Here is a 57,671-nt window from a genome sequence, read left to right as displayed (position 1 = left end):
AGACGAAACCTTAGTAGAGTGGAGCCTTTATGGTTGGTCGGCTATGCATAAAAGGGTTAAAACTGTTTGATTAAGGCTCCACTCTACTTACGGTAACTTCAAACCCTGATCTGGAGCTAGTACTTTGTACACCTAATGGTCTAAAAACTGATAAGATATTAAACCATTTGTAAGGTAGCCTTTTAGTCAGTCAGGCGGGTCAGCAACCAACTTTATTCTAACATAAATCGTGATGATTTGTCATCACAAGTTGAGGCGCGACCCCGTAATTTAATTCTTCAAAGGTCAAGCGCGCCTCCATCGTCTCGCTATCCATCCCAGAGACGAAACCTTAGTAGAGGGTCGCCTTAATCATAAAGATTTAACCCTGGGACGAGTAGCCGACCAACCATAAAGGCGACCCTCTACTTATGGTAACTTCAACACCCGTCGCAGAGGTGGGGAATTCCGCGAGTTTTGTTAACGATCAAAGCTCCAGTGGTGGTAGTGGTAGAGGCAAAAAACGAAAATATTAATGAAGGACTCCCTCAATGCCTCGCCACAATGTATGCAGCTCTATTGGTTAACCAAAAAGAGCCAGAGATGGCTGAGCGAACAGTATATGGAACTGTTACGACGGGACAAGTGTGGCGATTCCTGGCTCTGACACCAGAAGGCAAGGCGATGGTGGATCTTAATGACCGCTATCTAACACCTGTGGATGAATTACTGGGAGTGCTGGTTGCTATGACGACTAAAAGTTGACTAGCTCATAGTTGATCTTGATTTAATTTAGACCATTGACGCAACGGTTTTTTTTATTGACCCTCAACCCTCCACAAACAAGTGCGATCGCATTTCCCTATTCCCTCTTCTGACTTCCCTACTCCCTACTCCCTACTCCCTACTCCCTACTCCCTACTCCCTACTCCCTAATAATGCTGAAGCAACGGTTTTCCCTTGTGCTGCTGCTATCGAATTCCCCTCCATCATCGCCACCACAATTGAGCCTTGCACAAGCAGTAAAAACTGTCGAGCCAATAATTCAGGATCAGTAATGCCTGCAGCCTGAGCCAGATCGAGAATATAGGCATAAACCGCTTGTTGGTGCTCCAAAGCCGCCTGATAACCTTGGTGATTGGGCTTGGCCAACTCTACAGTAGCGTTATTGACATCCTCCCACCGCTAAATAAGCGCGATTATAGCGGGGGTACCTCGCGACTCACGACTTAGGTTTCTGCTTCTTTCTCCGGGACGGGGAGTTTTTCGCACCAGCCTTCCGAGATTTACTCTCTTGAGGTCTTACGGTCGCTCCACAGACTGACACGGCAAGCCCTGCCGCCAAAATATTAATTGATGCATTAATATCGCGATGCTCCGTAGGAGCCGCTACGCGAACATGATGAGTGTTACAAGATGGGCAATCCCATTCTCGAATACTCAAAGGCAAAGATTCGACACGATTAAGGCATACAGAACACAGCTTACTACTGGGGAACCATCTGTCAATAGAAATAGCTTTACGGTTGTACCACTCTGATTTATATTTGACTTGACGGATTATTTCGGCCCAGTTAGCATCACTGATTACCTGAGCTAGTTTGTGATTTTTGACCATGTTTTTCACTGCTAAATCCTCAAACGCAATCAATTGGTTTTCTTTGACCAGTCGAGTAGTTAGCTTGTGAGTAAAGTCCTTTCTAGTGTCCTTAATTTTTGCGTGTATCTTAGCTACCTTTAATATTGCTTTGTAACGATTGTTAGAACCTTTTTGTTTTCGTGACAAAGCCTTTTGGTATTTAGCCAGTTTTTTCTTTAGTTTTTTGAAATGCTTGGGATTAGCCATCTTTTCCCCGTCACTGGTCGTGATTAAACTGGTAATCCCCAAGTCAAAACCAACTTGCTTATCCGTTAGAGGCAAACTCAAGTCTCTATGGTCATTAAATCTAATTGAGATATACCACCGATCCCATGGATCTAAGTTGACGGTAACGGTACTTGGATTGCAGTTTGCAGGTAACTGACGACTCCAACGAATAGGCAAAGGTTCTTTGCATTTAGCCAGATAGATCTGGCCATCTTTCCATTTAAATGCCGATTTTGTAAATTCTGCACTACCACCGTTGCGTTTTTTCTTAAAATTCGGATATTTAGCACGACCTGCAAAGAAATTAGTAAAAGCAGTTTGGATATGCCTTAATCCCTTAGGTGCGCTTTCCGTTGGCGAATTAAATTCGCCACGGGTCGCACCTGTTGAAGTGGAACACAGCTGACTTCATTCAAGAAAAACAAGTCATCCTCTTTTTTCCATCCTGTCAACATTGAGGAAGTTTCTTTGTAACTAATCCTTTTTTGGTGTTCGTACCATCCTTTTGTCCTGGCGTCTAAAGCTTTGTTGTAAACAAGTCTTACACAGCCTAGAGTTCTCCTCAACAGATTCTCTTGTTCAGGAGTTGGGTAAAAACGGTAACGGTAAGCTTTTTCAACCATTCTTACATTTTAAAAGATTCCGTGTGGAGTGTCAACTGGACGCAATTCCTGAGGGGCTGTGTGGGTCACCTGCGTCCGCTCCCCCCCTTACTAAGGTAGGGCTGTTTCATTCTGGCCAAAAATAGATGGGGACCCACCCCTAACCCCTCCTGGGAGGGGTTAGGGGTGGGTTCCCCCTATCTCCTTTTCTCGTTAACTTATTTTTCTTTGAAACAGCCCTGCCCTTACTAAGGGGGGTTAGGGGGGATCCCTAGTTTTCACGGGACTTTATACGCCCTGTCTCCCGCTAACCCAAAGGGCTGAGGGGGTGACAAACAGCGTTAAAAACCTTACTGGGTGTGGGGTGACCGGGTGCAAGGGTGTAGGTAAACATCAGGAGCTGGCCAGTTTGGTAGCGATGCAGCGCGGTCTTGGGGAGGCAGCGCGGTCTTGGGGGTTCCCCCCATGAGCGACTGCCGTGGTTTCCCCCATGAGCGACTGCATCAAGAAGAGACGGTTGAATCAGGTTTCGGACCGTTCGCGCAGCGTGGCCTAAAGGCCAAGGAAATTGCACCGGGTTACTCCAAATTCCCTTCTATTTTCCCCACACCCGGTCACCCGGTCACCCTAGACCCTGTCTAGTTTTTAGCCTTGTTGTCACCCCCTCAGGGTTTTAAGGCAAGAGGCAATAGGCAATAGGGATGCATCGCTTTCAAAATTTCCTTTCACATGTACCCAATAGCGATTGTCTAAAAATGGCTGAAAAGCTTTCCAGTTAATGGTTTTGTCAATAACTTTTCGGGGAACTTCAGTTGTTAGGGGAAATTGGGGTAGATTTCCTGGAGGATATTCCGTTGGAGTTGCAGCCGGAGTAGTTGCAGGTGTTGTCGGTGAGTGGGTCTAATGTTAGGTTGGACTATTGTCTGATTGAGAGGACGATGGCTGCTTTAAGGGGGCAGTATGGGATTGGGAGTATTACGGTGAAGGTGGTTAGTTAGGGGGGATTTTGATTTCAATTATTAGTTAGCATTTTATACCTATCTATCGAGTACGCTGATACGCAAGATAACTACCTAAGCCCAAACTAGTACCTGTAGATAATAAAGATAGCAAGGTGCGTGGGTCATTAAGAAAAGACCCCACAAAAACTAGCAAGAAACCAATAAGTGAGGATAAAATGAAAATGAAGGGGTTACCAACAGCTAATAATTGTGGCATAACAAAATTCCAGAAGAAAAATATTACCAAGCCAGCAAAATAAGAAAAGATAGCCAAACGACCTACTGCGTTTCCCCTTCTACCTCCTGTAGGTATTAGTACTGCCTGACCTGTGATATCCCCTAAAGCAATCAGTCCTAGCCCATGCACAAGTCCTATGATTTGTAAAATAACATCATTGCTAGTAGAGCTACTGAGCAGTTGAGTGAGCTGAAATAACGCAAAGTAACCGAGAGTTGATACTCCTACTCCCATAACTCCAGCCAGTACCATCCTTGCGCGTGTCTGAAAAGTAGAATTAGCTCTTCGTCTAGCTCTCCCAGATGGTCTTCTAGGAACTTTATAATAAGGACGAAATTTTTCATAGGCTTGGGGTTTGCGTTTTCTAGCAAGGCTTAAAAAGTCCTGAATTTGGGATTTTTGGCGCAAGTATTCAATGAGGCTATTAATAATCTCTACTTTGCTGCTTCCCGGATTTATTAACTCCGCCACAGGGCTAAAATTATCATTACAAATAGCAAGTATTTCTTCAGTTTCAAAGCCTTGCTTTAACAGTGCTTGAATGTTTTTTATCTTGAAGCGTTCCTTAAGAATTTCAGTCAGGTAACTAATGCCTAATTCACGCTCCAATACAGACCTATCTTGCTCGTATAATTCTATAAGTTTATCGAGGGCTTCTGAAGGTAATTCAATCTCGATTTTTACACTGCCCTTCTTCACAACTATGAGTTTGACTTGTCCACGGTCTATTTTTTCACCATTGGCTCTCAAATGTCCTAATAAAGCTCGAATTCTTGCTTCAGTTACTTCCGGTGATTCAGGGTAGTCACCTAAGCATTCAATTTCAAGTCTGCTGTTTTCCGTTTGGCTACTTTTTATAAATAAACCTCGAATAAGCACACAAATTTTAGATTCATAGTAATGCTTGATAATAGTTTTTTTTGATAATAGTTTTTTTTTATAGCTAGGATCTATTTTACAAATCCATTTTTTATATTTTTTCTGAGATGTATTCTTGATAATATCAATCAGTTTATCTAGCTCATTATGGCGATGGCAGTATATAACTAAGTACTCGATTCTAACTAGAATCTTTATATCAAGTTTCGGTTCGAAAACCTCTGGAAAAACCGGATAAAAGCTATTACAAAGTTTATCTTCAGTGGTAAAAATAGTTTTTAGCAATTCACTGAGCGGCTCTAGGTAGTATACTTTTCTCAATAATCCAGGTGGTATTTCCTCCCAAACTTCTTCCAAAGTTGCTATGGAAACTGCTATGCCAACTTTACCCTTATTTTGACCCTTACCTTCTAAGTGGGTAACAATGCCCAAAACATTGTAGCTTCTAGTATCTATTACAGGTGAACCGCTATTGCCAGGTTTTAAAAAGTGGTCTTGATCAATCTTTAGTATCCAACTATCTACTTTTGATGGCTGATTTTGTCCTTTTAGTCTTTTTTTATCCCCTAGATAACCTTGAAGATTATCTAGGGAATAAATCCTATTTCTTGAATCAAACTCTGAGTAAGCGTGTATTCTAAATTTGGTCAAAAATTTTCTATTAGAAAGCTCTCGACGGAAATTTCCCAAAGGTAAATTAGGCAAATTTTTCAACCCTTCAACTTTTAAAATAGCCAGATCATCAGCATAACCATTTTCACTATGATAAATAACAGTTGCATGACGGTTCTCGACTTTAACTTGGTCTATTCCTCCAACGTCTCTGACTACATGGGCACAAGTTAATACATAGGCTCCCTCTTCGTCTTCAAAAAAAATAAATCCAGAACCGAAATCAGTTTTTTTGGGATCTGTGCTTTGAATGTGGACAACAGACAGTTCCTCAAACTCTTTTTCTGGTTCTTCCCAGTCCAGGTTTTTTAAGTTCCAGTTCATTGCAGTCAGGTGCTACTTATGATGTAAGGATTCAGGTATGGGATTGACAAAGGTCAGGGTGAAGCCGGAGAATCATCATAAGAATGTTTAGCTTCTCTCGGATCCCTCAAACCACTGAATATGACCAGTTGTCCAAAAAAGAACTGGTCAAGCTGGTAGTGGAGCAAAAGAAGCAACTAGAGCAGAGACCTAAATAGTCAGACTTCATCAAAACCCCCATGAAGGAACCTACTCAAAAAGTCCCAAAAGAAGCTTGAGGCGGAGGGTGCATCTCACTTTTGCCAAAATACTCCGATTGAAGGCTAAAACACTTCTCCAGTTCCCTGAGCTATAGATTTACAACTTTGAGATGCACCCAAGGCGGATTCGGAATCAGACCAACCCACCAAAAACAAGCCCGGAGGACAGCCCGGTCACAAAAGCAAGACCCGCAAAGGGTTTGGACGAGTAGACCCCTGTGAAATACTCCGCCCCCAACAATGCCCCGCCTGGGTTGGGAGTCTGGAGGAGACGCTCAAAGTCGAAACCCATCAAGTACCCCAGCTAGGGTCGCGCCCCATAGAAATTGTATAATACCAACGCCATCATTGTCAGTGCGACCACTGTGGGGGAAGTGCCAGTGTACTGTGGCCTGATTCCATTATCCCCCGTCACTTTCCCAGATTAATCAAGCAGTCCGGAAAACACAACCGAGCTATTGTAGAAGTGCTCGTGAGTCTGATCGATCGATGAAGCATTTGGCCATGATCACCTCTGGCAAGAGAATGGAGATGAGAGGGACTACCAACAGTGGGTCAGGGGATTGAAAACTCAGATACAGGTGAGTCTTCAAACCTGGAGTTCGGCAGCCGGAGCCGAAGCCGGAAAACTTTTGCGCTCCCTCAAATAGAAGGCATCCCAATGGTGGTATTTTTTAGATCATCCCCAAGTCCTACCGGATAACAACCTTGCTCAGAGGTATTTAGCTTTGGTGGTAACTAAGGGTAAGGTCAGTGATGGCTCTCGTTCTCTCGAAGATTTCGAGCAGACCGCTAATCTACTTACCGTCGTCCAAACTTGCGGCTTCCAAAGACCTTCGGTGATGGATTTCTTTGACCGAAGGTCACGCTACGCGAACGAGCAAGCTCTGATGGCGGCATCGGGTCACTTACCCGAACCCCCTTCCCTCATCCCCTCTCTGCACACCTGAATCCTTACCTTATGATTCGCTTTTGTCACTTGGCTTAATAACCAGTTTCACTGTCAAGTTAGCACCCGCTTTTGATTTAGTTATGTATAGGTTTCCTTCTCCTTCAAAGCTCAAACCTATGCTAACTTCAGCTTTTTCGATACTTAGATCCTTGTGAATCTCTCCCCATGCGTCAGCAATAGGTTTGCAAGCACTGATCAGGATTGGTTGAATTTTTTCAAATGTTGCATCCACTCTATCTGCAAATCTACTAGAAATTTGCTGAACTTGCTCCTCTGGCACATCTACCTCTACTAAGGTGCCATCTTCTAGTTGAATGAGTTTATTAGCCATAAAGTTGATTTACTAAATTAAAACAGAAAACCAAAGGACTTAATGCTTGCTTCAGTCTATTTCAACAAGAATCCGGAAAAGGCACTTAAAAAGTACCCCCAAGGGTAATCTTTGTCAGGGAAAAACAAACAACACACCTACCCAATACCTGCACTCCAAAGCCAATATGGATACAGTGACCAGTCATCAGTTATCGAAATCAATGGTTTAATCGGGGTGGGCATCGTTGGAATAATACCAAATCCGCTCCAAAAAGCCCCTTTACGATTCCAGCTGCTCTGGTGCTCTGCTTTTTGCTTAAAAAGGGGCTAATTAACCCGGATTTGGGATAACTACCTTTGCCTTTGTAGCCAGTCCAAGGAGTCAGTCATCAGTAGTCAGTGATAAAATCAGTGACCAGTTACCAAATAAGCAAATTCAATGGTCACTGAAAAACTGGTCACTGCTCCCGCAGCACCAAAACGCCACAGTGCGTTCGCGTAGGGTGACCTTTGGTCAATCGCATATCTCATAGGGTGCGAAGCACGAAAGTGCAACCCACCGAAATCAAACCCAATCGCCCGATTTAAACCCCAAACAAAAGTAAAAAAATGTCAGACTAAGGCGGTAAGTTGCATTTAGGTCTAAGTCAGGAATCTCAGAGATAGTTAGTGCCGTGGTTAGTAGCAACTATCTCAGTGACAACCAAGTATTTTCCACCTCATAAAGTCACTCAAAACCATTACGCTTCCTATTTCCTATTACCTTTTTTTTTTAACAACCTTCCATTCCATTACTGTACGATTTATTTCAATTACCCCTCACAAAAAAAATTCTAAAAACCCTTGACAATTTTTAATATAATCGTTATGATTATATTCTACACTTCAAAACCAATTTTGAACTATGCCTGACAACTTTCGCCCCAATCCAGAAAACAATCCTGAGGAGATCATTCCTAGTAATACTCCTCAGGAACCTTCCCCAAAAAAATACCCCGTTCAGCATATTCTCAAGGGGTCCCGCCGGGCAATAAGCAACACCATGTATACCCTTTCTGCACTGCGTTATGCCCAAGTTTCGGACTGGAGCCCCCTTCAGCCTACTGAAATTCCTGGCGAATTCATGACGACTATGACGAAGTACATAATTCTAGATTAAAGTAAATTAGTAGGGGGGGGTTCCCCCCCTAGCCCAAGAATCAAATCTGTTCCCGTAGGGTGGCCTTTGGCCAATCGGATCGGATTATTTCTGGGTTGGTGTACGAAATTCAGGCATAAGTAAAATTTCCTAGCCGTGGAAGGTATTTCTGCGGCTATTTTTTTTTGGTAGTTTAAGGTTAGGATGTTGTTCGCCTTTGGCGTTCCCGTAGGGTAGGTTGAAGGTTAGGATGTTGAATGTTGAAGGTTGAATGTTGAAGGTTGTTCGCGTAGCGTGGCCTTTTGGCCAAGGTTAGAAGGTTGTTCGCGTAGCGTGGCCTTTTGGCCAAGGTTGTTCGCGTAGCGTGGCCTTTTGGCCAAGGTTAGGATGTTGAATGTTGAAGGTTGAATGTTGAAGGTTGTTCGCGTAGCGTGGCCTTTTGGCCAAGGTTAGAAGGTTGAAGGTTAGAAGGTTGAAGGTTAGGATGTTGTTCGCCTTTGGCGTTCCCGTAGGGTAGGTTCTCTGTCAGAATGTAGAATGTAGAATGCATAATGTAGAATGTAGAATTCTAAATTCTAAGCTGTTCAGCATTTAGATTGGGATACCTAAATTGCTCAAAGGGAACAGCGTATCACCGGAACAGGTAACAGGGAATAACCAATTTAAATGCACATCAGCTTAGGGTTTGCTGTTTCATTTATCGTATTTTTAACTCGTCTTGTCTTAGTGTAGCAACATAGATGGTGCCTTACACGCAGGTTTTTGCACTCTACAAGAGCAGCGATTAGTCCAAAGGGCTATATATTCCTGTCGAGGTAGGACGACTTATCCGTTTACTTAACCCATGTAAGGCTCAATACTGCTGACCCAATCTTAATCTGATGGGTGGCTTTTTGGTTAGTATTTTCCAATACCTGCTTAGCCTGATCAGCTTGTTTTAGTTTTGTAATTAACTCATCTAACTTCAGTTCTGGTTGTCGTAGATAAGAAACAAGATAATCATGCACCAATTGATAGCGGTGAGCAACAATATCCGGTACCTTAACCACCAACCCCGACTCTACTAAAATCCTTAACACCAACTCTAATTTATCAGCTTCTGTTCCTAAATGATTAGCTAACTCAGCCTTGGTCTTCAGTGGACGATTCCCTTTTTCATCTGTCAGTAAATATAGCACCAGTTCCGCCACCTGCTGATTCTCTGGTCCACAATCCTCCACTACTCCAGTCAAATACCGCGCCATCAATCCTTGCTTTGAACCCCCTTCCCAATATTGTTCCAAGGTAGTAATACTTTCCGCCTGCAATTGCGCTCCTACTACCTGCAATTCAATCGGACGTACTTCCGAGAACTCCCCAGCTAAATCCTGTACCAATTCTTCAATCAAAGCTGGTTCCAGGTAAAAATGCGATTGTTTAGTTAATTGCTCAATCACCGACTTGGCATCATCTCGGGAAAAATTCCCTAAAGGATAGCGCACATGCTTACTCAATATGTCATTGCCAATAATTTCCATACTCAGCATGGGATTAGCGCTACCCGACCATGCTGCGCGTTCGCTGAAAGCGGGACTCTCGGCAGAGCCGACGCTACGCGAACGTCCATCGCATTCGAGTAAATAATGGAGATAATCCTCCCGCATCGACAGAATCACCTTCACTGACGGAGTATTAAGACACTCTCCTAGGAATTCAAAAAATTGCCGTCGCTCAGCTTTATCCAGGTAAACAAAGAAAAATTCTTCAAACTGGTCAAAAATCAGTACTGTCCGCAAATTGTGCTGTTCATTTTGCCGCAATTGCTGTATAATAATATCTGGACTTTGTAGAGATGTTCCATGCAATGTCTCTAAATTTATTCTATTTAATGCCTCTGCCAATAACCGTCCCAATTCTTCTACCCAATTGCTATAGACTGCCATCACTACAGGCAACACATCTTCTGTACCAATCACAGTCTGTTTCAACCCTGGTACTAATCCCCCATTCACCAGAGAACTCTTGCCCACCCCCGATTCCCCATGAATCACAATTAGCTTGTAATCATTGCTTCCAATCCGTTCAATCAAGCGATTCACATCCTGCTGTCGCCCAGATGCCGCAATTTCTAGCGCTATAGTTTTTCGATTCTCCTCCTCTAGGGGGGCAAGGCGTTGCGCTCCGATCAAATTTGTTGGCAACCCCACCAACCTTATCCGTTGTCGTGGCTGTAATCGACTAGCACCAATAAACCCTCCCCAACCATACTGTTGCGCTAACGATTGTTGATATTGCTTAAGTTGGAAAGCTTGGAGATACTGCCCCTGCTGGAAATAAAGCGATCGCAATCCCTGCAAAATCCGACTGTAAAACCGAGGATTATCCTGAGGTGCAATAACCCTTGCCTGTTCTAGGTGTTGGAGTGCAGCTTCAGCTTCACCTAGCCGTTGCTCAGATTGAGCTAACAGTAGTAGATACAGACTAGTTTGAAGTGAGTGCATTGTCTGGAGTGCATTCTCCTGAATGCCGACTCCTGAGTTAAGACATGGTTTTGTGCCCTCTGTACCCTCTGTTTCCTCTGTTTCCTCTGTGCCCTCTTGTGCCACACCAGAGGAAACTGTCGCTATAGTGTCTAATGCTTTCTGAGCATTTTGCTTAGCCTCTTGCCAACGAGATTGGTTAAGAGCGACTTCTGCTAAAAATCCGTAAGCTTGGGCTTTTAGTGGTGCCAGACCTTGCGCCCCTAATAGGATTTGGCGTTGCTGTAACCCTAGGGCATTGTGAGCTAAGTGATACAAATCATCCCAATCCTCTAGACGTTGCATCACCTCACCTAGTTGATTGATCAACTTAGTGACTAAATCATGACGATTCAACTGCTCAAACCTATCAAGACACTGCTGGAATAATCCTCTAGCATCGTTCCAATAGAGACAGTTTTCTGGTTCCCGAGACTTTTCCCCCTGCTGGAAATAACACAACCCAATGTAAAACAGGACGATTCCCTGACGCTCCAGGAATTGCTGATCACAAACGGTAATCTCATTGACCGTAGTATCACTCCCGTTTTCTAAGTTATTTAGATCTTCTAAGTTATTTAGATCTTCTAAGTTATTTAGATCTTCTAAGTTATCTAGATCTTCTAAGTTATCTAGATCTTCTAAATTATCTAAATTAGATGAAGAAACATTTTTCCCACTTTCCCCATCTCCTGATCTCCTGATCTGGTAATCTCCCCATCTCTCAGTCTCTCTTTGAGCTGGTTGCCAAAATGCCAAACTTTGCTCATAGTGAGTTACTGCACTACCCAACTGAGAGTTAGCATAGGCCTGTTGACCGCGAAGGAATTCTATACTAGCTTTGAGCGCAGGTTCTAGGGTTTCACCGCGATGCTGTAAATCCTTCAGAGCAGCATCAATTTCCCGGTAACGTAGAATACCTATATCATTAGGGACAAAATATGCTATAATATTATATTTTAAAATATAGTCAAAGATAGCATCGGTAGTCTCTTTGAGTTCAGTAATTAAGGTTTCTGTTGCGATCGCGTAGCGGTTCCAAAGGAACATCGCAAATTCTATCGGTGTCCCCAAACTCTCGAAATCTGGAGCAAACTGGGTTAGTTGCTGCTGAACCTCATCTGTAATCCATAACACTAAGGGGAAAGGAAGATTTTTCTGAAACTCTTCGAGCACTTGATTAGTAACACTCAGCATCTGTGCTAGATTCTGCACCGATTCTAAGCCCAACACCATCACAGCACTAGGGCGTTCTTCTCCCACTATTGACCGAATGGTGTCATAGAGCACGTTGTCTGATGGCTTAAGGGTTACGGTATGAATGTCAAGGTCCCAGAGTGTTGATAATTGCGCTACCAAACGGAAACGCACCCTAATATAATTACAGCGGGCTAAAATCAGCTTGAACTGTCCCTGAGAGGCTTCTACTGCCGACGCCAGTTTTTTCAGGGCATGCTGATTATCAGTTGCGATCGCATTAGAGTTATCCATCGACCAATGTAGGGTCTTCCCGCCATTTAAGTAGCCATCTCAACTCTCAACTCTAACATCCAAACTCCAAAAAGGGACGCCAAGAGCCAACAACCCTCAACCACCGATTGCTAGGATAACTGTTGCAAAGCCAGTCACATTCAGACGGTCTTCGTTATATAAGGTAGTACGCACTACTAAATCGAGATAAACTCTAGGGCGTAATTCTCCTCGCCAACTAATCGAGTCACCCCCTTGGCGGTAGGGAGACTCTCCGGTCGGTAATCCACCCAACTGCGCACCTTTGTCGGTTTTGCCGGTATAACTCAAAGTGGTACCAGGAATTGTTTCTCCCTGCTTGACTCGGTATAAAACTGGAACCTTGTAAACCACTAGACTGGGGTTTGTTTGAGCCGGTACCTGCGGTACCCAACCAGGTTTAGAAGATACCCCATCTACCGTTAGACGAACAGTACCACCAGCCTGTAGGCGTTCATCACTATAAACTAATACCCGCTGGTTGAGGCGCATTTCGACTCCCCTCAGAGGACTTCCAGTCCAGTCTAGAGAGTCACCACTGCGCTTAAATGCCCGCTGTCCATTGATCAACACTTCAGCAGTTTTATCCTCCGTCCTACTGATGTACCGAATATCAGTCCCTGGTATCAATGAACCAGCTTTCACCTCCTGCCTAACTGGTCCTTTGTAGACCAAGGTAGAGTTTGACCGAGGCTGCCGTTCCAATAGACTGCAACTAGTTGTGGTAGGGACAACAGCCAACAGCACCGCTGTGGCAATTAGTAAACGTTTAAGCAAACTGAGTGCTGAGTTTTGAGTGCTCAGTCCATTGTCTTGAGTGCATTTTCCGGCGTTGCTGAATAATGGAATGATTTTAAGAGTGAGGTAGAATGGGCATCTTGGTGGAACTGGCATCTTGCGTAGAACTGGCATCTTGCGTAGAACTGGCATCTTGCCAGTTTCCTCCTTATTTCGCGCGGGCAGGATGCCCACTCTACTCCTATTCATTACTTGATTGAGCAACGCCCATTTTCCTAGGTCGTAAGACGTGCTCAAGACTGAATCACCTAGTTTATGCTCAGCTCTTGCAGTGTAGGATCTGTTTTCCAAGTCAGGTTTCATGTTTGGCCTCTTTTACATGCAAGCTTGCCCCCCGATCTTCGGTGAATATTGGGGGATAACCTTTTGCCTTTCTTAATTCCTACTATAGCGATTACCAAAACCTATCTGGCTTGGTTAACATCAAATTGGTCACAGTTTCTGCAGTGAGGGCTTCATCAAATAATAATCCTTGTCCATATTCACATCCTAAATTTTGCAAAATGTCTTTTTGTTCTTGGGTTTCTATTCCCTCAGCAATTACCTCAATTTTGAGCTTTTTAGATAGATTAACTATCGCTTCTAGCGTATCCAAATTTTTGCCATTTTTTGGAAATCCTTTGCTAATAAAAGAACGGTCAATTTTCAGGATATCAATTGGCCAATCATTTAGATAGGAAAACGATGAGTATCCGGTGCCAAAATCATCGATACACAATTTTATATTTCTGTCTTTAAGTTTCTGCAAGATAGTGCTAGCAACTGAGGCATTATCTACCAACACACTCTCAGTAATTTCCAGCTTCAAGTTCGCCCCACTCAATTCTAAGGTGGTGCAGATTTGGTCAATCTGGTCAATCAGCTGGGGTTGGTTGAGTTGAATACCAGACAGATTCACACTGATACTCAAAGAAGAATAATCAGGAAACTGGTCTTGCCAAAAGCTTAACTGTTTGCAGGCTTCCCGCAAAATCCATTCCCCAAGGGGGATAATTAGTCCTGTTTCTTCTGCTACCGGAATAAACTCACTAGGACTAACCTTGATGCGAGTGCGGTGCTGCCACCTCGCCAAGGCTTCAAAACCAATAGTTTTGCCCGTTGTCAGGGACACTATTGGTTGATAATTCAGATGCAATGTTTCGTATTTAATTGCCTGTTGTAAGTCGGTTTCTAACTGTAGTCGCTCAATAGCTCTCTGTTGCATACTAGGATGAAAAACTTCTGAGGAGCCAATACCTTCTAATTTGGCATAATACATCGCCGTATCTGCCGCTCGCAGCAAATCTTTCGGTTGCTCATACCCCATGGTACTCAGGACAATACCAATGTAGCAATTAGAAGACACGACTCGCCCATTGAGTTCAAATGGGATGGAAATCTCCTGATGGATACGCTCAGCTGTCTCTTTCACCTGATCTAAGTCTTGGATATTCGAGAGCAAAATCCCAAATTTATTCTCTCTCATCTGTGCCACTATATCCTGATCACCGATGCATTTCTGTAAGCGTTGAGCAGTAGCAACTAGGAGTTGTTCACTGAGTAGATCACCTAGACTGTATTGGATAAGTAGGTAGCGACTGAGAGTCAGACATAGCACAGCAAATACATTATCCTTCTGAGTGTTTCCAACAATTGGTTCATCCCAGCAAAGAGTTGGTAGAATCGGGTATGCCATCGGTAGACATTTGCGATTGTGAATTGGCTGTACTGGCTTAAACCACTGGCGAAGGTAGTATAAAAACAATGTCCGATTAGGCAAACCGGTCAATTCGTCATAAAACGTCAGGTCTTGTAACCTCTTGATTGCCTTCCGGTAATTTTTGCGCACCTTTGCTTCTCTTAACTCCCGCTCCACCGCCGGAACTAATCGTGCTAACTGGTGTTTAAGTAAATAGTCATGGGCTCCCGCTTTCATAGCAGCGATTGCCATATTTTCCTTAATCGAGCCGGAGACGATAATAAACGGTAAGTCTAAGCCTTTTTTTTGTAAGAGGAGTAAGGCACTAATGGCGCTAAACTTAGCCATGAAGTAATCAGCAATCACCAGATCCCACCCTTTATTATCTAGGGCTTCGTTCATTGCTCCTGGTGCTTCCACTCGTTCATAAATTGCTTCGTAGCCACCATTTTTTAGTTCAACCACTAGCAACTCAGCATCATCTTCTGAGTCTTCGACAATCAAAACTCGCAGTGGTTTATTCATAGATTTACCCTATCTATTCATCAATAATTTTCTACTTGATTAGAAAGATTGTGTCTTAGGAGATAAGTAATCTCCTTATAGAAATACAACTAGCTTAAGTTTACCTCATTTTGATGTAAGTAATGGGCAAATTTTGATGAGTATACATGATCCAAAATTCAGAAATCAGGACAATAATTTAGCAAGGTTAGTGGGAGGAGCAATAACGATTAGTGGATTCCCAAGCCAATTTCTCCTAAAAATTCCTGGAAAATCAATTATTCTGACTCGAAGCTCCTAACTCGAAGCTTTTGACTGGGAGGATAGTTGGTTATGTATAATTCAGGTAATTTTAGGTTTAATCCCAACAGATCTAGAACTAGTTAAAACAATTGAACTATCCTCCGCGTCAAGCACAGGAGATTATAATTGGTTATAAGAAAAGCAGGCTTCAACTACCGACTTTAGTATAGGTGCGCTTGACCCATTAAGAATTAAATTCGCCACGGGTCGCACCTCCTGTTGACCTTGGTGAACAGGAGGTGCTTTGTAGTGCGGATTATCCTGGAAATCTTTGCAAAGTTGACCATAGGAATACTCTTGTGTTTTCGACCAACTCGGTACATATCATAAGCATCAAAGTAAGTGTAATACTGACAGTTTTCGTTTAGAAGTCTGTCTTACTGCCTACCAAGCCTGCTTGTACATGTTGTTGGCTGGTTCACACCATAAAACAAGTAGGTCATTAGTTTCATCTGGTATGTTCCCAGACAATAATCCAGATAATAATATTTTCTTTGTCCCGTATTGCACTAGTTAGATCACCTCCTAATCACAAACAAAGTAGACCAGGGGTGTGCATCCCCTAACTTATTTTCATCCCCCGGGTCAAGCATGGGGGCAAACAAGCTGCGATTTATGTAAATTCAATTCCTAACAGCTTAAATTTACTAAGCGCCATAATTAACCTTAGCCATCTTCAATCCTGAATTTTCATAAAAAAGAAACCCATGGCTGCCATTTTGCCATTTTTATGTTTGGATTTGCATTAAAAATGAAACACATGGCTGCCATTTTGCCATTTTTATGTTTGCAAACAGATCATCAATTGTAATTTAACTAGTGCTAATCATTAGATCAGTAGTGATGGCCATAGTTTTCAGGTGTGGAGGAGACGAAGCAATGGTGTTATTATAACCAATAATTTGTGAAGGGTGGAAAGGTAAAATAAAAGGTTGCTCCATCGGGTCACCGCTAACTCTCGAAAGCTCTAGCAAATCGTCAATGAGTTTCCACATATGCTGACTGTTAGCAGATATACGTTGGAGATAGACTAATCCTATAGCCAACGACTAGCAATTGGCATCCGCCAGCCAGTACCAAAGGCGCGGTCAGTAACCTTTAAGCCTGGCGGGGCTTGTCGGCGCTTAAATTCAACACGAGCGACTAGTCGGATGATTTTGTTAACCACTTCGGGCTGATGACCTGCATCAATAATTTGCTCCGGGGCTTGGTGCTGGTGGATCAGTCGCTCCAGAATATCATCTAGGATATCGTAGGATGGCAAGGAATCTTGGTCTACTTGACCAGGTTTTAATTCAGCGCTAGGGGGCTTAATTATAATGTTAGAAGGAATAATTTCTGTTTGGCTTAAAGGTTGTTCGCCTTTGGCGTTCGAGTCAGTTAGGTTAGCCGGTTGAGGCTGATCAGGTTGAAGGTTAGAAGAGGAGTCTGAAGGTTCAACCTTGACCCTACTAACCTGCAAATCCTGATTAACCTGGGACTCCTCTGCCTTAGAATTTAGCCACCGACATAGGGAGTAGACCCGGGTTTTGGGAACATCGGCAATTACAGCTAATCCACCATTCATATCACCATAGAGGGTACAGTAACCCACTGCCATCTCTGACTTGTTGCCAGTAGAGAGCAGGAGATAGCCAAATTTATTAGCGATCGCCATCAGTAAGCTGCCCCGAATTCGGGATTGAATATTCTCTTCAGCCACACCAAACTCTGTCCCGGCAAATAGGGAGGCTAAGGTTTGGTCAAACCCCTGCATCAAGGAACCAATAGCTAGGGTGTGAGTCTTAATACCTAGGTTTTGTGCTAATGAGAGAGCATCTTTGACGGAGTGGTCAGAACTGTACGGAGAAGGCATGAGAATCCCCAAGACATTGTCTGCTCCTAAGGCGGCGGTGGCAATAGCAGCTACAAGAGCAGAATCAATCCCACCACTCAAACCAATTACGACTTTTTTAAAACCACACTTACGGGTGTAATCCCGGACTCCTAGGACTAAGGCTGACCAAATTTCTTCGTCTAGGCTGGCTGGGGCTGGTGCTATGGCTGCCGATGGTGGAGACTGTATAGTTGTTTCTGGTGGGGTGACCAGATCCTGTGTTTCTCGGTCATATTCCAAAATGACTAAGTCTGTTTCAAAGGCACGGGCGCGACATACCATCTCACCAGCCTGATTAAATGCTACACTACACCCATCAAATATCAGGTCATCATTGCCTCCTAGCTGATTGGCGTAGAGGATAGGTGTATGGTAACGGCTAGCGCTATGGCGCAACATTGCTTCCCGAGTTTTCTGTTTACCCGCGCTATAGGGTGAGGCGGACAGGTTTACCACTAGGTCTACACCCTGTTGAACTAAGTCTGTGATGGGATTGACTTGATAGCTGCGTTTGCCCCAAAACTCTTCATCGTTCCACAAGTCTTCGCAAATGGTAACACCGATTTTAATTGGGGAGTGGGCATTCTCAGTTGTGATTCGTGATGGTTGGTGATCAATGGTGAAGGAATTACTCTCCCGTCCTGGTTCAAAGTAGCGGTTTTCATCGAAAACATCATAGGTGGGCAAGAGTCGCTTGTGAAAAATCTGCCGTACTTTTCCCCCCTCTAGTAGAGCAATGCTGTTATATAAAGGTTTGCCACCAGCAAGCTCTGCTTTGGTATTCGGTGTTACTGTCCCCACCAAAACCGCTAGAGACATTGGTAGCTGCTGAGCTAGTTGTTGCACTTGTGTAGTCATCGACTCTCGAAACTTGGGATTGAGCAGCAAATCTCGTGGTGGATAGCCACACAAGGATAATTCTGGTGTCAGCAACAGACGCACATCCTGACTCGCAGCAGTCTTGGCTACTTCAAGAATCTGTTGAGCGTTGCCTGTAATATCACCAATGGTGGGGTTGAGTTGAGCGATCGCAATCTTCATCATTTTTGCTTGTTTTTTATAGTTTAGGCCATCTACTTCACACAATCTTTAGTAATCTGGGTTTGGTTAGTAATTAAAGGCGAAAATATACAGTTTATATCGTATATAAAAAAATTTTTTATATAAAAAGTAACTGGCTCATGATTAGCATTTTTATTGGAAATTGCTTGGCTGGTTTTATTCTTTGATTACCTTGGAAAATAAACTCCAAAGCTTGCTGCTGATATCTTTGAACAATTTATGGACAAACATAAATTTTAACAATTCCTAATCCCTGTAATTATATAGGCATCTCATTTCTTAAAATTTAATCGTTATATTTATTGATATTAAATTCAAAAAAAATCCTAGAATTTTAACGAAATTAAACATAAACGTAAACTCGAACGTAAACCCTAACGCAAACCTAATACTTGATAGTGTAGATTAAGTAATCAAAAATAAATCATGAACGTAGAAGAACTAGAAAACCGTTATCGAGAAGAGATTCAAAGTCTAGCAAACCAACTTCAAAATGCAGTTCTCGGACTGTCTCAGACAGAAGCAAAAATTGCTAAAATGGGACGGTCTATAGAGAACCTGAGCGAAATCCTTCAGGAATTTCTCCTACAGCAGAATCAAAAAAACTAATTCCATGACTGATGAGACAATCAATGTCAATGATTTCCTTAACAGGACTTACGCAACAACCTTATCTGTAGGGTGCGTTATTAACCAACCCTACTTACTACTTAAGGGAACTTCTGGCCTAGTTTTGCGTAAGTCCTGCCTAAGACTTCAAACTCATATCATCTCCGGTACCATCGGTATTGTATACCACAAGAGTGTTTGGCAGGGGGCTCAACTTTGTGGCTCTCAAGACAAATGACAAAAAAAGCGGACTGGATATCAATTGGTTATTTCTTCCTCTATGGCTTGTTCTATTTCTCTGAGAAGCGCTGGTTTGACTAGATAACGACGAGCTCCTAGTCTGAGAGCTCGCTTTTTGTCTGCTGGGAAGGAGTAGGCAGAAAGGATAACTATAGGGATTGTTGCCCATTGGGATTTCTTGAGTTTTTCGATCAAGGTAAAGCCATCAACTTCTGGTAATTTGAGATCCAGCAGAATCAAGTCAGGTTGAAAGTCGGCGAGGTCTCGTTTAATGGTTAACCCATGGGGTAAAGCGCAAACGTCATACCCTTGCAACTGAAGGTATTCAGTGATAACTTCTCGATTAAAATCGTCATCCTCAATGAATAGGATTTTATGAACCACAATTACAGATGTTTTTTCATTGCTAAATAAATACCAACGGTTTATCCTTTAAACGAGCATATGCCTCCGCATCAAAGCGGTACAAACTTCATGGATGACCTGCTCCCTGAGACACTTTTCAACTAGTATCAGCCAGGAAGCATAGCTTTAAAAGACGAGGGCTAAAATTGTAATAATCAGAGACGTTTTCAAAAAAAAATGTGGTGTACAGTCGATAAATAGTATAGATATTTTTGAGGGTAAATACATCTCGGAACAGGTCAAAGGCGACAGAATTGTCTGCCAATTTGTTGCGCAAATGCCGATAACCATAGTCCAAAATTTGATTATGGTCAAAGGCGAGCTGCGGCACATGCTCGATGGAATACCAGGCAATACCACTGACATCATCTGTGTTGAATTTAGCTTCTTCTAGTCGCTCTAGGGCAAAGTAACTGACGGATAGGTAACCCATGGCGTAGTGGTGGTTATAGGTAACCTCGACTCTAACCAATTTTGGTTGATAACGACCTAGTTCTCCGAAAGTGTACAGTTGCTCTAGGTTCACGTTGTTAACTCGAATTTTCTCTGCCCAAATCCGTTCGCGTAGCGTGGCCAAACGCGCCCCGCGTGGCCCAAAGGCCAAGGCCAATCGGCAGCATGGTCTAATGATTCTCCGTCCCACACCAAGGTTCCTGGTAAACTCGATTTACCGAGGAAGGCTTCCTCTTGGAGTACCAAAAGGCGGCTTTGTTGGGTATTGACGGAAAAAATCACATGACGGGCCCTGACCTGGAGGTTGGCTAGAGCTGGTAGTTTGACCTTTATATTGCTGCTTTGGGTCATTGGTACAACTGCTCTTGATGGATATAGTCCTTAACCAGAGGAGTCAGTGCTGTTGTATCACCATTCTCACGATACGCTGTAGAGGAAACTGATGGTACCGTAATATTAGCGATCGCTAATTGTGCTCCTAGATGCTTCAACTTTTCTAAACTAGCCTGATCTACTCCATATCCTGAACGAGGTATCACCAGCAACTGTACTTGTTTTAACAATTGTTCAATTTGATACCAACGGGGCATCTGACGGACTAAATCAGTACCAATCACCAGAGTCAAGTTTGCCTGTAATCCCCAGCGCTGTTTAACTAGTGCTATGGTTTCCAAGGTTCTCGGGCTACTCAAGTCGGGGCTGACACGGATCGGATTTTGATACGGGTCAATCTCCTCAATCAGTAACGTGAGCATTTGGGAACGTTGTTCTAGGGTGGTCTGATGAGACTTGAATGGATTATCTGAGGCCCAAACCACCACTTGGTCATAGTGATGGGATAGCCACTGGAGAATGGCTTGATGAGCACAAGTTGGGGGATCTGCACTGGTACCAAACAGGGCAATATTGACCATAGTTAGTTAAAAGTTAGTTAAAAGCTCAAAGGGGTTTGAGATTAGGTTTGCTCTTCAGCATCTAGTGCGTGAAAAGTGATCTAAGCCTAGCGTTGGGTTTTAGCTTCAGAATTATAAAATTTAAACGCGCCACGGATTAGGGTACACTCAAAGGAAACAGAATGCGATGGACTTCGTCCCGCTTTCAGCGAACGCTTGAACTGCTACAAGCTATATATAGCTTATTTGCTTAAGTCCTGATACAAATGGTGATAGCCCCCTAGTTGAAAGACTTTTGTCAATCAACTAGGGGGCATGACAGTAGGTACAATGGACAGAACCTGAGAAATGGGGCAACTCAAATAGGATTTACCCAGAACTCCAACTGATCAGGACTTACCTAGTAACTCCCTTGAGTAAGGTGAGTTGATAACTCACCCTACTAAGCTGTCGCCTATTTAACTTGTCTATTTTTGAATAAGCGGGAAAAACTCTACAATCCTCTCCCCTTAGAGATTCAATTTATAAATCAATTAGATGTAGAGGCTACCGATATCTGCCTGATATAGATGCCTTAAAGCTGACTTAACCCTCTTACCGCTGTTCCATCTGTTCCATCCCACCACCAATCATCTCTCTAAAAGTGCAACAGCCCTCAAACTGTGGGAGTTTCAACCGCCCGTTCGCTTAGCGTGGCCAAACGCGCCCCGCGTGGCCCAAACGCGCCCCGCGTGGCCAATAGGCCAAGGCCAAGGCCAATCAACTGCTGCGATCTCACCTCCATTGCCTAGGCCCTATTGTTTCAAAATAAACACCGGATCCTGAAAGTTTAATTCAATGCCCTCCTGGTCAAAGAAATCCTTGATCATTTTACGAAGCACTAGCTTAATCAGGCGGTGCTTTCCAGGTTTAACTTTGGTAACGGTTCTTATGGACAGATCAAAATCCCCAAAGTCCTCGATTCCATCCACCTTGGTCGGTTCAATTACCTCGGAATACTTCTCTTTTAACTGGTGTCCCACCTTTTCGATCACCCTGTACACATGATCCAGGTCAGCATCATATTCTATGCCAACTTCCACTACAGCATAGATATAGTCCTTGGAGTAATTGGTAATTGAGCCAATATCCCCGTTCCGAATAATATGCATTTGACCATTGAAGTGTCGAATACGGGTAGTTCTCAGTTCAATCGCCTCCACAATCCCCTCGGCTTCCCCTGTTTGGATATAGTCACCTACCAGGTAGTAGTTTTCAAAGAGAATAAAGAATCCACTAACCATATCGTTAATGAGATTCTGCGCCCCAAGACCGACCGCTAGCCCCACAATGCCAGCACCCGCTAGGATTGGGGTGGCGTCAATTTCTATGGTATCGAGGATCAATATACCCGAACCGAAGTAAATCAAGTACTTCAGTAAACTCTCTAGTATGGGAATAATCGTTAACCGCTTCTTTCGCTGCACATCAGTCAGCTTCGGGGACCTAAGCAGTGCTTCTTCGAGGAACAAATTGGCGATCACGATCAAGCCACGACTCAGGAAGATGATACCGATAATTTTGACAGCTTTCGATCCATAGGTGGCTAAGTTAGCAATTATCTCTACTTGCTCAACCACCAGGGTGGCCATGGTAACATAGATTATATATTCTAGGCACCCCTTAAAGAAAGGAATCCGATGCCTGAGATTGCTATAGAATCGCAGGATATTATCAGGGCTAGAGTATTGAACAGTCAGGTTGTCTATGCTATCGATAATGACCACGATGGATCTCAGAATGAGCAACCCGATTCCAATAATCAGATAGATGTTAAGAAGAACGTACAGATACTTAGTTGTGGATTCTGGCACTTTCAGAAACTGGGTACACCAGATTAGGGAAAGCAGCCAGAGTCCACTGGTAAGGATTTTGGTTAAGTAACTGAACAAATCCTCAATGCTTTCATCACTAGCAGTGATTTGTTCTAGTTTCTTTGCCCGAACGCAGCCATAGTTGAGCAAACGCTGCAAGGGTTTCATGGCGAACGCAACTAGCATCAGAAGGCAGATGCATTTGCCTAACCCAGTGCCAAGGGTTATCCAGAATCCTTTGGGAATATTGCTCACTAACCCAAGTGTGTATTCCTTGAGGTCTTTCCCGCGATAGATCAGCCAACCGTTGCCACCAACAATTAGAAGGCATAGCGCTATACAACAGATAACGATCAGCGCCTGGAGGTTCTGGCGGAGGTTTCTAGCATTGCTGTTCACCTTTTGGAACCAAGCAACTCTGATCAGTTGCTTGAATAGTATACCCACCAGCCAGTTGACTAGACAGAAAACTACGATGACCAGGCTGACTTCAGCCAAGATAATAATTATGTTGTTCACTTAACAAATTAGCTCAACCTTTCAGTAGAATACAATACTTTACTTATTAAATATAAATTATATTCTTAACTACAATTAAATTGATACCACTACAGGAAGGTTCATCCACCGCCTCATAGCCAGAAGTTCATGAAGGTTTCAAAAGGTTTTTCTTGACAGTGTTCCATGGACAGGAGACCTCTAGGTCGATCTGCGCCATTTGATCACAACTTGAGCTCAGATCATCAGTTGAGCTTAATTTCACATTATTTCACATTTATTTCACATTTATTTCATAATTAATCCCTGTTGTTACTTATGCTTCATAAGCTTTGCTTAAAAGGTTTAATGGTGTATTGTTTTATTTAATTAAAGAATTAAACAAGTATCTAAACCTGGAAAAGCGAACATTCAGATGAGAGCAACAGAAGTTAACCCTTCCAAAGCTGACGGCTGAGGAGCTGATAGATGAATAGTTACCACCTATTAGTTTATCGAATTTATAGCACGGAAGTGCCGGTGATATCCCTGAGGATCTTAGCTAAAGCAATTGCTATGGCTCTATTACAGAAAATAGGGAATAGGGAATAGGGAATAGGGAATAGGGAATAGGGAATAGGGAAAAAATTATGTCTACCTCATTAATATCATAACCGCTATATTAAAAATAAGTAATAGATATAATAAAGTCAATAGAGAGAATAAAATTAAAAAAATATTGATTAAATTGCCACCTAGTTTATTCTAAAAGTCCTAAGGGATGTTTTTTTTAGACAAGGTTGATTGTAAAAAGGTTGACTTGGCTATAATTCAGTCTATTAATCATTGATCATTGATCATTTTTCACAAGCCTTTATCCTGTTTTAAATAATTTTATTGACAGTTCTAATTCGTGGTTTTTAGAAAGGTTTAATCGCCGCCATTGCAGCAAGGGCGTGATTGCCCACTCACGAAGCCAGGTAAGGTTGAACGCGATGGACGAAGTCCCGCTTTGCTGCGAAGCGCGTGGCCTTTTGGCCAAGGTTTGATGGTTGATGGTTTGAAGGTTGAAGGTTGAAGGTTGAAGGTTGAAGGTTGAAGGTTGAAGGTTGAAGGTTTGATGGTTGATGGTTTGAAGGTTTGATGGTTGATGGTTTAAGATAGAAGGTTTGATGGTTGATGGTTTGAAGGTTTGATGGTTGATGGTTTGAAGGTTTGATGGTTGATGGTTGAAGATTAGAGGCTTAAGAACTGAAAGCCGGATGTATAACTGGCAACCTGTAACGTTAAACATGTAACATGTAACCTGTAACGTAAAATATAAACTTTATAACGTTAAACCTGTAACCTGTAACCTTGGCCAAAAGGCCACGCTACGCGAACAACCTGTAACCTTGGCCAAAAGGCCACGCTACGCGAACAACCTTCAACCTGTAACTTTCAACCTGTAACTTTCAACCTGTAACCTTGGCCAAAAGGCCACGCTACGCGAACAACCTGTAACCTGTAACGTTAAACCTGTAACGTTAAACCTGTAACCTGTAATCTGTGACCATTCAACTGATCAGGTGATATATGCTAAAAAAAGCCATCGTATTAGTATCTATAGTACTGCTTGCCTGGGCTACAGTTGTAGCAATTGATACCTTCGAGGGATATCAAGAGAGGATAACCATTGCGATCGCAGCTCCGTTAAGCAATGCTAGTGAATCAGCCCAACGCTCAGGCAGAGCAATGGTAGACGGTGCTCAACTTTACATTAAGCAAGTTAACAAGGCTGGCGGTGTTAAGGGGAAAAAATTTAAGCTTGAAGTTTATGATGACCAAGGCAATCCGGATGTGGCACAGCAGGTTGCGAAGAAGATTGCTCAATCAAATGCGATCGCAGTGATTGGTCATTACAGTAGTGGGGTATCTACGGCTGCTGGCAAAGTTTATCAAGACTATAAGATTCCTGCGGTGACCGGCTCAGCTACTGCTGATGGGGTCACCCAATCGAACAGTTGGTATTTTCGCACCATTTTTTCTAACAGTGCTCAGGGTACTTTTATTGCCAATTACATCAAAAAGATTCTGGGATCTTCAAAGATTAGCCTAGTTTCCAGCAGCAGCAGCAGCTATGGCTTGACCTTAGGGAAGACTGTTGAAGAGACGTTTCAGGAGTTAGGGGGAGAAGTAGTCAGTAAGTGGGTATTAGGGGATGATATAGACCAAGGCATAGAAACGATTTATCAAGATTTATTGGCTTTAAAAAATAGTGGGAAAGACCCAGGAGTGATTGTGATGACAGCGAATCGCAATCAAGTGGCTGGATTAATTGCCAAAATGAAGAGTTCTGGGATGGATTTCCCCATTTTTGGCGGTGACTCTTTAGCAGAAATATCCCTGGCGCAACGGTTTGAATACTCCCCAGAGGAGAAGGATGAACCAGGCTTCTTTACCAATGGAATTTATGCCATTGCTCCGATTATTTTTGACATTTCTGATGATGGGGGTCAACAGTTCAGAAACGAATTTGAAAAGCAGTACAAACAAGCGCCGGGATGGGTGGCGACTTGCTATTATGATGCGGCAAAAGCCATTGTTGAGGCAATTAAACGCTCTGATATTACCTGGGACGATTTACCGAAAGACCGTTTGATGCTTAAAGAAAGCTTAGCAACTATTAATAGCCAGGAAACGGCGTTCAAGGGGGCAACCAGAAATATTTATTTTGACTATTATGGTAATGCAGTAGCACCCGTTTTTGTGGGTATTTTTGATAGAAGAAATTTTATTTCAGCATTTAGCCAGCTGCAAATAATCCCGGACTTACGGGCTGTTGCTAATCTGGAGGAACAGCTCGACAGTGGTGAAATTGTAAAGGTTGGTAATAACTATATGGTAAAAACCCATATCGTTTACACCGGGATGGATATCAATGAGATTAGTCACATAGATGAAAAAACCTCCTCATATTTGGTTGATTTTTTCATTTGGTTTAGGTACCAAGGGGATATTACAGCCGACCAAATCGAGTTCACAAATTATGGCATTGAGCGGCTAGATTCAGGAGAAAAATTGACCTTAAAAGAACCGATAGATACAGATTTAAACAATGATATAAAATATAAAGTATACCGGGTTAAAGCCGATTTTCATGAAAAGTTTGATTTTCACGATTACCCGTTTGACCTTCAGACCCTATCAGCGAGATTTCGACATCTCAACCTAACTCGGGACAAGCTAATTTATGTAGTGGACTTCGTGGGAATGAGAGATACCACTACAGAAGAAGTTCTCAAAAATTGGAAGACAGCTAAAGTGTTTGATCAGATTACCGATTGGAGTGTTGAGAGTGCTGCCTTTTTCCAGGATACGGTGATTAACAATTCCACGTTGGGCAATCGACGATTTATAGACACAGATTCGGATATCGAATATTCTCGATTCAATGTGGTTATTAAAATCAAGCGGGATTTAGTCAGTTTTAGTATCAAGAATCTTTTGCCTCTACTATTTTTTGTGGTGGTGGGATACCTGTTTATGTTTCTCCCCTTCGATCACATGTCCGTAGAAGCAGTAAGTGGCTTGCTACTAGCGATTGTATTTTACCATCTAAGCTTGATAGAAGGACTACCGGAGGGGGTTGGCTATGTAGTGGCTCTCGACTATGCCTTTTATATCGTTTACATACTCAATGGCTTACAGTTGTTGATGGTGGTGATTGGGAATAGTGAGGGGTTTCAGTCTGGTAAAATCAAGATTAGCAAATTAATGGAGTTTGGAAGAGTGGCGTTTCCAGTGATTTTGGTAGTTTACACCTCTCTTCTGTGCTGGCGGTATTTGTAGTTATTTGTTATAGCGGTTTGCGACTTTATTAAGTACATAGTTCTGGGTTTTAGGGAACAGGGAACGGGGAACAGGGAATAGGGAATAGAGCAGTTGGCATTCAATCTAAGTTATTGATTAATGTGACAGGTTACCTTTTGGAGGTAGCTATGGTGAGCTGTTGTAGGGCATCAGAAATTTCTACAGGTAGTGGGCTTGGCTGATGAAGTTGTCGGGTTGACGTGGCAAGACTAGCAACAGAGGCAGCTGTGCGTTTTTGTATGGTGTATAAGGATTCTGGCAGCTTGAGTCGTTGACCTTGTTTGATGACTTGTTCGAGCAGAGGTTGTTCATGATCTTGGCAGGATTCAGCCATTAATCCTAGCCGGTCTTTGATAACTGTATCTTGGTGAAATTGGCGATAGATTTGCTTGCGTCCTGGATAGGTGATTTTGCTACTGGACTGTTTCATGGTGGGAATGCCATCAATTTCTACTAATTTGTAGACTCCATTGACTGGGCTTCCAGTGACTAGGCGAGTTCCGAGTCCATAACCGTCGATACAAGCACCAGCCTGTTTGAGTCTGGCTATTTCATACTCGTCTAAATCCCCACTGGCAAAAATTGAGACATTGGGTAAATGCGATCGCACCTTTTGGGACAAGGTGACTAAATCCCCAGAATCCAAACGTACTCCAGTCACTTGGATTTCCCCAGCTGCGATTCGTTGAGCCAGACTTTTAGCGGCTGCTACAGTATCATAGGTATCTATTAATAAGGGAGCATTGGGAAAATAGCGATAAAAGGCTGTAAAGGCATCCTGCTCACTGCCAGATACTGCTGTGATCGCCATGACCAAAGCATGAGCCATGGTTCCTTTAGGCTGACATCCTAATTTAAGGGCTGCTAATACATTAGATGTGCCATCCAACCCAGCTGCTATAGCTGCTCGTGCTGCCCACAGGGATGCCTGAGGACTAAAAGCCCGTCGTGTGCCAAACTCTAGTAAGGTAGCCTCGGTTCCCGCCACATCTCTTAGCCGTGCTGCCTTAGTGGCTATCAAGGTCTGATAGTTAATTGTATTGAGTAGGTAAGTTTCTACTATCTGTGCTTGCCACAGAGGAGCATCCACCCGCAACAACGGTTCATTAGCAAACATTGCGGTTCCCTCAGGCACTGCCCAGACATCACCGGTGAAGCTTCCTTCTGCTAAGAGTGACCAAAACTGTTCCGGTGCTCCCTGAAAAATTTCTGTCTGTTGTAATGCTTCTAGTGCCTGGGGACTAAAGCGAAACTGTTCCAGGTAGTCGAGTACCTGGGCGAGTCCCATAGCAATCAAGTAACCAAAGCCATTAGGTAAACGTCGCGCAAATAGTTCAAAGGAAGCTGGTTTTTGGGCTAAGCCTTCACCACTATAACAGGCTGTCATGGTCAGCTGATACAGGTCAGTTAATAAGCTATAGTCCTCAGGTGTAGGTATTAATTCCTGGTGTTTATCATTCATGGTAGTAGTGTTTAAGTAGTAATGTTTAACATAAGGTAAAGTAACTTTAAATAGGTACAGATTTGTTAACAAGCATCTCAAAATTACCAAACAAATCTTAGTGATTAGTCAAGCTTGAGAAAAGTATTGCAAATATTACCAAACAAATATTACTAACCCTGGCACTGAATCGATAATCCTCGATAAGATAAAGTACACCAGACAGAAATCTTTTTCAGTCTGTACTCACAGTTAAGACTCAATAATTTGAGAACAGCAATTTGAGGACAGCATGGCAGTAATCGTGAACCACCATAAAAGCTAAAGGTTCGCGGTAATTATAGCCACTGCTGTTTTCAACTCTAACTCAACTAATTCAGGAGAGCAATTTTATGGGTTTTTACAAACTATTGGAAAGCAGTATTCAATATCTTTCTGAAGCAGTAGCTAGGATTTTTGGTCCTAATGATGACATTTATCCTGCTATTGGTGTTCAACCCTTTAGCGGTGACCCCTTTGAGCAGAAAGAGGCATCTTGGTAAATTCTTCGGTAAATTCTTCGATTTTAGCTAGAATTTGAACGCTAGTTATAGTGGTTCTTGCTGGAATACACAACACCCTTAGGGGCGCACAGCGTGCGCCCCTAAAGCTAATGTGGGGTTGCCTATTGGTGGGATGATTTAAGCTGGGAGCGAACACTGTGATGTAGGTCATGTGGTAATTTAGCGGTTCTCATAACTCCCTACTCCCTACTCCCTACTCCCTACTCCCGTTAACTCAGGGGTTGCCAATTTTCTAGTGGTTTACCGTGACAAAATTGCTTTCACCTTTGCTTTAAACATATGAAGCTTCCACCATCTGAACGAGGTGGTGGTGTCCTATGCTAACCTGGAACTACGAAGCGTCCACAGGTCACATAGACAAGCCCAGCTTCTAGGCGGTCGTCGAGATCTTTTGCTGGAACGACCCTCCTCGCCATTTCTGCGAGTGAGTTTAAACACGCCTCTGGCACCGATGTTGTAAGCACCGTTTAAATCTGCATTAAACCGCTTACCTGAAGGGAAGGTTGCCAAGGAGTATTTTTGGGAATTTCGTTTGACCGTACCAGAGCCATCAAAAGCCAACTTTGAAGTATAGGCAGCAACAACCTCTATTACTCTGCCACCTAATTCAGCCCATTTCATTTCCGTAAAATCACGAATCTTTGCTTTAAGCCAACCGTGGAATCTTTGCCTTAGATTAGACCGCTTTCGTCCACCCTTCGGCTTCCATCCTTTAAGATTCTCAAATACGATCGCTTCAGAGTTAAATTTCTCAGCCATCTCAACAATTCGCTTAGAAACTATGTGGCTGATTTGGTTGTTGATTCTTTGGCATTTTTTATAGGTTTTAGAGCAGAAACCCTTGTGAAGTTTGCCGCCTTTACCCATAGTTTTAGATGCTCGTACAGATACGGATTTTAGTCGTTTATCCCTGCGGTCTATGTCTCTTCCAAGGTGAATAAAATCACGATGGATTACAGTGCCGTCATGGGTTACGACTGCTACGGTAGCCGTAGTGTTTATACCTAAATCTACCGCAGTAACATTAGCCTCTGGTTTGCGTTTTTCTGGCTTACAAGTGAATGGAACAGACAGATGGCAGCACCTATCATTGAAAATCAACGACGGAGACATCATTTTGTTTGTAGTCACCTGGTGGCGCTCTCTTAAAACGGTGATTTGAACCATAGTCCAGACCCAGTTTTTGCCATCAAAAACTTTGATTTCTACTTGGTCGAAACCATGCAGCTTGTAACACTGTCCTTTGTACAAAGCAGGATAGCAGCCAGCATCACCATTTAGTCTTGGCGGCTTACTATCTCTCTTTTTTCTGTTACCAGATTGCCATTCCCGATATCGAGTAACAAAGCTACTAACCTGTCCAGCCGCAAATGCAATTGCAGCTCGACGGTAATAGCTAGGAAATTTGTAAAAAGCTTTATTGAATTGTGGATATTTGATATTTGGACGCTTGGCTGTTTCATGCATTAACTTTTCGACAGCAGGAGTTAACTGATCTGCTGTCAATCCACCAAGCTCAGACCAATCAGTATAAATAATGCCAACCAAGTACCTACAAGCCTGACGATAAACTTTGACCGTCTCCGCAAACAAGGCTTTTTGTTCGGAAGACGGATTAAGTTTCCATTTGTCAGTTCTGATGACTTTGGTCGGCGTTTTCAATGGTCTATAATAAGATTGATATTTAACATTTTAGCATCCAAAAATGGAGACGACAATAGATTGATTGATGTTCCAGGTTTTTGGCTATTGTTATTAGCGTGGACTAACCCTGGAGACGAAACCTTAGAAGAGTAGAGCCTTACTACAAAAGTTTCAACCTTTTATACATAGCCGACCAACCATAAAGGCTCTACTCTTCTTACGGTAACTTTAAAACCTGAACGTTCGCGTAGCGTGGCCTACGGCCAGGTGGGCGAATGCGTCTCACGTTCTGTTCAAACTGCTCTGGTGTTGGTTGAACTTGCTGCCAACTTTCCCGTTGCTGTAAAGCTGTTTGCCAATTTTGGACTGAGGGATAGTCAGCTAAAGAAACGCCGATCTTGCTGAGAAAATATACCGACAAACCGGCGACAATATCGGCTACCGTAAATTGCCCTTCTACAAAATAGTTTTTATCGCCCAATTTTTCGCTATAAAATTTCATCACTGTGGCAACTTGTTTTTGAGCTTGTTCTAATTTTTTTGCTTCTACTTCAATCTCCAAGTTATGGCGCATAAATGTTACGATAGCAGGAGCAAGCTCATTGACATTGACCAGTTCTATCATCCTCACTGTAGCAATAGCTTGAGGATCAGTGGGCATCAGAGCAGGAGTTGGATATTTAGCTTCTAAATAATCTAAGATGGCTAAGGATTCTATCACTTTAAATCCATCATCGATTAGGACTGGAACGTGATGAAAAGGATTGATTTCAATAAATTCTGGCGTAAATTGATCACCATCTAATTTTATTTCAACAGGCTCAAACTCAATCTGTTTTTCTAATAAAGCAATCCATACCCGTCGGGCATTGTTGGACATGGGATTATTGTAAAACTTTAACATTGAATCAACTCTCCATTCCTATCAACGTTTGATTTATTCTTAGTTTAATATCTACTTTCAAGCACAAGCTCATAAACTGATCTATTTCAAGAACCCTTTAACCCAAGGTGAGGATTTGACTTAAAAAGAACCCTACTGCTGCACTACCGATAGGAACTGTGAGATTATCAATACCGAACTTGGAGAAGGCTTCTAAGACTGTGGCAAAGAATGCGATCGCAATTGACATCAACCAGGTTTGCCAGACATTACCTTGAACAGCGAAAAGGATCAGGCTACTGACTACATAGCTAGTTACCGCCATGGTTCCAGACCCTTCCCAGCTTTTTTGCATCCCCCAAGCCTGATAGGGATGTTGACCAAATTTCTGACCAATCAGTCCTGCCAGTCCATCTCCCCATGCCATCACTAAAATACCAATAGCGGCATACTGGAATTGTTGTAATGGCCAAAACCAGGCAATCACGACACCAATACTGACAGCATAGAAGAAAGTGCCTAGGCTTTTGCGCCCAACGCTGTTAATACCAGGCAAAATAGGAATGTAATAGGACAAAAGAGCGATCGCACCAGCGATAACTGAGGCCAAAATACCTACCCAGGCAGGTATTTGTAGCCACCAAGCCACTAAAATAACGTTACCCGTGCCAATGTGAACAATTTTACGGGTAATTTCTGAATCCCGGGCGGTGCGCTGATGTAGTGTTTCCGCCAGCAGCACAATCGCACCGAGACCGACAGCAATCAGTGCAATTTGCAGCCATAGGGTTGGTATTGATTCTATCGAGGGTACAGAATTAAACAAGGATCTGATGGCAGCATACTGTAAAACTTATTTATTACTGTATTAGATGGGGTGACCATTACATGAAATTTTTACTTATTTGGCTAATTCGAGGCTATCGAGCGTTTATTTCCCCCCTATTTCCCCCAGTCTGTCGCTTTCAACCAACCTGTTCCCAGTATGCTATCCAAGCCATTGAGCGGTTTGGTGTCTTTCGGGGCGGTTTGCTAGGCATTCGGCGTATTCTACGGTGTCATCCTCTCTATCCAGGAGGTTATGATCCCGTGCCTGACGTTTATCCTAATGGTAATAGCGATAAATCTAGAAGTGTTGAACAGGGAACAGGGAACAGGGAACAGGAAACAGGGAACAGGGAACAGGGAACAGAGAAGAAGTAGTGACTCTTGTGGTTTGAGTATGCTGAAAAAACTGATAACTGCTATAACTTATGAAACCTTATCAGCAAATCCCAATTGTAGAGTGTGGAGAACCCCTCATCCCCATTCCCTTAGAACAATTTGCCGCTCGTACCCCTCATCCCTACCAAAAACTGGGGGCACCTTATGGTAAAGCTTCCCCTTATTATCTGCGCCAGAGTGTGATAGAAGCACTCTTTGTGGCTCAAAGCCAACTCCAACAGCAGCATCCAGGTTGGCGCATCCAGATTTTTGATGGCTATCGACCGGTAGAAGTCCAACAATTCATGGTTGACCATACCTTTGCTGAAGTAGCTCAGGCCCAACAACTCAACCCAACCACCCTATCGGAAAAACAACAGCAAGCCATTTGGGAACAAGTCTATCAATTTTGGGCAGTACCCAGCTCTAACCCTATGACTCCACCCCCTCACAGTACAGGTGGTGCGTTAGATATTACCCTGGTGGATGCTACTGGTGAAACCATTGATATGGGCTCTGAGATTGATGAAGTCTCACCACGCTCCCATCCCGATTATTACGCCAATCAGCAAGACTTGCCTTATCATCACAATCGACAGCTGTTAAAAAATTTAATGTACTCGGCTGGGTTCCGGTGTCATCCTAGAGAGTGGTGGCATTTTTGCCTCGGAGACCAAATGTGGGCTTGGCTGCGCAATCAAGAAGATTCAACCAATACCTTGATCGCACGATATGGTGGTGTTGACTGCGGAGCATGTTGAGTCCTGAGTACTGAGTCGGAGAGTCGGTCAGTCCTAAGTGGGGAGCGTGCTAAGTGGGGAGCGTGGTGATAGCTCAGTTGCTGCTAAGATGGTTTAGCAGTGGCATTGTAGTGGAATTGTTAATCAAGTAGCTCAAAGAATGCTACAAATAGACCATTTTTTATTGCCCCTCTTGCCTCTCTTGGCCCTCCTGCTATCTCTCCCTGGCATTAAAGCAAAATGGTATCAGATATCCTATAAAAACAATTAAAACATAACGATTACTTAAGGTTATATAAGATTTATGATGGCACCTAAGCAAGTATACGTCCTTTTATTTAATGCCCGGACAGAAAACGAGGGAATTCACACCATCCAAATTGGCGATAAGCAAACGGTATTGATGTTTGAAGAGGAAGACGATGCTACCCGCTTTGCTTTATTGCTCGAAGCCCAGGATTTCCCAACAGCAACCGTGGAAGCTATCGATCTAGAAGAGATTGAAGAGTTTTGCCAATCGGCTGGTTATGACTCGGAGTTGGTTACTGAAGGAATGTTGGCCATGCCACCGGAAACAAATCTAGAAAAGACTGATTGGCAACCTGACGTCAAGAAAACCGAAGAACCAGAAATATCAGAGCTAGACCGCATTCGCCGTCAGTTGGAAAATTTATTGTAAACTGATAAAAATTTGAGGAATACTTTTTAACTGTCCCCCTTGACCGGTAAACCAAACAACCAAACAACCTACCAGACACCGAATCGGCAAAGGCGAACAACCGTCAACGGTTCAAGCTTCAACCAAATAACCTTCAACCTTCAACTAATGACTAAATAAATAATGCAAAATTTAGAACAACGGGGACATCTACTGACCGAACAGATTAATCCCAATAGTCAGAACCTTGACCAGCTGACATCCCTAGAGTTAGTCGATCTATTTAATCAAGAAGATACCAAAACCCTAGATGCGATCGCAGCAGCTCGTAGCCAGCTAGCTCAAGCCATTGACTGCACAGCAAAGGCATTGCGTCAAGGAGGATGCCTCTTCTACGTGGGGGCTGGTACCAGTGGACGCTTGGGAGTCCTCGATGCTGCCGAATGTCCCCCCACCTTTTGTACACCCCCAGACCTAGTCCAAGGGATCATTGCTGGAGGAGCAGGGGCATTGGTGCGGAGTTCTGAAGATTTGGAAGACCGACGGGAAGATGGTGCAAAAGCGATCGCCCATCGCCGGGTACATGACCTAGATGTGGTGGTAGGCATTACCGCAGGTGGTACCACACCCTTTGTCCACGGCGCACTCCAAGAGGCACGACGGCGGGGCGCAACCACTATTGCGATCGCTTGTGTCCCTCCTGAACAGGTCAGTATTGATGCTGATATCGATATTCGGCTGCTAGTTGGTCCGGAAATCCTAGCTGGCTCTACTCGCCTCAAAGCCGGTACTGTCACTAAAATGGCCTTGAATATCCTTTCCACTGGAGCCATGGTAAAGCTTGGCAAAGTCTACGGCAATCGCATGGTAGATGTGGCAGTGACCAACAAGAAACTTCATGACCGAGCCCTGCGCATCCTCAAAGACCTGACCAACCTCAGCCGAGAAGACTGCGCTCACTTACTAGAGCGCAGTGGACGCCAGGTAAAACTAGCGCTACTAATGTACTGGACAGGATTAGACCAAGTAGAGGGAGCCAGCTTCCTACAGCAAAACCAAAGTGATCTCAGAGCCGCTCTCCAAAGTTGGAAACAAACTAGTACTCCATCAAAATTGAATTGATAATGTTTAACGGATCACAGACTACTGTCACTTTGGTAATCATACTTGTAGCCCTTGGTGTTCTAGGTTGGGGCTATAACCGCGCTCGTTCTTACGGCAAGCTGGGAATTTTAGCCTGGTTGCAGTCAGTAGTATTGACACTGCCCTGGCTATTATTCTTTGGCTTAGTCAGCATGGGAATTTACCTGAATATCGTTGGGATCCTATTTCTGCTACTCGCTTCCACCGGCCTATACATCTACTTGGGCAGGCTCTTACGTGCAGCAGGTCAAGATGAGGTTTGGCGGGAGCGTGCCACCAAACTGTTCGAGGATCAACAACAAAGCAAAGATGCCCAAAAGTCTGAGGAGCAAGATAGTGCAGCTTACAACAATTTAACTGCCGTATCCGAGGGTCCGAATACTACCAGGATCGGAGTAGCTACAATTCCTGATGAAGACCTACAACTGATTAAAGAGATTTTTGGGATTGATACCTTCTTTGCGACGGAAACTATAAAATATCAGGAAGGGGCAATTTTTACAGGCAATCTGCGGGGAAACGATGCAGAAGTTGTACATTCTCGTTTGTCAGCTAATCTAAAGGAAAAATTAAGCGATCGCTATCGGCTATTTTTAGTCGATAATCCAGAAGGGAAACCAGTTGTCATTGTCTTGCCCAGTACCAATGACCCACGAACCACTACAGTTGCGCAAAAAATATTAGCCCTGGTTCTGGTAATTGCCACATTTTTCACCACTTTAGAAGTATCTGGGTTACTGCTTGAGTTTGATTTATTCAGTGAACCAGAACGGTTTCGGGAAGCCTTACCGATTACCATCGGAATTTGGATAGTTCTGATTACCCATGAACTCGGTCACTGGTGGCAAGCCAAAGCTCACGACGTTCGCCTCAGCATACCCTTTTTCCTTCCCAGCTTGCAAATCGGCTCATTTGGTGCTATGGTTCGCTTCGAATCATTATTACCCAATCGAAAAGTATTATTTGATATTTCTATAGCCGGACCAGCCGTAGGTGGTGTAGTGTCTCTACTGATGCTGATGGCGGGATTAGTCCTTTCTCATCAAGGCAGTGCTTTTCAGGTGCCAGCGGAATTCTTCCAAGCGTCCATTTTAGTCGGAGGGCTGGCAAAGTTAGTGCTTGGTAGTGCTCTCCAAGAGCCTTTAGTAGATGTTCACCCTCTGACCATTGTCGGTTGGCTAGGTTTAACCATAACAGCCTTGAACCTAATGCCAGCAGGACAACTAGATGGTGGGCGAATTGTCCAAGCTATCTACGGACGCAAAACTGCTCGACTTACTACCATTGCCACCTTAGTAATTTTGGGGATTCTGGCCTTAATCAATCCAGCCAATCCCATCATTTTGTACTGGGGAATCTTGATTTTGTTCTTGCAGCGGGGTTTAGAGCGTCCTAGCCTCAATGAAATTACCGAACTTGATGATACTCGAGCATTGTGGGGGTTATTGGCATTATTTTTAATGGTCGCAACTCTGATTCCCATTAATTCCGCTTTGGCAGGAAGGCTAGGAATTGGGGGCTAATTTCAAGGGTTGAACGCGCACCCGTGGGCTTTTGGCCAAGGTTGTTAAGTTGTTAAGTTGAAGGTTGAAGGTTGTTAGGTTGAAGGTTGAAGGTTGAAGGTTGAACGGTTGTTCGCCTTTGGCGTCCCTTGTAGATTAGGTTGATAGTTACATGCTTCTTGGGGAAAACTTCAACCTTAGTTAATCATACTTGATGAGCAAATTTTGGAATAATGGTGAAAAAGCGATGCATCGCTATTCCCTAAAATCCCAAACTTGTGTACCTCAATTAGTATAAGTATCACTATGCAATCTACTTCCCCAATTAGCCAATGTACACTTATCCCTGAGACCTTAATTAAATTCGTTTACCAGGGATTTCAACGTAAGCATTCAGCCGTCAGCCGTCAGCCGTCAGCTCTACAGCGAAATGCTCCTCACTCTGCGGCGGTGGAGGTCTTAACTAGACTACAACTCGACCTGCTACTGGCTTTAACACCACCTGGGAAAAAGAAACCCGAGAAACTGACTATTGACTGGTATTCTAGCTTAGGGAATCGGAGACCGTAGTCCAATCACCTTTGAACTGGTGTGGCCGTACGAAGCGTTTGTGGCAGTGTTTGTTGTATGTTACCGATGGTTTCAAGGTGTATCCCAACTACATCCATCGATGGTGACCAGATATCGTCAACCCGTTGTATATGACCCGAGTCTAGGGTGATTTCACTCGATTGAGGCACTATCTGGCTCGGCTACATCCCAAGACTTTGTGTGACTCGAAGTCAATAGAAATGCTGAAGCATTCGATCGGACTGTTAGTGCATTACCTGAAGTTTTGGGAGGTGCCGGTGCCACCGAGGCACATACCTGTCTATCCCTGATTCATCCGGTAATTCAGTAACGCTTTGGAGTTTAGTCATTTCTATGTTGAATTGGAGAAGGAAACATGGTCAATCTGCATAAGAAGTACGAAGTTCAGAATGTTCAACAAAATCGTTCAGAACACGACCCTTTTACCTTGAAAAGGTACGAACAGTTCTTCAGTTTTTTTCAGAAAGGAGCTGTAAAGATTCTTGACGTAGGTTGCAATACGGGTAGAGGTGGATTACGTTTTAAGGAGTTGAACCCGAACCTGACATTATTTGGTCTTGATTGTGTACAAGAAAGATTAGATGTTTTGCCTGAGTGCTATTCACAAAAAGTCTATGGTCTTTCAACAGACATACCTATGGAAGATCGATTTTTTGATGTGATTACTGCTGGTGAGTTTCTTGAACACCTGTATCCTGCCGATGTAGATAAAACATTATGTGAATTCCAAAGAGTGTTGAAGATTGGCGGAAGGCTGTTGCTTACCACTCCCAATCCTAATTACATAAAAAATAAAATCATTGGAATGTCAGTTTACGGTGTCAGCCATTTAACTCAGCATTTTCCAGAAGTTCTGCGATTGAGATTGCAAATGCATGGATTCTCAGGAGTTAAATTATATGGATCAGGTAGGGTATCCCAGTATTTAGGTTGGCATTTTCCGTTGATGTCAATCTATGGTAGCTATCTCGTTGTAGCAAATAAGTACTGATCAGGCTAAGATTACCGTTTGTCTGCTTAAGGAGAAAATATCCCACCTGGAAAATTAAAAGGAAATGTGGCAATTCTTCCAGGGGGTAGGCTGTCCTGGAATGCCCTCCTCTGTAAGGTCAATGGCACTGAAGCAGAGGAATTAGCTCAAGGAGGTGCTAAACCCTCTGCTAAGATTCTCGAAGAGATGAATTTCGTGGAAACTTGGCTCAAAGGTATCGGAGCGAAAGCCGTTAAGCCTGCATCTGAGCTTTATAATATCTTCCATGCAGGCAATATTACTGGTGTAGTAGACCCTCTCTATGGATCCCAAATGCTCTTAGGTGGCACACCCAATTGGTGCGCTTTAGGAAACTTTGGCTATCATTTTGATGTGCGCGGGGGTATCGAAGGTCTTGGTACCAGAGCCTCTGAGAACGGGTTTAAAAGTGTAAGTTTTAGTAAGCCAATTTTCAACATAGGCATCCAGCATCCCCAAATTAAAGCAGTTACTAATTTAGCCGTTGTCAGTCCTGGTTCTGGGTTTCAAGGGTTTGCTTCCTCCGCTGGTAGAATTGTGGAATTTAATGCTGGTGTTGGTCAGGCATTGGGGATTGCTGCCATTACTGCCCTTCTTTCTGGCAGGAATCTAAGTAATGTATCCAACTCTGAGGTCAGAAAAGTACTTTTAAGCACGAAGCAACTTCCTCGCGTCTATGGATATGCTAATAATAATGAAGCTAAGAAATTGAATAATTTCGAGTCTTTATTAGTGTTGGTTTGAGAGACTTTTGATAAAGTAAATATTACAGTCGTTTTCCTGACGGGGCGCTTGTCGCCCCGTCAGCTTATATGGTCAAACTTGGGTGAGTTTTATGGAGTCGTGTTGGGATTTGGTGAAGGAGTTAATGAAGTAAAATCCCAATAAACTGGAGTATTATTTACGAGGTATAAGAGCTAGGTCCCTTATTTTGGCTACATTCTAGCTTCCATGTCACCCCTTCAGGATAAACGACTATCGACTGGAATTCAAAATACAAACGTACCAGTACGTGGTTGATTAGTTTTGTCAGTCAACCCGCGCTTGTTCTGTCAGCTTTATAGCCATTCATGCAGGGTAAGCGCAAGAATCAATAAGCCGTAGCTTATTGAGAAAAAAACCACGTCATTCTCAACAAATTAACTCTATTGCGAGTACAGTTCGACGAGATTATAGGGGTTTCGAGCCACGAGCAACCGAGATCCAGCCAATGCACATTATGGGCAATTTTTTCTTGCGCTTACCCTGGCCATTCATGTCGCCCCCCCAGCAAAAATTAGATGCACCCTCCCCGTAGCGGTGGGCTAAAGTGTTTTTGTTACTTAAATCAACAAAACTTTATAAAGTTAATAAAATCTTATGTTGACAGGTGACACCAATCTGTTAAAGTTACCAGGGTAATCGCATCTTAGTAGAGTTCTAAAAATACAGTAACCTGACCTAAAATTTGACTGTAGAATTGCTGATTATACCCTGATAAAAGTTTTAAGATCTCGTTTGTTTGTACCAGGAGTGTTAGTAAACACTCCTGGAGCCTAACCGGCTTCGGTTAATAGATTCAGCCCATCACCTCCTTTTATGGCTCCTCAACAATCTTGCATCACCCTCAAAAAATGCATCACTTCGCCGCACTGGCGGCCAGGATTTTGATGATAGAGTCATTATCCATCCCCGCCCTATAACGCTTCATTTTCCGACAAGGCGCGGGAGGGTTCGCGATCCACGCAGGTTAACACTCAGGCGGCGCAACAGCCCTAGATTTTCGCTTCTCATAGCCCTGGCGAACCCGACTGGCATCTTCATTAAAAGTGACATCCAGGACACTTTGTAGACCATTTTCAACACCCCAATGGGAGCGAATCACCCGGTTGTGTTGCTGGCCATCTGGTTCTTTGGCACTGAGGTAAAACTGAGTCTGTGTCGTGGCGCATGTTCCATAACTGTCGCCTTCGCTTCACCATCACCACGCTGGTTAAAGCAAGCCAGGTGTGTTTGCCGATGCAACGGGGGTAGTTGACTCACAGGCACCGCCCACACCTGACGGGTTTAATGGCGGTGATGCCCGGCCTCGACCGCGCGCGTGGTAACTCAATTTCTACCCTTGCCAGTTCTGGTAATAGGCCTCGCGCAAACCACTCTTCCACCTGCTGAGGGGGCTTGCCCTGGTTGCCCTTGAGCGCCAGGACATACTCCCCACCGGCTTCCTTAATTTGTCGGGCAATGTCGGTTTGAGTGCCCATGGCATCAAGAGTCACGACCGCTCCAAAGAGGTTAAGCAATTTCAGTAGCAGTGGTACCGCTGTAATTTCATTAGATTTGCTCTCAACTTTTTGTTGTGCCAACACCAGCTGATGTTCACACCGCGACCGGCGCTCACACGCTCGCTGCGCTTTGAGGTGGTTCTCCCGGTCAATTGAGCCAATGGCTGTCTTGCCGTCAATATGAATGAGTTGAATATCTAAGCTTTCGGTGATGCTGCGCACCCAACAAAGGCAAGCAAGTTTCGAGTTCCTGGGGATCTTGAAGGCCAAATACACGACCATTGGTATCGTGGGATGGTATCCCGTTGGGCAAATCTAAAAATGTCTTGGGGCCACTCAAGTTTTGCGTGTGCCTTAGGTTTCGATAGCCACAAACCCATCCGCTCCCGCAATCACTGCCAAAATTGCAATGGAGACAATCCCGACCAGATTATGTACCCTTCTGGAGCCGACCCGGGGTACCAAGAGATGCTCAAAATGATTGAGCACACTCTTTTTGAGGATCTCAACCTCCCGCTCCTGGATTGGGTTAACAACGGGTTTGCCAAAACCAATAGCCATCAGACCAAACCCGTGAAATCTAAATTTTTGCTTATCTAATGGTTAACCGCTGGCGCGTCTGTAAGACAGAGGCAACGGCAAAAATTAGTTACATTACATATCTTGGTTTTTGTCAAGTACAATTTATACCAAACAAAATGCGATTACCCTGTTAAAGTTACAAGAGAAATAATTGAAATAAAGGCAAATGATGATACTATTAAGGCTGTAGTTAAAGCTAAGGCTGTAGTTAAAGCCTCTCAACATCAAGAGAAAAATTGAAATATAAAAAATCTTAATGTTAGGAATGTCAAGGGAATAACAATGGCTCTAGAGGATTACATCAATAAATGGAATTTTGTAAAGAACAATTACGATTTTTTATATCAACCCAGGAAATTAACAAAAAAAGATTTAACTATTCAGATTCCTGCTAGGGGAAAGCTTTCAGATGATGGAATTCGCCGGGACGTGCAGCTATTGACACATCTATATGGTTTTTTTGTTCTCCGTACTCACGAAAATGATGCGTTATTAGATAATCGACGTTTTAAGGAATGGCGAAATCAGTTGCATTTATTGCTCGGGAAACAAGTGCGACAACCCTATAGTAATTCTGGCAAAATAGAATCAAATGAGAATGCTTTAGCCAGAAAAGTGTTCGCTGACTATGGCGTTGATTTTAAAGAAAATGATGTTTTGATGATGGCCAATCTAGCTGATCGTGTTAAGGGTAATAAATACAACGGTCATCTAGAAGTCCATCAAGACGGCACATTCTTAAAAGTCGTTCCTGATTGGGTGGTGTTTACAGTCCTACAAAATGCTCAATCAGGAGGGGAAACTCGTGTGGCGAGTGGACAGCATCTTTTAAATGCTATTCCTTTGCCTTATCTAGCTGTTTTAAAAGAAGCAGATGCTGTTACCTTTTTTAGGGAAGGAACGGATGGTCATCTTAGTAAACCAATTATTAATTACCATAAGGAAAAAAGATGCATTACAACGGGTTATCGCGCCGATGGCGATGTTGACTATAAGTGTAAAAACGCCCTGACGAAAATAGCAATGGATTGGATCTGGAATTTTAATAAAAATCCAGAGAATTACACAAGCGTTTTGCTAGAAGAACTTAGGGAAAGTTTAGTGCTGGCAAACTTAGTCGCTTTTCATGGTAGAGAAGGATTTACTAACTCCGAAACCAAGATTAGAAAAGTTCTGCGTTGGACTTTCGATAATAATACTGCCAATCCCCTCGACCAGGGAATTTATTTTACTGGACACAAAAAACTAGAAAAGGTGGTTACAAGCCAAAGTTTTGAGGCGTATTTACAAGATGAATTGGCCTGGAAAACACAAAGAGACATTCTATCTAAACTTGCTCACCTTAGTCCCGATAACTATCCAGAAAACTTAGAGAGTAAACTCAGAAGCGAGGATATTAATAGACAAGTAATGACAAGAATAATATGAATAATTTTGAACACAATTTTAGGCAAGAAAGGGACAAGAATAATCAGCATAAAAATATGATTATTTTTTGTAACGAAGATATTATCGCTAATAGAGTTCTAAATTATTTGCTTCCTTTTTTGAGAGAAACTTTAAAATTAATATATTTTTGTCACAAAAAGTATCGAGAAAAGCAGAAAGCCAAGTCGAAAAATTGTCTAAGTTTAATTTTTTGACTAAAGATTATATCCGTAACATAGTTTTTCCTTGCATTGAAAAAAATCTAGGCAATAAAAAATGCCATTTGATGACATTCAATCAACTGGCGAGACAGTACGAATGCGAATTATATCGCATCAAAAGTACTAAAAACAGAGAAGAACAGGATAAAATTATTGCTATTTATCAAGAACATGAACCTTACATTAGTTTGTCTTTAAGGAACAATCTAATCATCAGTTCAGAAATTATTAAAGTAGCAAGTGAGTATGGTGTGGGGAAGATTTTCAATATTCACTCATCAAAACTTCCTGAACGTGCTGGCGTGTGGTGTTCCTTGTGGGATATGGCTGAAGGAAAATCTCTTTACGGAACTTTACATATTGTTGAGGAAGGAATTGATACAGGTAGCATCATAGGAGCTTACTCTGTAGATCTTAATAAAAACTACAGCTATCTAAAAAATTTATGTTTGATTTACAAAAAAGGTGCCCAAATCTTTTTAGAATACATCGATGAGTTAGCTCAAGGATATTCTTTTCCTTTTTCTTGGGAGGGAAAACAGGATCTTAGTAAAAGAACATATTATCGTACTCCCACTTACCAAGAAGTTAATCAAATGGAGGATTTGGGAATAGAACTATTTTCTTACAGTGAAATTTTCGAAATCCTAGCATATTATTTCCTATAAAAAACAGTTTAAACTTTCCAATTAGTGTAGCTTTACCGAGTACAAATAGAATTCATGAAAACTCCCGAGCTAAATTTATAAACAGACAAAGATTTATGTGCAAAAAAAACAATTATTACCTACGATTCGGACAGTAACATTGATTATCAGTCTTTAGAGGCGGGCACGATTGTCAAATATCATCTCAGTAATGACTTAGATATTTTACTAGAAACCCATCCTAATGCTTGGACACCTTCTTCACTATTTTCCCTCACAATGTGTGAGCTAGTAGCTGCTGATGATTGTAGGGGCAAGGTGGTGATGGATTTTGCTGGTGGCTTAGGCATGTTTGGCATAGTCGCCGGAAAAGGTGGTGCAGCTCAGGTAATTGGCACGGAATTAAACCCTTATGCCGTTACCCTGCAAGGAAGCAATTGGGAATTGAATGGTCTTAACCCAAAGGATTTCCAAAGTTTTGAGTCTAACTGCTTTGCTGCAATTCAAGGGAATCGAGAGATTGAAGGGAAAGTTGATCGCATTTATCTCAACCCGCCAGCACTACCTGATACGGAGGAAAAATTGCAAGCAAGGCTGAAGTTTGCTGACCAATTTCGGGGTGAAGAATGGAACCGCAATGGCGATCGCGGCAGGCTAGTAATGGACACTTTAATTACCCAAGGTAGTTCCTACCTGGCACCAGGAGGGGAAATTCTCTTCATCGCCACCAGTAAAAATGGCCCCAGACTAACCCATAGGTTAATGGAAAAATACTGGGGAAAAGGAATTCAAAGCGATAGTGACAATCCTTTAGACTATTGTATTAACTGGGAAGAGCGGGGTGATGCCAATTGGGCTGTTGTCCACAGAATTAATGTTGCCTTAGCTAACTATCACATAGAGTTTGTCCAAAGCTATCAAAAACTAGCATATCTAGAAGGAGAACCCTCCCCCTTTCTAGAACAAGAGGGCAATCTCTATCAGCAGTTATATTTTATCCGTGCCAAGAAAGCATGAGTAAACTCCTAAGTTTTGCTCATGCTAAAGTAACTTTCGATTTAAGATAAAAAAGCAATGTCAAACCACGCAAATATCAATAAAGCTACTGCCGAAAATTTTCAATGGGGAACTGGCTGTCAAGGATGGCATTTATTAGCCAATGACAATTTAACCGTTGCACAGGAAATTATGCCTCCCAACAGCAGGGGAGTAGAACATTACCACGAAGTTGCCCAACAGTTTTTCTTTATACTTGAGGGTGAAGCATCTATAGTAATTGAGAACACAACACATGTTCTTAATTCGGGTGATGGCATACTAATATCTCCGGGAGCGCTGCATCAAATTAGGAATGAATCAAGCAATGACCTACACTTTATAGCCATTTCTTCGCCAAACAGCTTTCATGATTTTAAGAATGAAGTGGGAGAAGTGCCTGCAGATTGGAAACCAGATTTCTTTCCTAGCCAGAAATCCTGAATCTTAACCTAATGGAACTAATGCAATGATCAAGATCGCAGAAAAAACATTTCTGGTAACAGGAGCGGGAACTGGAATCGGCTACTCCATTGCCCAATGTCTTATTGCTTCAGAAGCGCGAGTTGTGCTCCACTGTAATTCTCATGTTGAGCCAGCCCAGAAGTTAGCCTCCGAAGCAAAAACTGATTGTGTTGTCATTCAAAAAGATTTATCCCAGCCCCAAGCAGGACAAGAATTAGTGGAGGAAATTCTTAATCTGGGATATTCCCTGGATGGTGTTGTCAATAATGCCGCCATCATGACCGAACTCAGCTTGGATGATAATCCCTCAGTCTGGGAAGAGAAATGGCTGAAAACTCTTGAAGTTAACCTGATTGCTGTTAGTTCCATCACCAGACGCGCCATAGAACACTTTAAGTCCAAGGGAGGAGGAATTATTGTCAATATTTCCAGTCGTGCAGCTCATCGTGGTGACACCCCAGAGTATATACACTATGCAGCCTCCAAAGCAGCATTGAGTAACTTAACTAAAAGTATTGCTCGTAACTTCGCTGCTGATGGCATACTAGCCTATTAGACATCTCCGAAAAATAATTAAATTGTAGTAAACTGATAGAAAAGAGTGTTTATACCAACATATTCCTATAGTCGAACATATCCAAAATCATCCTCAGTAAATGCAGCGTAAGGTATGTCTGAAGTATGAGCGGGGTTGCTAATTATGGGTATGATTGTGTCCCCTGAACCCCAATCCTGGGGGAGAAAAGTAAATTAAATTCCCCCAACGTTGGGGGATAATGGTGGCATTATCAAAATCAGACTCGCGCATTCATACTTCAATTCAGCAACGCCTCAATTCGATTTCTTCCAATCCTCTATATCTGGTGCTTTCACAAATTCAGGAAACATGACATCAAAACCGCTCTCACGCTTAGAAGCTGGTTCATCACTCATATTCAACAAGGTTTCATAGAAGAAAAACGACACACCAGCAAATCCCCGCAGTCGGACAGCATCAACTTGCCGCTGAATTTGTGATACCGGAACTAAACGAGTTCTGAGACCACTTAAAATCCCAATTCCTACCGGAATATGACTCCGTGCTCTTTTGACTTCTGTCTGGTCTAATTCCGAGATAAAAGTGCTGAAATTATCTCGATAAATCTGGACAATTAGTTCCTCTACCAAACCCCGTTGTTCCCAAGTTGCCCAATCAGCTAAAAAGAATTGGTAAGAAAAACGCTGGGGATTGGGAGATAGGGAAATAATCACATCATTGTTACTGTCTTGAACATTGTCTTTAACTGCTCGAAACAGCTTGGTTAGGAAATCCGTAATTTTATTTGCTCGCCAGCGTACCCATTCCTCATCCTTTGGGTCAGTGGGGGGAGATTTACCTTGGTGTTCTTTTTTGTACAATTCTACTGTGAAATCATCGTAACCAAAGGTCACTGGCAACCCAAAGTGGTCATCGAATTGGATACCATCAACATCATAGTTGCTGACAATTTCGATAACTAAATCTTGAATAAATTGCTGTACCTCTGGTTTAAAAGGATTGAGCCAAACAATCTCTTGTAGTCTTTCATCCTCTGGTTCTAATCCTTTAGTGGTTTGAGTCTTGACCCCATCTTTAGTTTGGGTCAGCCAATCTGGGTGGCGTTTGGCTAATTCAGAATAGGAGGGTGCTTTGAAGCCAAATTCAAACCAGGGAATAACTCTCAAACCATTGTCATGTCCCACCTCGACAATCTCTTTGAGAACATCTCGTCCTCCCTGCACCCCTTTCTTTGGGTCAAATAAGTCTTTCTCTAACTCCGTGGATATTCGTGCTTCCAGTCCCACTACCCGTTTAGCTACTTGAGACGGATATAGTGTATAACCCCAATTCCACACTGTAGGATATACCGTGTTAAAGTTGAGCTCCTTAAGTTTTTGTAGGCTATCCGTTACTGCTCTATTAGACAACAGTACCTCACTATCAATATTTGTCAGCCATACCCCTCTTAACTCCGCTTCAGTAGAACCAGGAGTTGGTGGCTCAACCTTAGCAATGTATTGATTAGGAATCAATCCAGTGGTTTGGGTAGCTTGGCACAAAAAAGCAGCTACCTCAGCTCGACTAGCTTGTTGGTTAGGTTTGAATTGCTTCACATTAGGGGGATTGACCACAATCTGATTTTCCGTAGCTGCTGCGATCGCATTTTGGGCATAGTTCGGAATTGCTGTAGCATCAGTAAACGCTGCCTTTAAAGTCTCTAGGGAAGGGTTAACCGGTTTATACTTCAATCCACTAGCTAAAGATACTAACGCTTGGACACGAGGGATATTTTGCTTAGGGCGGAAAACTCTACCAGGATAGCCAGCCAAAAATCCCGTTTTATCAGCATTACGAATAGCCTGATTAGCCCAGTAATTAGTTGGTACATCTACGAATTTTTGGTCACTGCGCACTTGAGGAGCACTAGGGAAAGCCTTCAGAAGCAGTGCAGCAAACTCAGCTCTGGTGATCGGAGCATTCGGTTTAAAGGTACCATCTGGGTAACCCCTGATAATATTTTGTTGTGCTAATTTAGTGATACACGGTTGAGCCCAATAATTCTCTGGGACATCTTTAAAGGTGCTACTGGCGTAGGATGGGGAAAGCTGCCATAGAGGAATTATCATCCCGATCACAAATAGCAAAATCCACCAACCCTGATGTTTAATGGTTTGCTGAAAGGAAACCAGTCTATTTACCAAGGCTATAGGCCAGAGTTTGAGTAACGGTTTCATTGGTTGAACAAGCTCCGGGTGAGGGTGTTAGGTTAATCAGGATTGTGATTAACCGCGAAGATGCAAAGAACACGAACACTAGATTAGCAGAGGTTATGGATTAGAAGAGGAATTATCCAATGGAGCTAATTAACCGTTACCGTGGCAGTCTCTTAGGATTGGCTGTCGGGGATGCAGTCGGTACTACTTTAGAGTTTAAGGCACCAGGCTCCTTCACCCCGATTGAAGATATGGTGGGTGGTGGGACTTTTGGTTTGAAGCCAGGCTACTGGACTGATGATACATCCATGGCTCTGTGTTTAGCCCATAGTCTGATTGAGCAACAGGGGTTTGATCCAGTTGATCAATTACAGCAGTATCTGCGATGGTCCCGAGAAGGACAGGTTATTAGGAATCCAAGCACTGAAAACTCCGCCTCAAAGCGAGCCCAGATGAAAGTGGCTAGCGAGTTTAGTCGCCTAGAAATAAATCTTGCAACCGGGGTTGATAATTGTCTAGCCAGAGTATACTAGTAGTATGAGTACAGGCTGAAAAACCGTTCGCGTAGCGTGGCCTTTGGCCTTGGCGCAACCGGGAGAGAGACCCGCCACTGCATGACCTGAAAGTAGTAATGCTCGGAGGGTAGGGAAAGTCCTCCTTAAAAACCCAATCGTTAATTAGCAGTTAACGTGTGAACCTAGCAGAAAACGACTTGAGATAGAAAACGGTACGGCGGGGCACGCCGGAACCAGGTGAATAGGGAAGAAACGGACTATGCACATGCACTTTCCTGCAAGTAGCCAAACGCTATCGCGAGAATTGCCCGCTGGGTCTACTGTGAACTAAACTGAATTCTTGGTCTTGACGGGTCTTTGGTTTAGATATTGCCTACTTTTTGGCGGCGTCAAACATTAGGACACAGTGGTTTAAGGCAGCTCGTTGATCTAGGAATCGCCGTTCTTTGAAGACGGTGAGTGTCAAAAAGTACATTCCATTTGCTTCCCCCCTCCCACCCTTCCGCCAGAAGTAGGGTGGATTCCGACTTCCGACTCCCGACTCCCGACTCCCATTAACCCCAAAGGCCAAAGTCCCTCAGCCAGAAGCCAACGGACTTGATATCAAAGAGAATAGACCTGACCATCAATTAATAATCGGGTAATTCCTTTAGCTTGCAAATAGGAAGAGGTCTTCTGAAGCATCTGAGCATCAGGAACCTTGATGACTCGCTCAGAACGGTTAGAAAAACGCCGTGCCACCCTATGGTTTTCGAATACTGGCAAGGTTGTCTCTTGAACTTCTTCGTCAGGAATTTGTCCGAGGTCGCTAAACTCATTGAGAGGGCGAGCAATTAACTCCGCCGCTCGGCTGACTACCAGATAGCAGGTTTTAGGAAGAGAAGCTTCCGAGAGGGGCAAAATTTCAATGTAAGAACCGCTTTTAGCCACAGAGGTTCTGATGGATTCGTGAATCTCGGAATCCGGCAAGTCATCGTCCCAATCTTCATCGAGGTCATCGAGGTCATCGAGGTCATCGAGGTCATCGAGGTCATCCAAATCCTCTAAATCTTCTAAATCATCATCTTGATCCAAATCCCCTAAATCCTCGTCGAGCAACTCAGCGAAGCTCCTAGTTGCTAGTCCCTTATCCTCAGGTAAGAATTCATCTTGGTCATCAACAGACTTATCTTCATCTGAACCTGATGTGGTAATATCAAGTTGCAGTTGGGTATGTTGCTCCTCTTCCTCCACTGGTGGTTGAGCAGCCACAGAGGAACGCTTACGCCGCCGACGTCCATCAGTAGAGGTTGAAGTCAATAAATCACTGATAGATTCTGCTAATGGTTCATTTGCTAATGGTTCATTTTCGAGTCCAACTAGTGATGGTTGAGCTGCTGATTCTACCACAGGCTTAGACGTTTTGACAGTAGAAGAGGAAACATGATCAGCAGTACGATTAGAGCGCTTTTGTTGGATTAGAGCCTCGTATTCTGGCTCCAACAAGTTGCTCTTAAGGATACGGCTAATGGTGGAGTTACTAACTCCATAACGGTCAGCCAGCGTTGAGGTTGTCTCTGCTGTCTGTCGATATAGTTCTAGGATGTCCTGTTTATCGACATCAGATAGTTTTCTTGGACTCATGCTACTTTTTCAGCTCGCCTGCGTGAACCACGACGGGAACGGCTCGATATTTGATATTCCAGGGCAGCCCCTATTGCAAACAATACACCACTGAATACAAAAAAGACTTCTGGTAAACCGCCACTTTCGTAGTTCGGTCTAGTCTCAGCATACTTAAACCACATATCTGCAATGTACAGGCAAAATGTTGCAGCGGCAATCATTTGCCAGGATTGGGAAAAACGTCCACCCCAAAAAGCTAACAGTAGGGATGAGGCAATAATCAGCAGAATTACATCGAAAGCAATGTAGAGGGTCGTCAATTGGTTTGAATAGGCACTCAGTGACTTGTCAAGTTCGATAGCCCACCTTGGAGAATTATGATCAGTACTCTGATTAGCCTCAGAGTTGGTTATTTCAGATGGCTCTGCCGAGATGACCATAGCATTATTTTCCTTGACCAGAAGTGGTGTGGTCGAGTCAGAAATAGAATACGCAATTGTCACATCACCAGATTCAGGAGTGCTGGATTCGAGGGAAGGGGCAAGTAACAGCAAAGCAGCTAAGGCCATCCCCACTATGGCAATCGCTACAATCGTTAACCCTTGCCAAAGTTCTAAGTTTAAGCGTCTGGGAATAACTGCTAAAAACATGCCTACCCCAAGACATACGTAGGAGGATAAGTAAAACACATCTGCTAGTGATACATCAGGGTTAAGGTGAAAATACAGCTCCCACACACCGAATATCAAGTCACCCATCAAATAGAACAGATTCCCCAGACCGAGTCCTAGCCAGACATTTCGTCCACTGGCAATCTGAGGGCTACGCCAATTTCTGAAACAGAGAATACTTGCTACTAGGAAGGGTATACATTCTAAAAAGTAGGTACTAATCAGGTACCAAAATGGACTTTCTTGCCCAGGGGATGTAATCCCAAACAGCAAGAAGAATAATAGGGAGATAATCGCCCAAGCAATACCACCATAGATGATGGTATTGCTGCTGAGGGGGGATAGATTACCTGATGACCGTTCTGCAGAGCTGCTCATAAGGAATTTCACACTTATCACTGACTAGCACAATAAGACTATGGTTAGGCAGCTAAAATATCTATGATTCTTAAGCTTATTTTTAATTGTAGATTATTGCCATAGTTTACTAAGATCACAGTTGTTAAGCCAGTTGATAAACTGAGTTTGCTCCTGAGCTGGCATATCCTGCAAGATATCGCTAACCCCCTGAGCAAAGTTGGTATTGCCAAAATAGTCTTTACCTAAGCGATATAGTTCTTGCAACAGGGTGATCAGATGATGTTCTTCCCAGATAGGAAAATCAGAGTTGGTAAGGGGGTCGATTTTGAGCAATTGTTGTACAGCTTGGTTCGATTGAACCTGGGGAAAGTTTGAATCTATCAAGATCTTGGCGATATCCTTCTGGAACAACCCAGCTTGTCTAGCTCCTAAGAAGTCTTCCACATCCATATACACCGTCTGTAGTAGCAAAAGACAGGCTTGAATGTAGGATACCCTAGTGCCCTCAGAGCTGGGTTCAGTGCCTAATTGATCCAGACGGATTTTTCCCCAAACGCTGTAGCGCTCAGGTTCTTCCAACAATACACAAGCTTTTCCCCGATGATCGGTGAGGTCTCGCCAGAAAGCTATGGCTTCCTCTTCCTGAGTGGCACCAAATACACTGAGCAGGCGAAAGGTTTGCCCCTGGTAATTGAGAATCGGGATTTGCTGCTCCCTCTGTGGGTGCTGAATACTAGAGATTTCAACATCCTGCCTTTTCAAAATAAACATGATACTGGCACATGACTCCTGACCGGGTCAGGGGGTGCTGTTGACGAAGTGTTCTAACCCCCTAGTACTCTGTCAATTTAGTTTTGAGGGTTAGGGCAAAGTCGCACGGTGGCACGGTGGCACGGTGTTAAGTCATACCTAATGCCTAGTAAAAGCGTGCCTAATCCGGAAAAGTATAGTTTACCCCTCAATTCAATTTTGACAGAGTAATAGTCACTATCTCCTGATCAGAATCCTTGTGACAGAGTCTGACTAAGTTCTGATCAGTGACACTGACTATGTACCTACCTTAACTCGGGTTCGAGCTAAGTGCCTTGAGTCTTACCGCTAATTGAGACAAGCAATCGATAATTATTATTGTGGTGGCTCTCCACTTAAGCCCAAGGCTCTCCTGATACCAAGTTGCGGTCAAACGTACAACTTTCTCTTCCCCCAATCTCCCCATCTCCCCATCTCCCCATCTCCCCCTCCTGGGAGGGGTTAGGGGTGGGTTCCCATCTCCCCATCTCCCTATCTCCCTATCTCCCTATCTCCCTATCCAAGCAATCTACTATCTTTGAATGCAACTCGGTATGAGATCGGGAACGGGTAACGGGCAACGCTTAACGGGAAATGCTTTCTGTTACCGGAGCCATTGTTCCTTTATCCGAAGTTCCCTGTTCCTCCTTGACCTTGACTGTCCCGTTTTAAATTGGTATAATTTTTGGTTATGGTTTACAGATACAGGAGTGAATACCCGCAAAGCGCCTTGATAGGACTAGGTATTAGGCACACAGAGACTGGTACCCGATCACCAGCCAAGCAAAAACAGTTTTTTCTGATGTATGATATAGCTATGCCCTCGTAGCTCAGTGGATAGAGCAAGGGATTTCTAATCCCTGGGTCGTGGGTTCAAATCCTACCGAGGGCGCTCTTTGGTCATTGGTTATTGGTCAAAAGTAGGCTTAATTTGGCTCACAAAATACATAGGACTAAGGATTAATGACTAATGACTAAATGTAAATCTAAATGTAAACTGATGTTGCGCTCCTCTTAAAAATTATTGAGAAATCCCCCAAACCTGGATGAGACGCATATGCTAAGAAAAATAAAGAAATGTGTCAAGAGATGCCATGGATAACTTACAACGATATCGCATTGTCTGCACCCTAAGCTTTGGTGACATTTATGGACAAATTATGGTTTGGTTAATCGTAATTTTCCTGAGTCTTGCCTCAGCCTTAGCTCTTTGGAGTGCTGACCGCCAAATTTACGCTCTGGCAACTGTCGGGCTGATTTTGGTACTATCTCTGCCCTTCCTGCTCTTTGCCTTCGTGACTACATTGTTAAACCATATTGAAATTGCTCAGATGGAAGAGGAGGAAACCACATCAACAGCTGGAGGCAGAGCCCCTAGACAGAAACCTATTGGGGCGACCGGTTGAAGATAATCCGGACCATCCCCGGCTTTTTCCGCAACCCGGGGAAGGGGAGTTGAGAGCCTCCGTGCTTGAGGAGGGGCGCTTCATACTTTTTCCGCAATCCTAGAGGGTAAATGCCTAGAGGCTAGAACCTAGAGCCTAAAATAGGAATTGGGATTCCATAATACGACCGAGATGCTAGAACACGATGTCATTATTGTCGGTGGGGGATTAGCTGGATGTCGCGCTGCTTTAGAGATTAAACGCTCTGAGCCTAAGCTCGATGTCGCCCTTGTCGCTAAAACTCACCCAATTCGTTCCCATTCGGTGGCTGCCCAAGGGGGTATGGCAGCTACTCTGAAGAATGTTGATGCTGACGATAGCTGGGAAGCCCATGCCTTTGACACGGTTAAAGGGTCTGACTACTTGGCAGACCAGGATGCAGTAGAAATCCTAACCAAAGAGGCTCCAGAGGTGGTCATTGAGCTGGAACACATGGGGGTTCTGTTTTCCCGCTTACCAGATGGTCGGATTGCTCAGAGGGCTTTTGGAGGTCATTCCCATCGCCGCACTTGCTACGCGGCAGATAAGACGGGTCACGCCATTTTGCATGAACTGGTGAACAATCTCCGGCATAACGGTGTCAAACTCTACGATGAGTGGTACGTTATGCAGCTGATTTTGGAAGAGGGTCAGGCAAAAGGGGTGGTGATGTTCCAGCTCCTAAACACGAAGGTGGAAGTAGTACGGGCAAAAGCGGTCATGTTTGCTACTGGGGGTTATGGACGGGTATTTAACACCACCTCCAATGACTTTGCTTCCACTGGGGATGGTCTGGGAATGTCAGCTCTGGCTGGGGTGCCTTTGGAAGATATGGAGTTTGTACAGTTTCACCCTACAGGCTTGTATCCGGTGGGGGTTTTGATTTCTGAGGCGGTACGAGGGGAAGGGGCTTATCTGATTAACTCAGAAGGCGATCGCTTTATGAGGGACTATGCCCCCAAACAAATGGAACTGGCACCTCGGGATATTACTTCAAGAGCGATTACCCTAGAACTCAGAGCTGGTCGTGGCATTCACCCTGATGGCAGTGTAGGTGGACCTTTTGTTTACCTTGACCTGCGCCACATGGGCAAAGAAAAGATTATGAGTAGGATTCCGTTCTGCTGGGAAGAAGCCCATCGATTGGTTGGTATTGACGCAGTACATCAACCAATGCCAGTACGACCAACTGCCCACTACTCTATGGGGGGAATCCCTGTCAACACCGATGGACAAGTTCATAGTGGTGAAGATGGCTTAATTGAGGGCTTCTTTGCCGCTGGGGAATCAGCCTGTATATCTGTTCATGGGGCAAATCGCCTCGGGAGTAATTCCCTGTTGGAATGTGTGGTTTATGGCAAAAGAACCGGTGCTGCGATCGCAAAATACGTCCAAGACCGGAAGTTACCAGACCTTGACGAGCAATCCTACCTCAATGCAGCCCAGACAAAAATCAAAGCCCTTGTGGAAAAATCTGGCACCTTACGGCTTAACCAGTTGCGTCAAGCCTTCCAAGACTGTATGACCCAATTCTGTGGCGTTTTCCGTAACCAAGGGTCCATGGAGGAGGGATTAAACCAACTGCAACAATTCAAACAACAGTACCAGCAAATTTATTTGGATGACAAAGGCAACTGTTGGAACACGGAAATTATCGAAGCCTTGGAACTGCGCAATTTAATGATAGTCGGAGAAATTATTCTTACCTCTGCTCTGAACCGACGAGAAAGCCGGGGTGCCCATAGCCGGGAGGATTATCCCCAACGGGATGATCCCAATTTTCTCAAACACACCCTAGCGTTTTACTCATCCGCAGGTATTGACCTGCAATATAAACCGGTAAGCATTACCTTGTTTGAACCGAAAGAGCGGAAGTATTGATTGTTACTCCGATACTGCCTCACTGGTCGAGTCATGAGTAAGTAACACTCCTAGCCTGTGTTGGTTACTCATCACTAATCATGGTTTAGCCAATGACTAATTTTCTGGAGTTTCTGGAGTTTCTGGAGTTTCTGGAGTTTCTGGAGTTTCTGGAGTTTCTGGAGTTTCGGCTGCCAACTGTTTGACTTGGTCTTTGTACTTGGCTGGTGCTAGGGATTCAGCCTGGTCAAACAGGGGTTTAGCCTTTTCAGTGTTACCCTGTTCTTTAAAAATCATGGCTTTAGCTAGCACTGGTCTCCAGTCATCTTGGCTGCCTTTGATCGCCTGGTCATATATAGCTGTGGCTTCGTCATAACGCTTCTGATTCGCGTAAACTTGACCTAACAACAACTGCACAGAAATGACATCAATGCTCCCAGGTTTAATCTCATTGACTTGCTGGGAACTTTTTAAGGTGTCTTGCAGCAAACCGATGGCTGCTTCTGGGCGGTTTTCCTGGGTTAGCAAACTAACTAACCCTTGCAGAGCATTCATATCCCCAGGCTTAGCGTTTAATATGTCCCGATAGGCTTGAGCTGCTCCTTCGCGATCGCCAATTTGTTGTTTTACCTGAGCCAGCAAGACTCCATAATCTGTCTGGTCAGTATTGAGTTTGGCTAACTTTTCTAGGGGTTCAATGGTGCCTTTGATGTCTCTGAGCTGCAGCCGTATCTCCAGCAGACCTCTCAAGGCCGTTAAATTTTCTGGTTCTCGCTGCAAGACTAGTTCATAACCCTTGGCTTGAGCTTCTAGTTCTGCTTGCTGCTGGGCAGAAATATTTGGTGTAGCTGTAGGGGTTGCCCCAACAGAGGCGGGATTATCCTTGAAAATATTCCCTAGCAAAGGAATCATCGAAATACCGATAAAGGCTAGCACAGCTAGTACTAGCACTATTTTGATCCAGAGACTGCGCTTTTGAGACACAAAACTTTCTTGAACTGTTCTATAAAACGTGAACATCGCGGACAAAAACGTCACAACGAAGCCTGTTTACTTCCTGTTTCAACTAGGACTGTCGGCAGCACCCTATCCACAGGCTTCAAATCGGCTCGAACCCAACCTAATATTGAATTTGAGGTGACAACTTTGTTGCTCTACTCCGTTATTTTCGGGAGATTTAAAACTGATGGCTTTACTCAGTTACCTTTTCGCAGGCTACCCACTCTTGTAGAAGATTATCTGGATGTCAAGCCTAATACTGTTATTGCTTGGTTATTGCATAGGCCCATTGTACCACAATCCCAGAGGAGTTTTGTTGAAAACATGCGTAAAGTTACGCATGCGTAACTTTACGCATGTACTAGATTGCTACTCTCTTCCCATTATGAAACGATTTGGGGGTTTTCAAGTCTCCTCCCATCAATCCCATCTATATAAATACGCTAGCATTAAGGCTCAGTTAAATCGGCTAGAAACCGCTCAGATTAAAGATTCCATAAACTTTGCGGATCTAACCTTTATCTCACTGCATTCTGTACAGTGGGTAGACTAGTACCAAGTGCGCTCACCCTCCAGTTTTTTGGTGGCAACAGTCCAGAAGAATTTTTTCTGGAAAGGACACCGGAAAGCTGGAACATGTTGACAAGACAATGCTGCCAATGTCAGTCAAAACCACCCATGGGAATGTGTCTCCGCCGCTAGGAGGTTATATGAATTCGTCTGTGAATGGGCTTCCCGACTCAGCTGAGTCGTCTGGAATCCAACCACCGGAAGTATCCAGTGTGCAAAACCAGCCCCCAGAAACACCAACTGGTGGCTCTCAAGATACCACCAAATCAGCTCCCTTAGCTGAATCTAATGGGACAGTAACTACTCAGGTCTCAAGTAAGGTCTCAAGACAGCACCCAATTCCTGCCCCCAGTGAACCTAGGCAATACCGCGCCATTGGTCTGGTCAATGGCAAATATATGCCTTCCGCAGAACAGTTGACCAGGGGAACACTGGTAGGGGCAGATGGAACCTTGATTGATGCGGTGTTACTCGGTCGGGTCATGAGTTTGGTCAAGAATCACTTAGATCTCAATCAGCCCCACCTCTGGGTTGTCTATCCTCGCATCAGGCAAGCAGACGATAACTTACATGTCCAAATTGTTGGCGTCTGGGAACCAGAAACTCTCGAACCCACAGCTGAAGCTGAAACAACTGACTCCGGAGTTGCTCAGTCCGAAACAGAAGTCGAGACATCAAATGACTCCTCAGAAGCTGAGGCGGAACCGATTCCGAAGGATGGCTATTTTTCCATTCGTGGCGAGGTGATCTACCATTCGCGGGAGAAGGAACAAGTCGTTGTTAAAATTAGGCAATTACCTCGTAAAGAGTCAGATAAGCCTAAGTTTTTCAAGTTAAAGCTTAAGGGTTGCCTGGGAGAAAGGGTCGTTGGTCATTTTTGGGATTTACATGCACAGCTGCAAGCCAATACCCTGGT

Annotated in this window: 53 protein-coding genes, 1 tRNA gene and 5 pseudogenes; 25 read left to right on the top strand and 34 right to left on the bottom strand. The window is 43.6% G+C overall.

The window, feature by feature from the left end; translation table 11 throughout:
- The first annotated feature begins 456 nt into the window (after nt 1–456).
- A complete protein-coding gene (locus tag F6K49_RS13110; RefSeq protein WP_293097195.1) occupies nt 457–744 on the top strand; it encodes a hypothetical protein in 288 nt (95 codons plus the stop codon).
- A 153-nt stretch (nt 745–897) separates the two neighbouring features.
- Here the strand turns inward: F6K49_RS13110 and F6K49_RS13105 are convergent, their stop codons facing one another.
- From F6K49_RS13105 to F6K49_RS13095, 3 genes and pseudogenes are all read right to left on the bottom strand, one after another.
- Entirely contained in the window at nt 898–1,131 is a 234-nt protein-coding gene (locus tag F6K49_RS13105) for a hypothetical protein (RefSeq protein WP_293097191.1), read from the bottom strand.
- A 70-nt stretch (nt 1,132–1,201) separates the two neighbouring features.
- Nucleotides 1,202–2,469: pseudogene (locus tag F6K49_RS13100) on the bottom strand (RNA-guided endonuclease TnpB family protein).
- A 1,020-nt stretch (nt 2,470–3,489) separates the two neighbouring features.
- The gene (locus F6K49_RS13095; protein ID WP_293097188.1) at nt 3,490–5,562 is read right to left on the bottom strand and encodes a trypsin-like peptidase domain-containing protein; all 2,073 of its coding nucleotides are present in this window, start codon (nt 5,560–5,562) and stop codon (nt 3,490–3,492) included.
- Nucleotides 5,563–6,529: 967 nt separating this feature from the next.
- Here F6K49_RS13095 and F6K49_RS13090 point away from each other — a divergent pair.
- Nucleotides 6,530–6,751 carry a hypothetical protein gene (locus tag F6K49_RS13090; RefSeq protein WP_293097185.1) on the top strand — a complete coding sequence of 74 codons (222 nt, stop codon included), beginning with the start codon at nt 6,530–6,532 and terminating at the stop codon, nt 6,749–6,751.
- A gap of 9 nt (nt 6,752–6,760) precedes the next feature.
- On the opposite strand, the gene F6K49_RS13085 is transcribed toward F6K49_RS13090, so the two are convergent.
- Together F6K49_RS13085 and F6K49_RS13080 are read right to left on the bottom strand one after the other, a co-directional pair.
- On the bottom strand, nt 6,761–7,084 hold the full coding sequence (locus tag F6K49_RS13085) for a CU044_2847 family protein (RefSeq protein ID WP_293097182.1): 324 nt from the start codon (nt 7,082–7,084) through the stop codon (nt 6,761–6,763).
- Between the two features lie 389 nt (nt 7,085–7,473).
- Nucleotides 7,474–7,596 carry a hypothetical protein gene (locus tag F6K49_RS13080; protein WP_293097179.1) on the bottom strand — a complete coding sequence of 41 codons (123 nt, stop codon included), beginning with the start codon at nt 7,594–7,596 and terminating at the stop codon, nt 7,474–7,476.
- Between the two features lie 373 nt (nt 7,597–7,969).
- Between F6K49_RS13080 and F6K49_RS13075 the strand changes: the two genes are divergently transcribed.
- Nucleotides 7,970–8,224 (top strand): hypothetical protein, encoded by a 255-nt coding sequence (locus tag F6K49_RS13075; protein ID WP_293097176.1) that lies wholly within the window; start codon nt 7,970–7,972, stop codon nt 8,222–8,224.
- A gap of 178 nt (nt 8,225–8,402) precedes the next feature.
- Here the strand turns inward: F6K49_RS13075 and F6K49_RS13070 are convergent, their stop codons facing one another.
- The 7 genes from F6K49_RS13070 to F6K49_RS13040 all read right to left on the bottom strand — a co-directional run bounded on the left by F6K49_RS13070 (nt 8,403) and on the right by F6K49_RS13040 (nt 18,410).
- Entirely contained in the window at nt 8,403–8,552 is a 150-nt protein-coding gene (locus tag F6K49_RS13070; RefSeq protein ID WP_293097173.1) for a hypothetical protein, read from the bottom strand.
- Entirely contained in the window at nt 8,516–8,650 is a 135-nt protein-coding gene (locus F6K49_RS13065; protein ID WP_293097170.1) for a hypothetical protein, read from the bottom strand. Before F6K49_RS13065 ends, F6K49_RS13070 begins: the two co-directional genes overlap by 37 nt.
- Nucleotides 8,651–9,036: 386 nt before the next feature.
- Nucleotides 9,037–12,192, bottom strand: coding sequence for a hypothetical protein (locus F6K49_RS13060; protein WP_293097167.1), 3,156 nt, complete (start codon nt 12,190–12,192; stop codon nt 9,037–9,039).
- A 96-nt stretch (nt 12,193–12,288) separates the two neighbouring features.
- Nucleotides 12,289–13,140, bottom strand: a complete 852-nt coding sequence (locus tag F6K49_RS13055) for a hypothetical protein (RefSeq protein WP_293097162.1) — start codon at nt 13,138–13,140, stop codon at nt 12,289–12,291.
- 262 nt (nt 13,141–13,402) lie between these two features.
- The gene (locus F6K49_RS13050; RefSeq protein ID WP_293097156.1) at nt 13,403–15,211 is read right to left on the bottom strand and encodes a GGDEF domain-containing response regulator; all 1,809 of its coding nucleotides are present in this window, start codon (nt 15,209–15,211) and stop codon (nt 13,403–13,405) included.
- A gap of 1,094 nt (nt 15,212–16,305) precedes the next feature.
- Entirely contained in the window at nt 16,306–16,488 is a 183-nt protein-coding gene (locus F6K49_RS13045; RefSeq protein WP_293024753.1) for a hypothetical protein, read from the bottom strand.
- 41 nt (nt 16,489–16,529) lie between these two features.
- Complete coding sequence (locus F6K49_RS13040) at nt 16,530–18,410, bottom strand: NAD+ synthase (protein ID WP_293097201.1); 1,881 nt, start codon at nt 18,408–18,410, stop codon at nt 16,530–16,532.
- Nucleotides 18,411–18,857: 447 nt separating this feature from the next.
- Here F6K49_RS13040 and F6K49_RS13035 point away from each other — a divergent pair, with 447 nt between their 5' ends.
- Nucleotides 18,858–19,040, top strand: a complete 183-nt coding sequence (locus F6K49_RS13035; protein ID WP_293039650.1) for a hypothetical protein — start codon at nt 18,858–18,860, stop codon at nt 19,038–19,040.
- Nucleotides 19,041–19,298: 258 nt separating this feature from the next.
- Here F6K49_RS13035 and F6K49_RS13030 read toward each other — a convergent pair whose 3' ends face one another.
- The 7 genes and pseudogenes from F6K49_RS13030 to F6K49_RS13005 form a co-directional block, all read right to left on the bottom strand.
- Nucleotides 19,299–19,664 carry a response regulator gene (locus F6K49_RS13030; protein WP_293024747.1) on the bottom strand — a complete coding sequence of 122 codons (366 nt, stop codon included), beginning with the start codon at nt 19,662–19,664 and terminating at the stop codon, nt 19,299–19,301.
- Between the two features lie 22 nt (nt 19,665–19,686).
- Nucleotides 19,687–20,118: pseudogene (locus F6K49_RS53340) on the bottom strand (hypothetical protein).
- An 89-nt stretch (nt 20,119–20,207) separates the two neighbouring features.
- On the bottom strand, nt 20,208–20,489 hold the full coding sequence (locus F6K49_RS53335) for a hypothetical protein (RefSeq protein ID WP_364303364.1): 282 nt from the start codon (nt 20,487–20,489) through the stop codon (nt 20,208–20,210).
- Nucleotides 20,486–21,052 (bottom strand): nicotinate-nucleotide adenylyltransferase, encoded by a 567-nt coding sequence (locus tag F6K49_RS13020; protein ID WP_293069575.1) that lies wholly within the window; start codon nt 21,050–21,052, stop codon nt 20,486–20,488. Before F6K49_RS13020 ends, F6K49_RS53335 begins: the two co-directional genes overlap by 4 nt.
- A gap of 634 nt (nt 21,053–21,686) precedes the next feature.
- On the bottom strand, nt 21,687–21,809 hold the full coding sequence (locus tag F6K49_RS13015; protein WP_293097148.1) for a hypothetical protein: 123 nt from the start codon (nt 21,807–21,809) through the stop codon (nt 21,687–21,689).
- Between the two features lie 16 nt (nt 21,810–21,825).
- The gene (locus F6K49_RS13010; RefSeq protein WP_293024740.1) at nt 21,826–23,403 is read right to left on the bottom strand and encodes a mechanosensitive ion channel family protein; all 1,578 of its coding nucleotides are present in this window, start codon (nt 23,401–23,403) and stop codon (nt 21,826–21,828) included.
- A gap of 832 nt (nt 23,404–24,235) precedes the next feature.
- Nucleotides 24,236–24,655, bottom strand: a complete 420-nt coding sequence (locus F6K49_RS13005) for a hypothetical protein (RefSeq protein ID WP_293097141.1) — start codon at nt 24,653–24,655, stop codon at nt 24,236–24,238.
- 281 nt (nt 24,656–24,936) lie between these two features.
- Between F6K49_RS13005 and F6K49_RS13000 the strand changes: the two genes are divergently transcribed.
- Entirely contained in the window at nt 24,937–27,192 is a 2,256-nt protein-coding gene (locus F6K49_RS13000) for an ABC transporter substrate-binding protein (protein ID WP_293097137.1), read from the top strand.
- Nucleotides 27,193–27,322: 130 nt separating this feature from the next.
- Here the strand turns inward: F6K49_RS13000 and F6K49_RS12995 are convergent, their stop codons facing one another.
- Complete coding sequence (locus F6K49_RS12995; protein WP_293097131.1) at nt 27,323–28,675, bottom strand: nicotinate phosphoribosyltransferase; 1,353 nt, start codon at nt 28,673–28,675, stop codon at nt 27,323–27,325.
- A gap of 371 nt (nt 28,676–29,046) precedes the next feature.
- On the opposite strand from F6K49_RS12995, the gene F6K49_RS12990 reads away from it, so the two are divergent.
- Nucleotides 29,047–29,196: a hypothetical protein gene (locus tag F6K49_RS12990; protein ID WP_198954255.1), complete on the top strand. Its 150-nt coding sequence runs from the start codon at nt 29,047–29,049 to the stop codon at nt 29,194–29,196.
- 336 nt (nt 29,197–29,532) lie between these two features.
- Here the strand turns inward: F6K49_RS12990 and F6K49_RS12985 are convergent, their stop codons facing one another.
- The 3 genes from F6K49_RS12985 to F6K49_RS12975 form a co-directional block, all read right to left on the bottom strand.
- The gene (locus F6K49_RS12985; protein ID WP_293069585.1) at nt 29,533–30,879 is read right to left on the bottom strand and encodes a transposase; all 1,347 of its coding nucleotides are present in this window, start codon (nt 30,877–30,879) and stop codon (nt 29,533–29,535) included.
- A 199-nt stretch (nt 30,880–31,078) separates the two neighbouring features.
- Nucleotides 31,079–31,765, bottom strand: a complete 687-nt coding sequence (locus F6K49_RS12980; protein WP_293097121.1) for a glutathione S-transferase family protein — start codon at nt 31,763–31,765, stop codon at nt 31,079–31,081.
- 97 nt (nt 31,766–31,862) lie between these two features.
- A complete protein-coding gene (locus F6K49_RS12975) occupies nt 31,863–32,570 on the bottom strand; it encodes a diacylglycerol/polyprenol kinase family protein (protein ID WP_293041996.1) in 708 nt (235 codons plus the stop codon).
- Nucleotides 32,571–32,632: 62 nt separating this feature from the next.
- On the opposite strand from F6K49_RS12975, the pseudogene yidD reads away from it, so the two are divergent.
- The 9 genes and pseudogenes from yidD to F6K49_RS12930 all read left to right on the top strand — a co-directional run.
- Nucleotides 32,633–32,839, top strand: a pseudogene (gene yidD, locus F6K49_RS12970) (membrane protein insertion efficiency factor YidD); the annotation flags it as partial.
- Between the two features lie 158 nt (nt 32,840–32,997).
- Nucleotides 32,998–33,708, top strand: coding sequence for a M15 family metallopeptidase (locus tag F6K49_RS12965; protein WP_293028433.1), 711 nt, complete (start codon nt 32,998–33,000; stop codon nt 33,706–33,708).
- Between the two features lie 286 nt (nt 33,709–33,994).
- Nucleotides 33,995–34,366: a DUF3110 domain-containing protein gene (locus F6K49_RS12960; RefSeq protein ID WP_364303389.1), complete on the top strand. Its 372-nt coding sequence runs from the start codon at nt 33,995–33,997 to the stop codon at nt 34,364–34,366.
- 162 nt (nt 34,367–34,528) lie between these two features.
- Nucleotides 34,529–35,467 (top strand): N-acetylmuramic acid 6-phosphate etherase, encoded by a 939-nt coding sequence (murQ, locus tag F6K49_RS12955; protein WP_293059956.1) that lies wholly within the window; start codon nt 34,529–34,531, stop codon nt 35,465–35,467.
- A gap of 2 nt (nt 35,468–35,469) precedes the next feature.
- A complete protein-coding gene (locus F6K49_RS12950; RefSeq protein ID WP_293097115.1) occupies nt 35,470–37,011 on the top strand; it encodes a site-2 protease family protein in 1,542 nt (513 codons plus the stop codon).
- 285 nt (nt 37,012–37,296) lie between these two features.
- Nucleotides 37,297–37,560, top strand: a complete 264-nt coding sequence (locus F6K49_RS12945; RefSeq protein WP_293097204.1) for a hypothetical protein — start codon at nt 37,297–37,299, stop codon at nt 37,558–37,560.
- Nucleotides 37,526–37,871: pseudogene (locus tag F6K49_RS12940) on the top strand (IS1 family transposase); the annotation flags it as partial. The gene F6K49_RS12945 and the pseudogene F6K49_RS12940, both read left to right, overlap by 35 nt.
- A gap of 65 nt (nt 37,872–37,936) precedes the next feature.
- Nucleotides 37,937–38,572: a class I SAM-dependent methyltransferase gene (locus F6K49_RS12935; protein ID WP_008179339.1), complete on the top strand. Its 636-nt coding sequence runs from the start codon at nt 37,937–37,939 to the stop codon at nt 38,570–38,572.
- A gap of 66 nt (nt 38,573–38,638) precedes the next feature.
- A complete protein-coding gene (locus tag F6K49_RS12930) occupies nt 38,639–39,334 on the top strand; it encodes a hypothetical protein (protein ID WP_293097111.1) in 696 nt (231 codons plus the stop codon).
- A 990-nt stretch (nt 39,335–40,324) separates the two neighbouring features.
- On the opposite strand, the pseudogene F6K49_RS12925 reads toward F6K49_RS12930, so the two are convergent.
- The 4 genes and pseudogenes from F6K49_RS12925 to F6K49_RS12910 form a co-directional block, all read right to left on the bottom strand.
- Nucleotides 40,325–40,451: pseudogene (locus F6K49_RS12925) on the bottom strand (ISAs1 family transposase); the annotation flags it as partial.
- Nucleotides 40,451–40,612 carry a hypothetical protein gene (locus tag F6K49_RS12920; RefSeq protein ID WP_293069598.1) on the bottom strand — a complete coding sequence of 54 codons (162 nt, stop codon included), beginning with the start codon at nt 40,610–40,612 and terminating at the stop codon, nt 40,451–40,453. The gene F6K49_RS12920 and the pseudogene F6K49_RS12925, both read right to left, overlap by 1 nt.
- The gene (locus tag F6K49_RS12915) at nt 40,609–41,133 is read right to left on the bottom strand and encodes an ISAs1 family transposase (RefSeq protein WP_293069600.1); all 525 of its coding nucleotides are present in this window, start codon (nt 41,131–41,133) and stop codon (nt 40,609–40,611) included. Before F6K49_RS12915 ends, F6K49_RS12920 begins: the two co-directional genes overlap by 4 nt.
- Before the next feature lie 72 nt (nt 41,134–41,205).
- On the bottom strand, nt 41,206–41,412 hold the full coding sequence (locus F6K49_RS12910) for a transposase family protein (RefSeq protein ID WP_293069602.1): 207 nt from the start codon (nt 41,410–41,412) through the stop codon (nt 41,206–41,208).
- A gap of 303 nt (nt 41,413–41,715) precedes the next feature.
- Between F6K49_RS12910 and F6K49_RS12905 the strand changes: the two genes are divergently transcribed.
- The 5 genes from F6K49_RS12905 to F6K49_RS12885 all read left to right on the top strand — a co-directional run bounded on the left by F6K49_RS12905 (nt 41,716) and on the right by F6K49_RS12885 (nt 45,785).
- Nucleotides 41,716–42,861 carry a TauD/TfdA family dioxygenase gene (locus F6K49_RS12905; protein ID WP_293097095.1) on the top strand — a complete coding sequence of 382 codons (1,146 nt, stop codon included), beginning with the start codon at nt 41,716–41,718 and terminating at the stop codon, nt 42,859–42,861.
- Nucleotides 42,862–43,009: 148 nt separating this feature from the next.
- Nucleotides 43,010–43,750 carry a formyltransferase family protein gene (locus tag F6K49_RS12900; RefSeq protein ID WP_293097092.1) on the top strand — a complete coding sequence of 247 codons (741 nt, stop codon included), beginning with the start codon at nt 43,010–43,012 and terminating at the stop codon, nt 43,748–43,750.
- A 258-nt stretch (nt 43,751–44,008) separates the two neighbouring features.
- Complete coding sequence (locus F6K49_RS12895; RefSeq protein WP_293097089.1) at nt 44,009–44,746, top strand: methyltransferase; 738 nt, start codon at nt 44,009–44,011, stop codon at nt 44,744–44,746.
- A 57-nt stretch (nt 44,747–44,803) separates the two neighbouring features.
- Nucleotides 44,804–45,208, top strand: coding sequence for a cupin domain-containing protein (locus F6K49_RS12890; protein ID WP_293041961.1), 405 nt, complete (start codon nt 44,804–44,806; stop codon nt 45,206–45,208).
- Between the two features lie 25 nt (nt 45,209–45,233).
- Nucleotides 45,234–45,785, top strand: coding sequence for an SDR family oxidoreductase (locus tag F6K49_RS12885; RefSeq protein ID WP_293097086.1), 552 nt, complete (start codon nt 45,234–45,236; stop codon nt 45,783–45,785).
- A gap of 275 nt (nt 45,786–46,060) precedes the next feature.
- Here the strand turns inward: F6K49_RS12885 and F6K49_RS12880 are convergent, their stop codons facing one another.
- A complete protein-coding gene (locus tag F6K49_RS12880; protein WP_293097083.1) occupies nt 46,061–47,983 on the bottom strand; it encodes a family 10 glycosylhydrolase in 1,923 nt (640 codons plus the stop codon).
- Between the two features lie 119 nt (nt 47,984–48,102).
- Here F6K49_RS12880 and F6K49_RS12875 point away from each other — a divergent pair, with 119 nt between their 5' ends.
- Nucleotides 48,103–48,495, top strand: coding sequence for an ADP-ribosylglycohydrolase family protein (locus tag F6K49_RS12875; protein WP_366514172.1), 393 nt, complete (start codon nt 48,103–48,105; stop codon nt 48,493–48,495).
- A gap of 355 nt (nt 48,496–48,850) precedes the next feature.
- On the opposite strand, the gene F6K49_RS12870 is transcribed toward F6K49_RS12875, so the two are convergent.
- The 5 genes from F6K49_RS12870 to F6K49_RS12850 form a co-directional block, all read right to left on the bottom strand.
- A complete protein-coding gene (locus F6K49_RS12870) occupies nt 48,851–49,048 on the bottom strand; it encodes a hypothetical protein (RefSeq protein WP_293046868.1) in 198 nt (65 codons plus the stop codon).
- Between the two features lie 32 nt (nt 49,049–49,080).
- Entirely contained in the window at nt 49,081–50,100 is a 1,020-nt protein-coding gene (locus F6K49_RS12865) for a hypothetical protein (RefSeq protein ID WP_293046866.1), read from the bottom strand.
- Entirely contained in the window at nt 50,097–51,131 is a 1,035-nt protein-coding gene (locus F6K49_RS12860) for a hypothetical protein (RefSeq protein ID WP_293023606.1), read from the bottom strand. The genes F6K49_RS12865 and F6K49_RS12860 overlap by 4 nt, the downstream gene beginning before the upstream one ends.
- Nucleotides 51,132–51,224: 93 nt before the next feature.
- On the bottom strand, nt 51,225–51,884 hold the full coding sequence (locus F6K49_RS12855; RefSeq protein ID WP_293023609.1) for an Npun_F0813 family protein: 660 nt from the start codon (nt 51,882–51,884) through the stop codon (nt 51,225–51,227).
- Nucleotides 51,885–52,258: 374 nt separating this feature from the next.
- Nucleotides 52,259–52,390, bottom strand: a complete 132-nt coding sequence (locus F6K49_RS12850; RefSeq protein WP_293023612.1) for a hypothetical protein — start codon at nt 52,388–52,390, stop codon at nt 52,259–52,261.
- A 331-nt stretch (nt 52,391–52,721) separates the two neighbouring features.
- Between F6K49_RS12850 and F6K49_RS12845 the strand changes: the two genes are divergently transcribed.
- The 3 genes from F6K49_RS12845 (at nt 52,722) to F6K49_RS12835 (ending at nt 55,207) form a co-directional block, all read left to right on the top strand.
- Nucleotides 52,722–52,794 (top strand) — tRNA-Arg (locus F6K49_RS12845).
- Nucleotides 52,795–52,996: 202 nt separating this feature from the next.
- Nucleotides 52,997–53,308, top strand: a complete 312-nt coding sequence (locus F6K49_RS12840; protein ID WP_071107458.1) for a hypothetical protein — start codon at nt 52,997–52,999, stop codon at nt 53,306–53,308.
- Between the two features lie 171 nt (nt 53,309–53,479).
- A complete protein-coding gene (locus tag F6K49_RS12835) occupies nt 53,480–55,207 on the top strand; it encodes a succinate dehydrogenase/fumarate reductase flavoprotein subunit (RefSeq protein WP_293023687.1) in 1,728 nt (575 codons plus the stop codon).
- A gap of 96 nt (nt 55,208–55,303) precedes the next feature.
- Here F6K49_RS12835 and F6K49_RS12830 read toward each other — a convergent pair whose 3' ends face one another.
- Nucleotides 55,304–56,170: a tetratricopeptide repeat protein gene (locus tag F6K49_RS12830; RefSeq protein WP_293023616.1), complete on the bottom strand. Its 867-nt coding sequence runs from the start codon at nt 56,168–56,170 to the stop codon at nt 55,304–55,306.
- 725 nt (nt 56,171–56,895) lie between these two features.
- Between F6K49_RS12830 and F6K49_RS12825 the strand changes: the two genes are divergently transcribed.
- On the top strand, nt 56,896–57,671 hold a 776-nt coding region (locus F6K49_RS12825), incomplete at its 3' end, for a hypothetical protein (protein WP_293097080.1).

The sequence above is a fragment of the Moorena sp. SIO3I6 genome, from assembly GCF_010672095.1.
This window is presented reverse-complemented; position numbering and strand designations above follow the sequence as displayed.

Coding starts and splice junctions, on each gene's coding strand:
- F6K49_RS13005 (WP_293097141.1), bottom strand. CDS start 24,655: ATGTTTAACGTTACAGGTTGCCAGTTATACATCCGGCTTTCAGTTCTT.
- F6K49_RS12965 (WP_293028433.1), top strand. CDS start 32,998: ATGAAACCTTATCAGCAAATCCCAATTGTAGAGTGTGGAGAACCCCTC.
- F6K49_RS13035 (WP_293039650.1), top strand. CDS start 18,858: ATGAACGTAGAAGAACTAGAAAACCGTTATCGAGAAGAGATTCAAAGT.
- F6K49_RS12835 (WP_293023687.1), top strand. CDS start 53,480: ATGCTAGAACACGATGTCATTATTGTCGGTGGGGGATTAGCTGGATGT.
- F6K49_RS12885 (WP_293097086.1), top strand. CDS start 45,234: ATGATCAAGATCGCAGAAAAAACATTTCTGGTAACAGGAGCGGGAACT.
- F6K49_RS13055 (WP_293097162.1), bottom strand. CDS start 13,140: ATGCCAGTTCTACGCAAGATGCCAGTTCTACGCAAGATGCCAGTTCCA.
- F6K49_RS12945 (WP_293097204.1), top strand. CDS start 37,297: ATGCAATCTACTTCCCCAATTAGCCAATGTACACTTATCCCTGAGACC.
- F6K49_RS12990 (WP_198954255.1), top strand. CDS start 29,047: ATGGGTTTTTACAAACTATTGGAAAGCAGTATTCAATATCTTTCTGAA.
- F6K49_RS13040 (WP_293097201.1), bottom strand. CDS start 18,410: ATGAAGATTGCGATCGCTCAACTCAACCCCACCATTGGTGATATTACA.
- F6K49_RS12910 (WP_293069602.1), bottom strand. CDS start 41,412: ATGGCTATTGGTTTTGGCAAACCCGTTGTTAACCCAATCCAGGAGCGG.
- F6K49_RS12855 (WP_293023609.1), bottom strand. CDS start 51,884: ATGTTTATTTTGAAAAGGCAGGATGTTGAAATCTCTAGTATTCAGCAC.
- F6K49_RS13050 (WP_293097156.1), bottom strand. CDS start 15,211: ATGAATAAACCACTGCGAGTTTTGATTGTCGAAGACTCAGAAGATGAT.
- murQ (WP_293059956.1), top strand. CDS start 34,529: ATGCAAAATTTAGAACAACGGGGACATCTACTGACCGAACAGATTAAT.
- F6K49_RS12960 (WP_364303389.1), top strand. CDS start 33,995: ATGGCACCTAAGCAAGTATACGTCCTTTTATTTAATGCCCGGACAGAA.
- F6K49_RS12905 (WP_293097095.1), top strand. CDS start 41,716: ATGGCTCTAGAGGATTACATCAATAAATGGAATTTTGTAAAGAACAAT.
- F6K49_RS53335 (WP_364303364.1), bottom strand. CDS start 20,489: ATGACCCAAAGCAGCAATATAAAGGTCAAACTACCAGCTCTAGCCAAC.
- F6K49_RS12880 (WP_293097083.1), bottom strand. CDS start 47,983: ATGAAACCGTTACTCAAACTCTGGCCTATAGCCTTGGTAAATAGACTG.
- F6K49_RS12915 (WP_293069600.1), bottom strand. CDS start 41,133: ATGGTCGTGTATTTGGCCTTCAAGATCCCCAGGAACTCGAAACTTGCT.
- F6K49_RS12890 (WP_293041961.1), top strand. CDS start 44,804: ATGTCAAACCACGCAAATATCAATAAAGCTACTGCCGAAAATTTTCAA.
- F6K49_RS12850 (WP_293023612.1), bottom strand. CDS start 52,390: ATGGGGAGATGGGAACCCACCCCTAACCCCTCCCAGGAGGGGGAGATG.
- F6K49_RS13020 (WP_293069575.1), bottom strand. CDS start 21,052: ATGGTCAATATTGCCCTGTTTGGTACCAGTGCAGATCCCCCAACTTGT.
- F6K49_RS13060 (WP_293097167.1), bottom strand. CDS start 12,192: ATGGATAACTCTAATGCGATCGCAACTGATAATCAGCATGCCCTGAAA.
- F6K49_RS13000 (WP_293097137.1), top strand. CDS start 24,937: ATGCTAAAAAAAGCCATCGTATTAGTATCTATAGTACTGCTTGCCTGG.
- F6K49_RS12860 (WP_293023606.1), bottom strand. CDS start 51,131: ATGAGCAGCTCTGCAGAACGGTCATCAGGTAATCTATCCCCCCTCAGC.
- F6K49_RS13075 (WP_293097176.1), top strand. CDS start 7,970: ATGCCTGACAACTTTCGCCCCAATCCAGAAAACAATCCTGAGGAGATC.
- F6K49_RS12980 (WP_293097121.1), bottom strand. CDS start 31,765: ATGTTAAAGTTTTACAATAATCCCATGTCCAACAATGCCCGACGGGTA.
- F6K49_RS13045 (WP_293024753.1), bottom strand. CDS start 16,488: ATGTGGAAACTCATTGACGATTTGCTAGAGCTTTCGAGAGTTAGCGGT.
- F6K49_RS12865 (WP_293046866.1), bottom strand. CDS start 50,100: ATGAGTCCAAGAAAACTATCTGATGTCGATAAACAGGACATCCTAGAA.
- F6K49_RS12895 (WP_293097089.1), top strand. CDS start 44,009: ATGTGTGAGCTAGTAGCTGCTGATGATTGTAGGGGCAAGGTGGTGATG.
- F6K49_RS12840 (WP_071107458.1), top strand. CDS start 52,997: ATGGATAACTTACAACGATATCGCATTGTCTGCACCCTAAGCTTTGGT.
- F6K49_RS13085 (WP_293097182.1), bottom strand. CDS start 7,084: ATGGCTAATAAACTCATTCAACTAGAAGATGGCACCTTAGTAGAGGTA.
- F6K49_RS12935 (WP_008179339.1), top strand. CDS start 37,937: ATGGTCAATCTGCATAAGAAGTACGAAGTTCAGAATGTTCAACAAAAT.
- F6K49_RS12995 (WP_293097131.1), bottom strand. CDS start 28,675: ATGAATGATAAACACCAGGAATTAATACCTACACCTGAGGACTATAGC.
- F6K49_RS12875 (WP_366514172.1), top strand. CDS start 48,103: ATGGAGCTAATTAACCGTTACCGTGGCAGTCTCTTAGGATTGGCTGTC.
- F6K49_RS12950 (WP_293097115.1), top strand. CDS start 35,470: ATGTTTAACGGATCACAGACTACTGTCACTTTGGTAATCATACTTGTA.
- F6K49_RS13080 (WP_293097179.1), bottom strand. CDS start 7,596: ATGAGATATGCGATTGACCAAAGGTCACCCTACGCGAACGCACTGTGG.
- F6K49_RS13095 (WP_293097188.1), bottom strand. CDS start 5,562: ATGAACTGGAACTTAAAAAACCTGGACTGGGAAGAACCAGAAAAAGAG.